This is a genomic window from Mesorhizobium sp. M7A.F.Ca.MR.176.00.0.0 (genome assembly GCF_004023165.1).
Lineage (GTDB): Bacteria > Pseudomonadota > Alphaproteobacteria > Rhizobiales > Rhizobiaceae > Mesorhizobium.
The window spans coordinates 153,789-211,459 of the sequence record NZ_RZTC01000001.1; the positions used below are offsets into that span (position 1 = coordinate 153,789).

At 61.6% G+C, this 57,671-nt stretch carries 45 protein-coding genes (2 of these 45 cut by a window edge); 26 read left to right on the forward strand and 19 right to left on the reverse strand.

The window, feature by feature from the left end; all coding sequences use genetic code 11:
* The 13 genes from EOB59_RS00660 to EOB59_RS00720 form a co-directional block, all read right to left on the reverse strand.
* A protein-coding gene (locus EOB59_RS00660) for a xanthine dehydrogenase family protein molybdopterin-binding subunit (RefSeq protein WP_128287402.1) crosses the window boundary here: on the reverse strand, positions 1–997 show its 5' end (the start). The gene continues 1,352 nt to the left of window position 1, outside the view; 997 of the gene's 2,349 nt are visible here — the first part of the coding sequence; its start codon is at positions 995–997; the stop codon falls past the left edge of the window.
* Complete coding sequence (locus EOB59_RS00665) at positions 990–1,487, reverse strand: (2Fe-2S)-binding protein (protein ID WP_128287403.1); 498 nt, start codon at positions 1,485–1,487, stop codon at positions 990–992. Before EOB59_RS00665 ends, EOB59_RS00660 begins: the two co-directional genes overlap by 8 nt.
* Positions 1,484–2,335 (reverse strand): FAD binding domain-containing protein, encoded by an 852-nt coding sequence (locus tag EOB59_RS00670; protein ID WP_127811214.1) that lies wholly within the window; start codon positions 2,333–2,335, stop codon positions 1,484–1,486. The genes EOB59_RS00665 and EOB59_RS00670 overlap by 4 nt, the downstream gene beginning before the upstream one ends.
* 162 nt (positions 2,336–2,497) lie before the next feature.
* Complete coding sequence (locus tag EOB59_RS00675) at positions 2,498–4,465, reverse strand: hydantoinase B/oxoprolinase family protein (protein WP_127380462.1); 1,968 nt, start codon at positions 4,463–4,465, stop codon at positions 2,498–2,500.
* Positions 4,466–4,468: 3 nt separating this feature from the next.
* Positions 4,469–6,496 carry a hydantoinase/oxoprolinase family protein gene (locus EOB59_RS00680; RefSeq protein WP_128287404.1) on the reverse strand — a complete coding sequence of 676 codons (2,028 nt, stop codon included), beginning with the start codon at positions 6,494–6,496 and terminating at the stop codon, positions 4,469–4,471.
* A 103-nt stretch (positions 6,497–6,599) separates the two neighbouring features.
* Positions 6,600–7,796 (reverse strand): helix-turn-helix domain-containing protein, encoded by a 1,197-nt coding sequence (locus tag EOB59_RS00685; RefSeq protein ID WP_245486488.1) that lies wholly within the window; start codon positions 7,794–7,796, stop codon positions 6,600–6,602.
* Positions 7,797–8,022: 226 nt separating this feature from the next.
* On the reverse strand, positions 8,023–9,363 hold the full coding sequence (locus EOB59_RS00690) for a sorbosone dehydrogenase family protein (protein ID WP_164895542.1): 1,341 nt from the start codon (positions 9,361–9,363) through the stop codon (positions 8,023–8,025).
* 31 nt (positions 9,364–9,394) lie between these two features.
* Positions 9,395–10,435 carry a c-type cytochrome gene (locus EOB59_RS00695; RefSeq protein WP_245486489.1) on the reverse strand — a complete coding sequence of 347 codons (1,041 nt, stop codon included), beginning with the start codon at positions 10,433–10,435 and terminating at the stop codon, positions 9,395–9,397.
* A gap of 41 nt (positions 10,436–10,476) precedes the next feature.
* A complete protein-coding gene (locus tag EOB59_RS00700) occupies positions 10,477–11,097 on the reverse strand; it encodes a cytochrome c oxidase assembly protein (protein ID WP_236383168.1) in 621 nt (206 codons plus the stop codon).
* Positions 11,094–11,468: a hypothetical protein gene (locus EOB59_RS00705; protein ID WP_127397622.1), complete on the reverse strand. Its 375-nt coding sequence runs from the start codon at positions 11,466–11,468 to the stop codon at positions 11,094–11,096. Before EOB59_RS00705 ends, EOB59_RS00700 begins: the two co-directional genes overlap by 4 nt.
* Positions 11,469–11,475: 7 nt before the next feature.
* Positions 11,476–14,004, reverse strand: coding sequence for a cytochrome c oxidase subunit I (gene ctaD, locus EOB59_RS00710; RefSeq protein ID WP_127326898.1), 2,529 nt, complete (start codon positions 14,002–14,004; stop codon positions 11,476–11,478).
* Positions 14,001–14,978 (reverse strand): cytochrome c oxidase subunit II, encoded by a 978-nt coding sequence (gene coxB / locus EOB59_RS00715; RefSeq protein WP_281061694.1) that lies wholly within the window; start codon positions 14,976–14,978, stop codon positions 14,001–14,003. The genes ctaD and coxB overlap by 4 nt, the downstream gene beginning before the upstream one ends.
* 497 nt (positions 14,979–15,475) lie before the next feature.
* Positions 15,476–16,444, reverse strand: a complete 969-nt coding sequence (locus tag EOB59_RS00720; protein WP_128287407.1) for a LysR family transcriptional regulator — start codon at positions 16,442–16,444, stop codon at positions 15,476–15,478.
* Between the two features lie 131 nt (positions 16,445–16,575).
* Between EOB59_RS00720 and EOB59_RS00725 the strand changes: the two genes are divergently transcribed.
* From EOB59_RS00725 to EOB59_RS00775, 11 genes are all read left to right on the forward strand, one after another.
* On the forward strand, positions 16,576–18,009 hold the full coding sequence (locus EOB59_RS00725) for an amidase (RefSeq protein ID WP_127811220.1): 1,434 nt from the start codon (positions 16,576–16,578) through the stop codon (positions 18,007–18,009).
* A 55-nt stretch (positions 18,010–18,064) separates the two neighbouring features.
* Positions 18,065–19,363: an ABC transporter substrate-binding protein gene (locus EOB59_RS00730; RefSeq protein ID WP_128287408.1), complete on the forward strand. Its 1,299-nt coding sequence runs from the start codon at positions 18,065–18,067 to the stop codon at positions 19,361–19,363.
* A gap of 70 nt (positions 19,364–19,433) precedes the next feature.
* On the forward strand, positions 19,434–20,258 hold the full coding sequence (locus tag EOB59_RS00735; protein WP_127317773.1) for an ABC transporter ATP-binding protein: 825 nt from the start codon (positions 19,434–19,436) through the stop codon (positions 20,256–20,258).
* Entirely contained in the window at positions 20,255–20,983 is a 729-nt protein-coding gene (locus EOB59_RS00740; RefSeq protein WP_127326892.1) for an ABC transporter ATP-binding protein, read from the forward strand. The genes EOB59_RS00735 and EOB59_RS00740 overlap by 4 nt, the downstream gene beginning before the upstream one ends.
* A gap of 4 nt (positions 20,984–20,987) precedes the next feature.
* Positions 20,988–21,875, forward strand: a complete 888-nt coding sequence (locus EOB59_RS00745) for a branched-chain amino acid ABC transporter permease (RefSeq protein ID WP_127811222.1) — start codon at positions 20,988–20,990, stop codon at positions 21,873–21,875.
* A gap of 8 nt (positions 21,876–21,883) precedes the next feature.
* Complete coding sequence (locus tag EOB59_RS00750) at positions 21,884–22,969, forward strand: branched-chain amino acid ABC transporter permease (protein WP_127396192.1); 1,086 nt, start codon at positions 21,884–21,886, stop codon at positions 22,967–22,969.
* A 10-nt stretch (positions 22,970–22,979) separates the two neighbouring features.
* Positions 22,980–24,563: a GMC family oxidoreductase N-terminal domain-containing protein gene (locus EOB59_RS00755; protein WP_127811223.1), complete on the forward strand. Its 1,584-nt coding sequence runs from the start codon at positions 22,980–22,982 to the stop codon at positions 24,561–24,563.
* Positions 24,564–24,571: 8 nt separating this feature from the next.
* Positions 24,572–25,672, forward strand: coding sequence for a class II histone deacetylase (locus tag EOB59_RS00760; RefSeq protein ID WP_127811224.1), 1,101 nt, complete (start codon positions 24,572–24,574; stop codon positions 25,670–25,672).
* A gap of 1,056 nt (positions 25,673–26,728) precedes the next feature.
* A complete protein-coding gene (locus tag EOB59_RS00765; protein WP_127396319.1) occupies positions 26,729–27,943 on the forward strand; it encodes a glycosyltransferase family protein in 1,215 nt (404 codons plus the stop codon).
* 1 nt (position 27,944) lies between these two features.
* Positions 27,945–29,189, forward strand: coding sequence for a glycosyltransferase (locus EOB59_RS00770; RefSeq protein ID WP_127811225.1), 1,245 nt, complete (start codon positions 27,945–27,947; stop codon positions 29,187–29,189).
* The gene (locus tag EOB59_RS00775; protein ID WP_127811226.1) at positions 29,186–30,337 is read left to right on the forward strand and encodes a glycosyltransferase family protein; all 1,152 of its coding nucleotides are present in this window, start codon (positions 29,186–29,188) and stop codon (positions 30,335–30,337) included. Before EOB59_RS00770 ends, EOB59_RS00775 begins: the two co-directional genes overlap by 4 nt.
* A 37-nt stretch (positions 30,338–30,374) precedes the next feature.
* Here the strand turns inward: EOB59_RS00775 and EOB59_RS00780 are convergent, their stop codons facing one another.
* Positions 30,375–31,049, reverse strand: coding sequence for a class I SAM-dependent methyltransferase (locus tag EOB59_RS00780; RefSeq protein WP_164873903.1), 675 nt, complete (start codon positions 31,047–31,049; stop codon positions 30,375–30,377).
* Between the two features lie 230 nt (positions 31,050–31,279).
* On the opposite strand from EOB59_RS00780, the gene EOB59_RS00785 reads away from it, so the two are divergent.
* The 3 genes from EOB59_RS00785 to EOB59_RS00795 are packed head-to-tail and all read left to right on the forward strand — an operon-like array spanning position 31,280 to position 35,353.
* Positions 31,280–33,994: an ABC transporter ATP-binding protein gene (locus EOB59_RS00785; protein ID WP_127326884.1), complete on the forward strand. Its 2,715-nt coding sequence runs from the start codon at positions 31,280–31,282 to the stop codon at positions 33,992–33,994.
* A 34-nt stretch (positions 33,995–34,028) separates the two neighbouring features.
* A complete protein-coding gene (locus tag EOB59_RS00790) occupies positions 34,029–34,475 on the forward strand; it encodes a cyclic nucleotide-binding domain-containing protein (protein WP_127292062.1) in 447 nt (148 codons plus the stop codon).
* Positions 34,476–34,498: 23 nt separating this feature from the next.
* Positions 34,499–35,353 (forward strand): MBL fold metallo-hydrolase, encoded by an 855-nt coding sequence (locus EOB59_RS00795; protein WP_127811227.1) that lies wholly within the window; start codon positions 34,499–34,501, stop codon positions 35,351–35,353.
* A 1-nt stretch (position 35,354) separates the two neighbouring features.
* On the opposite strand, the gene EOB59_RS00800 is transcribed toward EOB59_RS00795, so the two are convergent.
* Both EOB59_RS00800 and EOB59_RS00805 read right to left on the reverse strand, forming a co-directional pair.
* Positions 35,355–36,116 (reverse strand): polysaccharide deacetylase family protein, encoded by a 762-nt coding sequence (locus tag EOB59_RS00800; protein ID WP_127395732.1) that lies wholly within the window; start codon positions 36,114–36,116, stop codon positions 35,355–35,357.
* Positions 36,113–37,201 (reverse strand): glycosyltransferase family 4 protein, encoded by a 1,089-nt coding sequence (locus EOB59_RS00805; protein WP_127395733.1) that lies wholly within the window; start codon positions 37,199–37,201, stop codon positions 36,113–36,115. The genes EOB59_RS00800 and EOB59_RS00805 overlap by 4 nt, the downstream gene beginning before the upstream one ends.
* A gap of 92 nt (positions 37,202–37,293) precedes the next feature.
* On the opposite strand from EOB59_RS00805, the gene EOB59_RS00810 reads away from it, so the two are divergent.
* The 7 genes from EOB59_RS00810 to EOB59_RS00845 all read left to right on the forward strand — a co-directional run bounded on the left by EOB59_RS00810 (position 37,294) and on the right by EOB59_RS00845 (position 47,406).
* Positions 37,294–38,457, forward strand: coding sequence for a DUF3095 domain-containing protein (locus tag EOB59_RS00810; protein ID WP_245463554.1), 1,164 nt, complete (start codon positions 37,294–37,296; stop codon positions 38,455–38,457).
* 802 nt (positions 38,458–39,259) lie between these two features.
* A complete protein-coding gene (locus EOB59_RS00820; RefSeq protein ID WP_127811228.1) occupies positions 39,260–40,594 on the forward strand; it encodes an adenylate/guanylate cyclase domain-containing protein in 1,335 nt (444 codons plus the stop codon).
* A 156-nt stretch (positions 40,595–40,750) separates the two neighbouring features.
* A complete protein-coding gene (locus tag EOB59_RS00825; protein ID WP_127395735.1) occupies positions 40,751–42,646 on the forward strand; it encodes an ABC transporter ATP-binding protein in 1,896 nt (631 codons plus the stop codon).
* Positions 42,643–44,541 (forward strand): ABC transporter substrate-binding protein, encoded by a 1,899-nt coding sequence (locus tag EOB59_RS00830; protein WP_127395736.1) that lies wholly within the window; start codon positions 42,643–42,645, stop codon positions 44,539–44,541. Before EOB59_RS00825 ends, EOB59_RS00830 begins: the two co-directional genes overlap by 4 nt.
* Positions 44,542–44,543: 2 nt before the next feature.
* Positions 44,544–45,542 (forward strand): ABC transporter permease, encoded by a 999-nt coding sequence (locus EOB59_RS00835; RefSeq protein WP_127395737.1) that lies wholly within the window; start codon positions 44,544–44,546, stop codon positions 45,540–45,542.
* Positions 45,539–46,720, forward strand: coding sequence for an ABC transporter permease (locus tag EOB59_RS00840; protein ID WP_127811229.1), 1,182 nt, complete (start codon positions 45,539–45,541; stop codon positions 46,718–46,720). The genes EOB59_RS00835 and EOB59_RS00840 overlap by 4 nt, the downstream gene beginning before the upstream one ends.
* 206 nt (positions 46,721–46,926) lie before the next feature.
* Positions 46,927–47,406, forward strand: a complete 480-nt coding sequence (locus EOB59_RS00845; protein WP_023809557.1) for a class I SAM-dependent methyltransferase — start codon at positions 46,927–46,929, stop codon at positions 47,404–47,406.
* A gap of 127 nt (positions 47,407–47,533) precedes the next feature.
* Here EOB59_RS00845 and EOB59_RS00850 read toward each other — a convergent pair whose 3' ends face one another.
* Positions 47,534–48,949 (reverse strand): adenylate/guanylate cyclase domain-containing protein, encoded by a 1,416-nt coding sequence (locus EOB59_RS00850; RefSeq protein WP_128287409.1) that lies wholly within the window; start codon positions 48,947–48,949, stop codon positions 47,534–47,536.
* 389 nt (positions 48,950–49,338) lie between these two features.
* Between EOB59_RS00850 and EOB59_RS00855 the strand changes: the two genes are divergently transcribed.
* The 3 genes from EOB59_RS00855 to EOB59_RS00865 all read left to right on the forward strand — a co-directional run bounded on the left by EOB59_RS00855 (position 49,339) and on the right by EOB59_RS00865 (position 51,953).
* Complete coding sequence (locus EOB59_RS00855; protein ID WP_245486490.1) at positions 49,339–49,980, forward strand: hypothetical protein; 642 nt, start codon at positions 49,339–49,341, stop codon at positions 49,978–49,980.
* Positions 49,981–50,049: 69 nt separating this feature from the next.
* A complete protein-coding gene (locus EOB59_RS00860; protein ID WP_127398873.1) occupies positions 50,050–50,574 on the forward strand; it encodes a GNAT family N-acetyltransferase in 525 nt (174 codons plus the stop codon).
* A complete protein-coding gene (locus EOB59_RS00865) occupies positions 50,574–51,953 on the forward strand; it encodes a hypothetical protein (RefSeq protein ID WP_128287411.1) in 1,380 nt (459 codons plus the stop codon). Before EOB59_RS00860 ends, EOB59_RS00865 begins: the two co-directional genes overlap by 1 nt.
* Before the next feature lie 122 nt (positions 51,954–52,075).
* Here the strand turns inward: EOB59_RS00865 and EOB59_RS35180 are convergent, their stop codons facing one another.
* Positions 52,076–52,258, reverse strand: coding sequence for a hypothetical protein (locus EOB59_RS35180; RefSeq protein WP_164895538.1), 183 nt, complete (start codon positions 52,256–52,258; stop codon positions 52,076–52,078).
* 383 nt (positions 52,259–52,641) lie between these two features.
* Between EOB59_RS35180 and EOB59_RS00870 the strand changes: the two genes are divergently transcribed.
* Together EOB59_RS00870 and EOB59_RS00875 are read left to right on the forward strand one after the other, a co-directional pair.
* Entirely contained in the window at positions 52,642–55,938 is a 3,297-nt protein-coding gene (locus tag EOB59_RS00870) for an adenylate/guanylate cyclase domain-containing protein (RefSeq protein ID WP_128287412.1), read from the forward strand.
* A 19-nt stretch (positions 55,939–55,957) separates the two neighbouring features.
* On the forward strand, positions 55,958–56,638 hold the full coding sequence (locus EOB59_RS00875; protein WP_127380484.1) for a redoxin domain-containing protein: 681 nt from the start codon (positions 55,958–55,960) through the stop codon (positions 56,636–56,638).
* A gap of 77 nt (positions 56,639–56,715) precedes the next feature.
* On the opposite strand, the gene EOB59_RS00880 is transcribed toward EOB59_RS00875, so the two are convergent.
* Positions 56,716–57,671: the 3' portion of an adenylate/guanylate cyclase domain-containing protein gene (locus EOB59_RS00880; protein ID WP_127811232.1), read on the reverse strand. 115 nt of this gene lie beyond the right edge of the window; only the last 956 of its 1,071 coding nucleotides appear in the window; the start codon falls outside the window, past its right edge; it ends in the stop codon at positions 56,716–56,718.

Consider the following 57,671-nt stretch of genomic DNA (forward strand, 5'->3'; position numbering starts at 1 on the left):
GCGCCGTCATCGTCGTCAGAAAAACCTGTTCGCCTCCATACGCGCCGCAGTCCATCAGCACGACCGCCTCGCGCCCGGCAATGTATCCTTCGGCAGTGACAGCGGACCGGATGCGGATTTCCGCATTCTCGCGGCAGAGGCAGGTTGCCATCTCTTCCTGCCGGGTATTTTCCAGGACCACCGTGCGCCCGGTCATTCGCGCCAGAAGTGCCGTGATAGGCTCGATGGATGCATCGAATTTCAGGCCGAACCCGCCGCCGACAGGGGGTACAGTGACCCGCACACGCCCGGGCGGAAGCTGCATGACCCTTCCGGTGACGTTGCGCACGGTCCAAGGCACCTGCGTCGAGGTCTGGATGTGAGCACGGCCGTCCTCCCAGGAGCCGATGGCAACGCGCGGTTCGAAGGGCACATGGTTCTGCCGGCCGACGGTGAAGCTGCTCTCGACAATGCGAATGTCGGGACGGGAGAAGGCCGCATCGACGTCGCCGCGACTGGATTTTGCCTCCCAGGCGATGTTGCCGGCACGTGCACCGCCCTCGGTGATCACCTCATAGCCGCGCCAGCCCTCGTGAACGAGACGGGCGGCGGGCTGGAGCGCTTCGGCCATGGTGGACACCGGTGCCAGCGGTTCGACCTCAAGCACGACGACTGCAAGCGCCGCCCGCGCCTGCTTCTCCGTTTCGGCGGCGATGACGGCGATTGGTTCGCCGTGATAGCGGATCGTGTCGATGGCCAGGAGCGGATGGTCGGCAATGCCGATGCCGTACAGCCCTGGCGCATCGGCGCCGGTCGCCACCGCGCGCACACCAGGACAGCGAAGTGCTGCCGAAACGTCGAGCTTGCGGATCCGCCCAGCGGCAACGGTCGAGCGCAGCAGCACGGCATGCAACATGTCGGGGCGAACCCGGTCGTTGGTGTATTTCGTGCGCCCGCGCAGCTTGTCCTGCGCATCGCGGCGGGGAAGGTTCATCACCGTGGCGGACAGCTCAGACATGGATGCCTCCTACCACCTGGCCAGCCATCCGCGCTTGGTCGAGCCAGTCGGCCACGGCGTCGACGATCCGCTCATATCCCGTGCAGCGGCACATGTTGCCGACCATCGCGGCCTTGATTTCGGGACGGCTCGCATGCGGATTGTCGCGCACGAACGCCGAAAGGCTCATGACCATTCCCGGGAAACACATGCCGCATTGCACGGCATCGGCCGCCTCGAAATTGGCCTGGAGCGGGTGCAGCGCCTGGTTTCCGGAACTCAATCCCTCGATGGTCGTCACCGCGCATCCCTGGACGAGGCCAATCGGCTTCAGGCAGGACGGCACCGCTTCATCGTCGACATGCACGGTGCACGCGCCGCAGAAGCCTTCGCGGCACACGGCTTTGGTCCCCGTCAGGAATCGTTCCTGCCGCAGGATGTCGACGAGTGGCGTCATCGGATCGCCATCAAAGCGGCAGTCCTCGCCATTCAGCTGGAATATCACGGTCATACCAGGCGCCCGGTCTTGAGAAGTGCGGCAACACCGCGCTTGACCAGCGGCGCAAGAACCTGGCGCCGGTACCAACCCTCCGCTTCCTTGCCGTCGCGGCCCTGAAAATCATTGTGCTCCAGCGCAAGCCCGGCGGTGCGTTCCGGATCGAGCGCAGAGGCCGAGTCCGCCGCCATGGCCTGTTCGAGCGCCGCCCAGCGCCGCGCTACCGGCTCCACCGAGCCGACGGCGATGCGACATCGTTTGTCCTTGTCTACCGCAAGCGAGACGATGGCGACCGGATAGTCGCCGGCTTTCCGAAGCGGCAGGCGGATATGAGCACTGGCGACAAGGTCGCGGCGCAGATGAATTCTCGTCACAATCGCTTCGGCCAGCAGCGCGTGCCTGTCTTCGAGGAAATCCGAAATACCGATGAGTTTTGGGCCTTCGAACGTCTCCAGTTCCACCGTCGCCTCACAGACGAGAAGCGCAGGGGGGAGATCGGCGGCGGCAAAGTCCAGGGCACAAAGGTTGCCGCCCACGGTGGCGACCCTTCGGATGCCGGGATTGGCCGCATTCTCCGCCGCGGCAACCAGACCTTCGAAGCCCACCGCCCCGTGCAACGCGCGGCCAAGGACTGCATGGCTAACGGCTGCGCCGATCACGACATGGTCCGGTGCGATTTCGACCTTGGACAAGGCGGGTATTCGGTGGAGTGCGACCAACGCCTCGGGAAGATCGACCCCGCGCCGTGGATCACGCATCATCCAGGTGCCGCCGGCAAGCACCGCCGCGCCTTGCCGGCGTGCGGCCATTGCCTCTTCAATCGTGCTGGCTGCGGTGAACGATCGTTCCACGCTTGGTGCCATCTGTCATACCCCTCGGAAGCAGCCAACTTTCGCGGCGCTGCAGCATTGTTGCTCCAGCTTTAGGCTCCTGTGAAATAGTAATTCTTTGAATATCGTATCGAAAAAACAGATAACTCGGGCATCCCGCGAGCGCCCGCAAGATTGCGGCGCGCTCGTTAGTGCTCAGACCCAGTGGGCGACGGTCCGTTTCTCAAAACTTTCCCGGAACTGGGCGGTGGTTTTGGGGAGCAGTTCGCCAGTCTCCCAGTCGAGGATCACGGCATAGTGCCGAACCGCATCGAGCGTATCGATCTCGCCGGAGCGGTATTTGCGCGCGACCTCCTCGGGATCCATGCGTGCCCAGTCCTTCCGTTTCGCCCGGATGTCGGCACGGCAGGCTTCGGTTGCCGTCCCGTCGATTTCGTACTGGCACAGGTCGCGGTCGATTTCGCGGATCACCACGCCGTAGTCAGTCCTGGCGCGCTCCAGGGAAACGTAGTCGTCGATCACGTCCTCCATCACCTTGCGGGGCTCGCGCTCCAATGGATCGCCGAAACCGCCGCCGCCGGCCGTCGGACGAGCGAACTGATCGCCTGTGTGGACGGAGTAATCGGAGAATACGGAGCCGAGCCAAATCTCGGTCTCTTCTCCGGCGCGCTTCATGGTCAAGCCGTGGGGCATCGACGGCAGGCCTCCTTCGACACCCCAGACGACAGCGCGCTCGCGGTCGCAAATATAGGACATGACGGCATTTTCAGCCTCAAGCAGCAACGAAGTCTTCTGCACGCCGACGCCGCCCCGCCATTTGCCGGGCCCGGCTGAATCCTGCTTGATCTGGAACTCGAGTGTCCGAGTGGGATTCACCCGCTCGTTGCCTTCGTTCGGCTGCGACATCAGCCCAGTTCCGAAGCAGGCGGTGGTGACATCGGCACCATCCTTGCCGTTGCGCCCGCCCCAACCGCCGGGCAGCCATTCGTAGAACATGAAGATCGGCTTTTCGGGTTTGCGCGCGTCCCGTCCCCCGGCCAGCAGATATTCGAGGTTGAAGGCGCAGGCGATAGCGCGTTCGGGCATGATCTTCGACCACATCTCGAAGATCGCGTTCATGATCTTTTCGAACGGCATCAGGAACCCGGTCACCGCCACCGGCCATTCCGCGCTGACGATGCTGTTCTTTGGCGCGGTCACCTCGATCATCCGGTAAAACCCGCTGTTGAGTGGAAGGTCCGGAAAGAAGGTCTTCATGCCGGCGACCACGGCCGAGAAGGTCGCGCCCGGGGCGGAATTGTACATCGAGGCAATGGTCGAATGGCTTCCCGTAAAATCGTAGTGGATCGTGTCGCCCTTGATCGTCATCTTGATGCGGATCGGGATCATGCCTTCGCCGGCACCGAGATCCCGGTCGATGTAGTCGACCGTCTCCCAAGTGCCGTCGGGCAGCTCCGCGAGACGCTTTCGCACCGCACGTTCGACGTAGTCCTGAACCTCCTCCATCCCGCGCATGACCTGGCCGCGTCCGTACTTCTTGACCAGCCGCAACAGTTCGCGCTCGGCGGCCTGCGTCGCCTGCGCCTGGGAATGGATGTCGCCAATGATCGATGCGGGATCGCGCGTGTTGGCCGCGATCATGTTGGCGACGTCGGAGCAGAAGCGGCCGCGCTGGAAAAGGCGCAACGGCGTGATCCGCAGGCCTTCGCGAAACATGTCGCGGGCGGTGACGTCGAAGGAACCCGGCACCGAGCCGCCAAGATCCGACCAGTGGCCGTTCGACTGTGAGAAGCCGATCAGTTTGTCTTCGTCGAAGATCGGCCGGACGAGCCGAACATCGCTGAAATGCGTACCGCCGGCATAGGGATCGTTGATTGCGTAGACGTCACCGGGTGCCATGTCGCCTTCGAAGACCCGGATCACCTCCTTGCACGTGTTGTGCAGTGTGCCGACATGAACCGCGATGTCGTAGTTGCCCTGGGCGACGGAGTTGCCATCGGCGTCGTGCAGGGCGTTCGAAAAGTCTCGGTTGTAGATGACGAAGGAATAGCAGGTGCGAAGCATCTGTTCGGCCATCTGGTCGACGGTGGTGATGAAGGAGTTCTTCAGCACCTCGAACGTTACCGGATCGAGGCCAGGGCTCGTTTCAATCAGCTTTGTCATGTCTCAGCCTTTCGTCACGATGAGAATGTTCAGGAAGCCGTCGACGGTCGCGCTCATTCCCGGCGGAACCACGGTGGTGGAATCGAACTGTTCGACGATGGCGGGTCCCGCAAAGGCAGCGCCGGCCCTGAGTTGGTCGCGTTCATAGACAGCCGCATCATGAGATACGCCGTCGAACCAGACGCCGCGGCGGCCGAGCGGCTCGGGCACATGAGGCAAGACTTCATGCCGCGGCATCTCGGCTTTCGGTACGATGCCGATCGCCTTGACCGCGATGCGGAAGATCGACACCGGCGCCTCTTCGCGGCGGTAGTTGAACTCGCGTTCGTGCTCGTTGTGGAATGCCTCTATCAGCGAGCAGATGCTCTCGATCCGCGCCGGGGCTGACACCGCGAGCGATCGCCACTGGCCCTGGTACATCATCTCGACCGTACGCTGCAGCGCCATGTCTTCGCGCGCCACGCCCTCATGGGTCAGGCGCTCAACGGCCTGTTCTTCCATCAGAACAAAGGCCGTCTGCATCTCGGCGGGCGAGACCGTCGAAGCATCGGCCATGAAGCTTTCGGAGAAATCATGCTGCACGTCGACGAGAAGGCAACCGAGCGCGGAGGTGACGCCAGGATTGGGCGGCACGATCACGGTTGGGATCGAAAGCTCCTTCGCCACGGCCGCTCCGTGCAAAGCGCCTGCACCGCCGAATGCGACGAGCGCAAAGTCTCGTGGGTCATAGCCCCGGCTGATGGAGAGAAGCCGCACGGCATTGCCCATATTGGCGTTGGCGACGGCGATGATCGCCTCGGCCGCTTGGTGGAGTTCCATACCGAAGGGTGTCGCCACAGTCTCCTGCACCGCCTGGGCGGCCAGGGCGGGGTCGAGGGTGATCTTGCCGCCCGCAAGGCTGGTGCCGAGACGGCCGAGCACGACATTGGCATCGGTGTTGGTGGCGGTGCGGCTGCCATTCTTGTAGCAGGCCGGGCCCGGAAAGGCGCCGGCGGACTGCGGTCCGTTGCGCAAGCTGCCGCCCTCGTCCTGCCATGCCAACGACCCGCCGCCCGCGCCGATGGTCAGCACCTCGATGGAGGGGAAGCGGATCGGATATCCGAATTCGATGTACCAGTCTTTTGTGATGCGCGACTCCCCGTTCCATGCGAGCGAGACGTCGGTGCTGGTGCCGCCCATGTCGAAGCCGATCGAGTTCGGGAAGCCACAGAGATTTCCGATGAAGCGGCTTGCGATCGCGCCGGCGGCGATGCCGGATCCCGCGAGCCGGGCCGAGAAATCCCTGACGCTCGCGGGCGTCATGACCCCGCCACCGCTGTGCAGCAACAGGAGATCTCGTTTGTATCCGGCGGCGGCAAGCTTTTCTCCGAGACGCGACACGTAATCGACGACGACCGGGGCGCAGACGGCGTTGGCCATGGTGGTGGAAAAACGTTCGTGCTCGAAGATTTCCGGCATCACCTCCGAGGAGATCGAGACCGGCAGATCCGGCATGGCCTCCTTCAGAATCTCACGCATGCGGCGCTCATTGGCGCCGTTGACATAGGAGTTCATGAAGCAGACGGCGATGGACTTGACCTGCCGTTTGACGAGAATTTCCGCGACGCGATGAGCGGCCTCTTCGTCCAGTGCTTCCAGGATCGTGCCCTCGGCACTGACCCGTTCGCGGACTGTCAGCCGGTCGCGGCGCGGGATATACGGCTTGGCGACATCCTTGTAGGTGTCCCAGAGGTCTTCCTTGTTGGCGCGGCGGATCTCGACAACATCACGGAAACCCTCGGTGCAGACCATTGCGGTGCGTGGCAGGCGGCGGGTGATCAGCGCATTGGTGGCGACCGTCGTACCATGAGAGAACAGCGTCACCTCCGAAAGATCGATGCGGCCCTGCTCCACGCCATTCATGATCGCCTGCATGGGATCGTCAGGCGTGGAGGCGGTCTTCTCGATGCGGATCGCGCCGCTGTCTTCGTCCATGATGCAGATGTCGGTGAAAGTCCCTCCGACATCGACGGCAACTCTTATTCTGCTCATGACAGTTCCTTCGCGGGATATTTGCGGGCAAGGCCCGGCTTTCGCCGCCCTTGCCGGGGCGGCGTCGCAATAGATTATGGAATTGACCCGGATTTCGCCGGGTCTAGTGCCGCTCTCTTGACGTCGAAGCGCGGCCTGCCCGGTTCGCTGCTTCGCGACGGGTATCGGTCGGTGCGCAACCGAACCGCGTCCGGTAATGCTTGCAGAATTGAGACTGGTCGGCAAAGCCCCAGCGGTAAGCAATCTCGGCAACGCTGCTGATGTTGGTCACCGACATCAGTTCCTCGGCGCAAAGTTCAAGCCGGGCGTCGCGGATGAAGCCGCTGATCGACTGGTTGCTGTCCTGAAAAAGAACCTGCAGGTAACGCAGGGAAATCCCGCAGGCATCGGCCACCGCCTGCGGGCCGAGGCCGGAATTCTTCAGATTGTCGCGAATATACTGCTCGGCACGATGCAAATGGCCGGCCCGGATCGACGAGATGCTGCTGTCCAGCACGCGATCGTCGCTCACGATCGACAGGCACAGCATTTCCAGGATGTGCCTGCCCATCATCTCACGAGCGACTTCAGTGATCTCATCGACATGGCCGATCGTGGTTCGCACCGTGTCGAGGAAGAGCGCGGCGACGCCCTGGGTCGCGTCGAAACTGAGCGCACTGAGCCGTTCGGCAGACCCGATCCGCGCCCGAACGCTCGACGATGGCACCTTCAGGACCCACAGCGCGTTTGGCTTGCCGTGCCAGAATTCGTAAGGCGCGTCTCCCCTCTCAACGAGGAAGCCCCCCGGACCGCAATTGACGGTCCTCGACCCTTGCGAGAAATTCACCTCCGACATCTCCGGGATGGTGATGAGCAGGCTGGCGTCACGTTCGTTGAGGAAGTGGCGGCGATGGCGGCGATAGCTTACGGCATCGCAGCGCATTTTAGACACGCTGACGAGCCCAAGCGAGAAGGTTTCCAGCGTGCCCGAAAATTCACGACGGTTCCGATACTCGGTGTCGAGCGGAAAATAGGCTTCGGTAACAGCGGCTTGCCAGGCATCACCGCCTGTGGGACCGCCGATCGTATCGACGACGTATTTCATTCCCCGACCTTTCTGGTTGGCCCCGGTTAGCCCGGTGTTTTTCTGAAGATTACAGGAATCCGCCGGCGCGTATTGGTCAAAAACGAATAAACTTATGTGGCCGTTGGCCCAAGGGCCGGAGCTCGCGATGGTTTCAGTTATCGTCACGGTCCTGGTGTGCAGTTGATCAAACCAGCCTTGGGCGCGCAAACCGCAAGCCAAATTGGAACCATGCATCGGCCTCGACCGGCTCGTGCACCTTGGGCACGGTCGTCGCCGTGTTTGGTTTCGCGCGATGAGGATGGCGGGACACAGCGCGCACCCGAAACTTCTTCGCCAGGCAACTTTGCGCGAGCCCGCGGCCGAGAAACCCTGTTCCGCCAAAAATGGCGCCGATCCGCTCGGCTCCTCGGTCGTTTTGGCATGAGCCCAACCCTTCCACGCGCCGAAGCGATGCGCCGGCCTAGTCGGCCGCCGGGATAACCCGCCAAATCTTGTTGCCCACATCATCCGCGATCAGCAATGCGCCAGTTCGGTCGATGGCAACGCCAACCGGACGGCCGAATGCCTTGTCATCGTTGCTCAGAAATCCGGTAAGCACGTCCTGCGGCGGCCCCGACGGCTTGCCGTCGGCAAACGGCACGAAGATCACCTTGTAGCCGCTTCGCGGCATGCGATTCCATGAACCATGCTGGCCGACAAAGGCGCCATTCTTCATGTGCAACCCGAACAGGTCGGCGGTGTTGAAGGTGAGCCCAAGCGACCCGGTGTGCGCCCCGAGTGCGTAGTCGGGCACGATCGCCTTGCCGACGAGGTCCGGACGCGGTGGCTCCGCCCTGACATCGATGTGTTGGCCGAAATAGCTGTAGGGCCAGCCGTAGAAGGCGCCATCCCTGACCGATGTCATGTAGTCGGGAACGAGGTCGCTGCCGATCTCGTCCCGCTCGTTGACGACCGCCCAGAGTTCCCCGCTTTCAGGGTTCCAGGAGAGGCCGTTCGGGTTGCGCAGACCCGACGCAAAGAGCCGCGTCTGCCGCGTCGCGAGGTCGATTTCGTGCACGGCGGCGCGGCCTTCTTCCTCCTCCATGCCGTTTTCGCCGACATTGGAGTTGGAGCCCACGGTGGCATAGAGCTTCGTTCCGTCCGGACTGGCAATGACGTCCTTGGTCCAATGGTGATTGCGGCCGGCCGGAAGGTCGACGATCTTCTCGGACGGAGCAGTGATCTCGGCGTCGCCATCGCGATAGGGGAAAGCGACGACCGCGTCGGCATTGGCGACATAGAGCTTGCCGTCGAGCAGCGTCATGCCGAAGGGCGAGAAGAGGCTGCTGAGGAGGACTGTCCTGGTCTCAGCCACGCCATCGCCGTTCTCGTCGCGTAACAACGAGATACGGTTGGCGCTCCGCACCTCGGCGCCAGCCCGGCTCTGGAACAGTTTCATTAACCAGCCACGTATGGAAAAACCTTCGTCAGGTTTTGGCGGCGCATTGCTTTCGGCGACCAGCACGTCGCCATTGGGCAGCACGTGCAGCCAGCGCGGATGGTCGAGGCCGCCAGCGAATTCGTTGACGGCGAAGCCTTTGGCGGCGACCGGCATCTTGCCTTGGGGCCAAGGGGTCGCCTCGGCAACGTGGACCGTGGGTATCCAGGTCGGATTGGGTTCGGCAAGCGTCGGGTTTGGACCGTAGGTCTGCTCGATCGGAACGGTGGCCTGTTCGCGCGAGAGAAGAACAAGCCCGCCCCCGCGATTATGACGAAGGCGACAATGACGAGTAAGACGCCCAGAATTTTTCGCATTGGATATTCCCGAAGATTGGGACAGTGACGTAACGCCATCAGGGCGTTCCGGTTGCGGCGGCACGCGACATTTGCGCGAAATAGGCGGCCAATGCGGCAATATCTTCGTCCGAGAGGTTTTTAGCAGCGTTGCGCATCAGATGGGCGAAGCGCGTGCCGCCGCGCTTTTCCTCGCGGAAAAGCTCGAGCTGGGTCGCAATGTATTTGGCGGGCTGTCCGGACAGTTCCGGATAGATGGGGTTGCGGTCCGGACGACCGTGGCAACCCAGGCATGCCGGAACGTCGCGCTCCGGGATGCCGCGTCGCGCGATCTCATCGGCACGCGCGATCCGGGCACGGTCCGGTTGCGTCGACGTTGCAGGCGCAGGCAGCGCGGAAAAATGCCGCGCGAGATCGGCGAGGAGTGCAGGGTCGACAGCGGTGACAGAAATTCCCATGACACCGCTCTGGCGGTGGCCGGTAGCGTAGGCTCTCAAACTCTCAAGAAGATAGGTTTCGCGCTGAGAGGCCAAGACGGGCGTTGCGGGGCTCCGGCCGAGCCCGTCCGTGCCGTGGCAGCGGGTACAGTCGGCGAGTGCGCGTTCGAGGCCTTGTGTTTGGCCAGTCGACGGTTCGCTACTGCCATAAGCAAGGTCGCGCCACCGCGCCTCGTCCATCATCGGCAGTTCGCGCAGGAAGGCGACCATCGCCCAGACTTCATCGTCGCGCTGCTGCGTCGGCCAGGCCGGCATGCCGGTGAAGCGCACGCCGTGCTGGACGATGCGGAAGAGTTCGGCGTCCGTCCATTCGCCGACCTTGCCGGCAAGGTCCGGCGGCTGCGGCAGCATCGCAAGGACGGCGGGCGACCGCGGTTCGCCGGGCGCACCGTGGCAGATGGCGCAGCCGCGCGCGAAATGGCCGGCAGCCGGCTGAATAGCGTAGCGCGGCAGCTCGTCCGGCACCTTGACCGTGAGTGCGTATGTCCGCACGGCCGAGCGCATCGCGAAGTGCAGGAACCATTCGGTCACCTTCCAGTGGCCGGTCGAGGCACCAACGTTGAAGAAGCCGATCCAGGTCGCGAAAAGCACCGCGGCCGGCAAGATCGCCAAGCCTATCGCCAAGAGTTTCCAGTTGACGTGCATCAGCCGGCCAGCCTCTCGGTTTTGCCGCTCAGGAGCCTGGCAAGCAGGAAGACGCCTCCGGCGAGGTAAACGGCAGCGCCGATCATCAACATGATGATGCCGCCGAGCGCCTGGTCCTGCCCCGCCCCGAGCACGAGGCCGAAGCACGTCACTTCGCCGAGGCCATAGAGCGGTCGCGAGGCGAGCGAGAGCAGCGCGCCAAGCAACGTCATGTGGATGGAGGTCAGGAGCAACGCGAAGGCGCCGGCAGCGTCCCTAGCCGGCGCATCGGCATTGCGCGGCGCCATGCACGTCAGCCACAGGAACAGCCCGGCGCCAAGGAAGGACACCTGCTCGATCATGGTGGCGATGGTCGATGTCTCGGCCCACTGGCGCGCAGCCGGCGCATGCCAGCCCCAGACGACAATCAGTTCGACGAGAGAGGCGATAAGGGGAGCGGCGGTGGCGACGGAGCGTATCGTTCTGGCAATACCGATTGCTATCAGCGGCGCCGCAATCGCGACGACGCCCATGTGGGCAAGCATGTGAGCCGCGAACGAGCCACGCCACGCATCGAGCAGCGGTCCCGCCCAGACCAGCGCGAGGGTGACGAAGCCCAGCAACAGGCTTGCCGTCCTCATGAGGAGCATCCGTCGATGAAGAGCAGCGGCAGCCCCACGTAGAGCACGGCGACGAAGCTCAGGCCGCAAAGCAGTAGCGTGGCAAACCCCTGGAAGAGGTTGCGGTCCGTCGCTGTGGGATCGTCGTGCGGCGGGTCGTTCGTGCCGAAGCCCCACTGCCTCCAGGCGAGCCAGCCGGACAAGACGATCATCGCGAGTGCCGCCAGCGTCATAGCCACTATGCCAGCCTGGACGACAGCGAAACCGAGGTCACCGCGCTTGGCACACCAGATTGCGGCCAGTGCGTAACAGGCGAGGAAATGTCCGGCCCAGATCACGGGCGCGGTGAAGAGCGTCCAGAGCGTTTCGACCTCTTTGGGAATGATGCGCATCACCGTCTCACATCGCTTCCGGGAAAAGACCGATGACGGCGAAGGTGATGACAGCGGTGATCGCCATAAAATGCCAGTAGAGCGCGACGTTGTGCAGTTCCATGTCGTGCTCCCGCGTCAGGCGACCGGCGAGGCTGCGCGCAAGGCAATAGAGCTGCATGACGGATCCGACCGCGGCATGAGCAAGCGCCCAGATGACGAGAATCCAGACGATCGCCGGATAGACATGCGCGGTCGGCTGCATGTCATGCTGCCAGGGTCCGGCAAAACCGGCTGCAGAGGCAGCAAGCGTCAGCAGAAACGCAGCAACAAGCGCAACGCGTGCGCCGTCGATCCACCCGCTTGCGTTCAGTCGGCGCGCACCAAGCATCGCGACCCATGCGGCGACGAAGAGAGACAGCGCGATCATCGGCCACCGCATACCGGGACCCGGCTGCCCCAGAGTGAAGTCGGGATGGATGGTCCAGTAGAAAAAATAGCCGAAGATGAGGCTGGCGAAGGCAGTTCCGTCGCCAACCATTGTAATGAACATCGCCCACCAGCCAACAGAATCCGGACCGGAGGCATAGAGCGGCAAGCGCAATCCAAGGCCGACATCCTTGGTCTTCTTTTCCGGGGTTTCGCCGGTGCCGGTCCAGAGCCACCACAGAACGGCAGAGAGCGTGCCGATGCCCGACAATAGGGCGAGGATCCAGAGTTCGAAGGTGAGCGCGACGAAGACCCCGCCGAGCAATGCGGCCGAGATTATTGTGATCGTGGTTGATGTCGCCACGCGCTGGCACTGTAGCGGATGGGCGTCGAGCACCGAGGTGATGAGCGTCTCGCGGCGATTCTCCTTGGCACTGCGAAGATAATAGGCGCCCTCATTGACCTTTTGCATCAGATCCGCCTGGTCCCAAAGCGGATACCGGCTCTCGATGATCGGAATGGATCGAACGCCCCAGTTCTCCTCGGGCTCGTTCAGCCATTCGAGCGTGCCCGCCTTCCACGGATTCTGCTCGCTGCGGGGTTCGCGATGCTTCGGCCGTACAACATCGAAGACAACCACCAGCACCCCTGCCGCGAAAACATAGGCGCCGATCGTGGAGATGAGATTCAGCCAGTCCCAACCGATCCCCTCGGGGTAGGTGAAGACGCGGCGCGGCATCCCGCGCAGGCCGCTGAGATGCATCGGAAAGAACGCGACGTTGAAGCCGGCAAACATCAGCCAGAAGGCGGTGCGCCCGAGACGGGGCGAGAGCATCCGCGCATTGATCAGCGGGTAATAATAGTAAACGCCGGCGACCAGCGGGAACAGCATTCCACCGATCAGCACGTAATGCAGATGTGCGACGATAAAATAGGTATCGTGCGCCTGCCAGTCGAACGGAACGAGCGCGACCATCACGCCGGTCAGCCCGCCGATGACGAAGATAGCGAGCCCGCCGGCGCCGAACAGCATCGGCACCGAGAAGATGACACGTCCGGCCAGCATGGTGGCGATGAAGACGAAGATCTGCACGCCGGTTGGAATCGCGACCGCTTCCGAGGCGGCCGAGAAGAATGCCAGCGAGATCTGCGGCAGGCCGGTAGCGAACATGTGGTGGACCCAGAGGCCGAACGATAGGAAGCCGGTGCCGACAGCGGCAAGCACGATCCAGGAGTAGCCGACGATCGGACGTTGCGAAAAGGTTGGCACGATCATCGCCATCAGCGCGATGGCGGGCAAGAAGATGATGTAGACCTCGGGGTGCCCGAAGATCCAGAACAGGTGTTGCCACAGCAGTGGGTCGCCGCCCCGCGTCGGGTCGAAGAACGGCCAGTCGAACATGCGTTGCATCTCAAACAGGATGTCGCCGGCGATCAGCGGCGGAAAAGCGAAGAGGATCATGCCCGCGACGATCAGCAGGTACCAGGCGAACAGTGGCATTAGGTTGATGCGCATGCCCGGCGCACGGCACTTCATGATGCCGACGATCAGTTCGACCGCCGCAGCAATGGAGGCGACTTCGATAAAGGAGAGGCCCAGCAGCCAGATGTCGGCACCAATGCCGGAATATGCCTTGTCAGTGGCAAGAGGCGGATACATGAACCAGCCTGAAGAGGGAGCGGCGTCGAAGAAGATCGAACCGCAAACGAAGACACCGCCGATCAGAAAGCTCCAGAAGCCGAAGGCGCCGAGACGGGGAAATGGCAGTTCACGCGCACCGAGCATTGGCGGCAGCAGAAAGATCGCGACGGCCTCGAAGATAGGCACGGCAAACAGGAACATCATCACGGTGCCATGCAGAGTAAAGGCCTGGTTATAGAAGTCGGCAGAGAGGAAATTGTTTCCCGGAACCGCGAGTTGCGTGCGCACAAGAAGCGCCAGAACGCCGCCAAACAGCATGAAGGCAAAGGCCGCACCCCCGTACCAGAGGCCAACCTGCGTATTGTTGACCGAAGTCCAGTAACGCCAGCCGATCGGCGTCTTCCAGACGAGGCGCAGCTGTTCTTCCTCGATCTTCTCTGCGGAGGGCAAGGCGTTTCGCTTGATGCGGGCTTTGAGGGTTGTCATTCGAGCCCCTTCAGCCAGGCGGCGATTTCGGCGATGTCCTGTTGGGACAGCATGTTGAAGTCGGGCATCTTCGAACCCGGCTTGATCAAATGCGGATGGGCGATGAAGCTACGAACGGCCTCATCGTCGGTGGGCAAAACGCCGGCACCAATCGTTCCCCGCGAACCCATATGCGAGAGATCCGGGCCGACACCACCCTCAGCTTGTGTGCCCGCAACGCGGTGGCACGCGCCGCAGCCGTTGCGAAGGAATATGTCGCGTCCGGGCAAGGATGCGCCGGGCGAAGGGTTCGCCCGCACAGCCAGCCATTCCCGAAAGGCAGCGGGCTGCATGGCGACGGCCGTGAAGGTCATCAGCGCGTGCGAGGTCCCGCAATATTCCGCGCAAGGGCCGCGGTAGGTGCCAGGTTTGGTCGCCAGCAACGAGAGCCGATTCACGCGACCCGGGATCATGTCCATCTTGCCACCGAGCGCAGGAATCCAGAAGGAATGGATGACGTCGGTGCTTTTCAGCAAGAACTCGACGCGCTCGCCAACCGGCAGCCTGATCTCGTTGGCGGAAAGAATAGGAACTCCGCCGCCAGCCGGGTGGTAGGCGACCCGCCACCAGAATTGCTCACCGGTCACTTCGATCCTGAGACCATTGGCTTCGCCGGCTCGTGCGAAAGGTCTCAGTCCAGGCATCAACCAAAGCGCATAGCCTAGCAAGAGAAAGAGGAGTAGCGAAGGAATGGCTGCCCCGCCCCAGAAAATCAGCCGGCTTGCAACACGCTCGTCTATGGGAGTGCGCTCATGACGTGTCGCGTGGACCAGAAGACCGATGACCGTCAGCCAGATAAGGCCGCCAGCAATGGCCATGAGCCAGAAAAGGTCGGCGATCTGGCGCGCTTCCTCTCCGGCCGGATCAAGCGCCGACTGGGCTCCCGAGCAGCTGGAACAGGTTCCCAAGCATAACCACAGCGCGAGCCAGCGCACCGCAGCGAGTTTCGTAATCCGGGCGCTTGTGCTTGGAACTGTTGACGAATCTATCCCTCCAATCGATGCCCTTGCTCACAAACGCGCCCGCAACCGAGTGGTTGCGCAAAACTTCAGTTTAACGGCAATGGCCAGTGCTCATGCAATCTGTGCGCCGGTTTCGTCATTTGTCGCGCCGGTAGGCTTCGATACCGGCGATCCTTTGTACGTCTCAGCAGGCAGCCACCTATTTTAAGGTTCACCAACTATCGGGACCAATCGAGCGATTTCTTGCACTTTGCGGCGTTCGACGGCGTGCCCAAGCCGTCTCGAAAAGTACCGTCTCCGCTCCAACCTGCGAGCAGGCGACCGAGCATTGGTGTTGGTGAAACGTGGGCGCGCACCGAAGAGTTGTCGCCGAGCCGCCCGTCGATCTTGAACATCTCGATCAGGAACCCGCGCCTCCGGCGCGGTTGCAACGCCGGTCCTGTAAATGTCCGCAACGCCAGGGGGGCGGCTCAGCCATCGTCCCTGGCGACCAGTAGAAAAGGTTCGCGCTCCGGCGTCGTCACCGAAAAGCCCGAAGGGCCCACCGCGCTGAAAAAGCGATGGAACATGTCGATGAAGACACGCACGAAGAGTGGCTTTGCCGACCCGTACATGTCGGCGACGATCAGCGTGGGTGGCGGCAGTTCATCGAGGATTGGTCTTCGAACGATCTCCTCGCCATCGGCGGTGGCGCGACCGATCGGCCGCATGTTGAGGACGGCCATGCCGAAGCCGGATGCGACGGCCGAGCGCACCGTTTCATAAGAGCGCGTGCGAAAGCGCACCTCCGGTCGTTTCGCCAGCACGTCGAACAGGGTCAGGAGATAGGTCGCCGTGTGCGGCAGGTCGAGCAGCACCAGCGGCCGTGCCGCCAGTTCCGCCAGCCAGATGCCGTCGCGCGCGGCAAGGGGATCGTCTGCATTGAGCACGGCATGCGCCGGTACCTTGCAGATGCGGGTGACGCTGTCGATACCGATTGGACCGATGTCGTAGAGAATGGCCAGATCGATCTGGCCAGCGACAAGCCGTTCCTGCAACTGGACCTGGTCGGCCTCGACAAGGTCGATCTCGACATCGCCGACGCTGTCGAGGTAGCTGCGCAGCATCTCCGGCATGAACAGCGCGCCGAACGGCTCGAAGCAGCCGATGCGCAGGACCTTCGGCACGCGCCCGTTGAGGTCTCCGATCGACCGGTTGAACTCCGTCTCCGCCGCCAGCATGATGCGGGCGGCGGCGACGAAGCGTTGGCCGGCCGGCGTGATGGAGACGCCGCGCGCCGGCCGCCTGTCGAAAATGCGCGCCCCCATCCCGGTCTCGGCCAGAGTGATCGCCGCGAGGATGGAGGATTGCGAGATGTAGAGCGATCTGGAGGCCGCCAGCACGCTGCCAAGGCGGGCGACTTCGCAGACATAGCGCAACTGCCGAATGGTCAGATTCATGGCTCTTTGTTACATTAAATAGCGAATATTCCCCACAACAATACATTTTATGGTGATGAAAAAACCCGCCAGATTGCCCGGGCTGACAAGGCTGCCGGAAGAGCGGCCATGAAGTGAGGGGTTCGAACTGCATGCCGAATGGGCTGTCTCCCATTGCCGACGCCGATGATCTGTGCCGCCTGGCTGCTGCGGAGCTTAGCGCCGCCTACCGCGCTGGATCGCTGTCGCCCGTCGAGGTGACGCTGGCGGCGCTGGATCGCGCCGAAGCGATCAATCCGCTTTTCAACGCCTTCACCATGATCGACCGCAAGGGTGCGATCGAGGCCGCAGGTGCTTCCGAGAAACGATGGCGGGCAGGCGAGCCGCTGTCGGCAGCCGACGGCATACCGACGACGCTGAAGGACATCGTCTGGGTCGAGGGCTGGAGCGTGCGTTACGGCAGCAGGACGACGACTTCCGCCGCCTATGACAAGGATGCCCCCGCCGTTGCCCTGCTGCGCAGAGCCGGCGCCGTCTTCATCGGACAGACGACGACGCCCGAATTCGGCTGGAAGGCGATTACCGACAGCGGCCTCTGCGGCATCACGCGCAATCCCTGGAATGCGCAAAAGACCCCCGGCGGTTCCTCCGGCGGAGCGGCGGTGGCCGCCGCCACCGGCGCCGGCGTCTTCCATCTCGGTACCGATGGCGGCGGCTCGATCCGCATTCCGGCCTCGTTCACCGGCATCGCCGGATTGAAGCCGACCTTCGGCCGCGTGCCCGCCTATCCGTCCAGCGCGTTCGGAACCGTCGCCCATATCGGACCGATGGCACGGACAGCACTCGATCTTTCCGTCATGGCCGGCGCCATGTCCGGCCGTGATATCAGCGACTGGCAGCAAGGCGTGGGAACGCTGGCGCCGCTTGGCCGGATCGAAGAAGTTTTGCGGGGCGCTCGGATCGGCTACTGGTCGAAGCCGCCTTCAGGAGCGCTGGATTCCGGGATCGCCGCCGTCGTCTCCCACGCCTTGACGTGTTTCGACACCTTCGGCGCGACGGTCGAGCCGATTGATCTTCCCGGTGGCGATCTCCTCGACCTGTTCCAGCATCACTGGTTCACCGGCGCCGCGGCGCGGCTGGCGCTGGTTCCGCCGAGCGAACGGGCGGGCATCGATCCGGGCTTCCTGGAGATCGCACAGGCTGGGGCGGCGTTCGACGTCCATACGCTCGTCGCCGCACAGTTGGAGCGCGCCGAATTCGGCGCCGCCATGGACCGGCTGCTGGACGACTATGATTTCATCGTTTCGCCGGGGTCATCGATTCCAGCCTTCGACGTTGGCCTTGAAGTGCCTCTGGGCAGCGGCCTCTCGCGATGGATCGAATGGGCAGCGTTCAGCTACCCCATCAATCTCAGCCAGCAACCCGCCTGCGTCATCCCTTGCGGCATGACCGAGGCGAGCCTGCCCGTCGGCTTCCAGATTATCGGCGCGCGCGGCGACGATGCCCGCGTGCTTTCGGCGGCAGCCGACCTGGAAGCCGCTTTCGTGCCCATGACCCACGCGTTTCGCCAGAAAGATCTGGTGTGAAAGATTTCGCATGAAGAAAAGACTCTAACCAACGCCAAAAAAGGGGAACTTTGCCATGATGAACAGACGTGCAATGCTGCAGGGCGTGGTCGGCGCGGGTGCGGCCGGTGCCGCGCTTCTTGCCGATATGAACACTGCGGCGATCGCCCAGGACACCAAGCCCATTCCGGTCGGCTCGGCCCTGCCGATGTCCGGCATTGCCGCCGCCGACGGCATCGAGTTCAAGAACGGTCTCGAACTTGCCGCCGAGGAGATCAATGCGGCGGGCGGCATTCTCGGCCGGCCTGTCGAGATCCACATCGAAGACACCAAGGAAATGGGCGCCGACCTCGTCAGCCAGTCGATGCAGCGCCTGATCGACCGCTTCGAGGCGCCGGTCATCATCAATGGCTACAATCTCGGCACCAACATGATCGAGATGGACGTCGCCGCCGACAACGACGTCATCATGATGCACTACAACACGCTGATTTCGCACAATGAGAAGTTCAAGACCGACCCCGCCCGCTATTACAGCTCCTTCCAGGGCGATCCGCCGGAGTTCTGGTATGGACCGGGCTGCCTGAACTTCCTCAAGACGCTTGCCGCGGACGGCAAATGGAAGGCGCCCAACAAGAAGATCGCCATCATCCCGTCTGCCAACGAATATTCGATCGTCATCGCCAACGCGATCCGCGACAAGGCCGCCGAATACGGCTTCGAGGTTAGTCTGTTCGAGACCGTTCCGTTCCCGACCAACCAATGGGGACCGACGCTGGCGAAACTTCGCCAGGACCCGCCGGCGGCGATCCTGGTCACGCACTTCCTGCCGCAGGACCTGGCGCAGTTCATGGTCCAGTTCCTCGCCGAGCCGATCAACAGCCTGATCTACATGCAGTACGGACCATCGCTGCCGGCTTTCCGCGAGATCGGCGGCGAGGCGGTCAACGGCGTCGTCTATTCGACGGTGATCGGCTGCCTGCCGGACGATTTCTCCAAGCCGTTCCGCGAGAGCTACCGGGCCAAATTCGGTCCGAACTCGGCCTACATCACGGGATCGCAGACCTATGACGGCCTGTGGATGTGGGCGCTTGCCGCGGCAATCGCCGGTGGTCCAGGCGAACCGATGGACAAGGCGCAGACCACCAAGGTGGCCAATGCGATGAAGCGCCTGGTCTATCGCGGGGTCAACGGCACCTACCGGGCCGATCCGGCCGGCCAATCGGCCTTCTGCTATCCGACGCAGGTAGCCGATCCGTCGCTTGGCATGCCGCACCAGTTCCTGCAGCATCAGGATTACAAAACCGATCCGAAGCTGATCGCGCCGGTGCTCTATGCCACGGACAGCTTCATCCTGCCGCCATGGATCAAGTGACCGGACGCGGAAATGAAACCAACGACACCGGCCGGGCCGTTTGCCCGACCGGCTCCATTGGGTGAGAAATATGACTGAGGCCGCCGGTCCGATGCTGGTTTGTGACAGTGTGGTCAAACGGTTCGGCTCGCTGGCCGCCGTCGACGGCGTGTCGATGGTGGTCAATGCGGGCGAGATCGTTGGCATTGGTGGGCCAAACGGCGCCGGCAAGACAACTTTCTTCGACGTGGTGACCGGGATCACGCCGGCCAGTGGCGGCCGGGTGCATTTCGGCGACACCGACATTTCGGCGCTTCCGGCCGACCGCATCTGCCAACTCGGCATCGCCCGCACCTTCCAGCTCAATGCCGCCTTCGACAGCTTGACCGTTCGCGAAAACATCGAGATCGCCGCGTATTTCGGCCGGCAGCGGCGAAGGCTGGCCGGCTTCCGCCTTGGCGAGGATGTCCGGCAGGCAACGATCGAAGCGCTGGACTTCGTCGGGCTTGCGGCCAAGGCCGACGAGACCGTGGCGCGGCTGCCGGTGCTCGACCGCAAGCTGCTGATGATTGCCGGCGCCATCGCCACCCGACCGAAAATGCTCTTCCTCGACGAGCCGGTGGGCGGGCTCAACGTCGCCGAGATCGACCAGATCATGGCGATGGTGCTGAAACTGCGCGACCAGGGACTGACCATCGTCCTGATCGAGCACGTCATGCGCTTTCTCCTGGCGCTCTCCAGCCGCGTGATCATCATGCACCATGGCAAGGTGATATTCGAAGGCCGGCCGGACAAGGTCGCCGAGGACCAGACCGTTGTCGAAACCTATCTCGGCCAGGGCACGCAGAAACGGCTGAAGAAATTCTTCGATGAGCAAGCTGCCGCGACGAATCCGGCGGTGGGGGGAACGCCATGACGGGCGCAGCCGCAAAACCACCTGTCCTGCAACTCGACGGCATCGTCTGCGGCTATGACGGACTCGACGTGCTCAAGGGCATTTCGCTGACCGTTCATGCCGGTGAATTCGTCACCGTCGTCGGCCCGAACGGCCATGGCAAGTCGACATTGCTCAAGACCATTTCCGGCCTGGTGCCGCTGCGCGGCGGTCAGATCAGCATCGACGGCCGGCGCCTGTCCGGCAAGCCGCATGAGACGGCGATGTTGGGCGTCGCCCACGTGCCGCAGGGCGATATGCTGTTCGCGCAGATGAGCGTGCTCGAAAACCTTTTGATGGGCGGCTATCTCGCGCCGGACAAGGCCGAGATCGCGCGTCGGCTGGACGAGGTCTACGCGCTTCTGCCGAAGCTTGCCGACCGTCGCAACCAGATCGCCTCGAGCCTGTCGGGCGGCGAACGGCGCATGGTCGGCATAGGCCGCGGCCTGATGATGGGCGGGCGCATCCTTTTGATCGACGAGCCGTCGCTTGGCCTCGCGCCACTGATCATCGATCAGGTCTACGACGTCATTTCGCAACTGAGCAAGGCTGGGCGCACGATCCTGCTGGTGGAGGAGAACCCGGCCCGGGTCGAGGACCTCGCCGACCGCCTGCATCTGCTCGACGACGGCGCCATCGTCTGGTCAGGCAAGCCCGCCGAACTGATGGCGCGCGACGAACTCCTCGCAACCTATCTCGGAGGCTGACGCCATGACCGACGTTCTCATGGCCATTCTCGTCGCCGGCTTCACCTCGGGCGCGCTCTATGCGCTGGCGACGGTCGGGCTGTCGCTGGTCTGGGGTTCGATGGGCATGCTCAACATGGCCCATGCGGCGATGCTGACGCTTGGCGGCTACGTCGCCTTCACGGTGATCACCTCGCTCGGCCTGCCGGTCGCGATCGGTTTCGCCGGTGCTATCGGCGCGGGTGCTTTGGCCGGCGCCATCCTCTATTTCGCGATCGTTCGCAATCTCCTGCAGAACGACAAATCGACATTCGAAGCCAACGTCATGATCGCCACGGTCGGCATCGGCATCGCCCTCGAGAATGCCATCCTCCTGACCTATGGCGGGCAGCCGCTGAAGCAGCCGGTTTCGATCGCCGGCGCCCTGCGCCTGGGGCCGCTGACGCTGCCTTGGCAAAACCTTCTGATCATCGCGGTGGTGGTCGTCATGATGGTGGTCGTCTCGGCGGCGCTCGGCCGCACGCGGATGGGTCGTGCGATCCGGGCGACGGCGCAGAACCGCGACGCGGCGCAACTCATGGGCGTCGCCGTCAACCGCGTCTACCTGCAGGTGCTGATGCTGTCGGGCGCGCTCGCCGGCATCTGCGGCGTCATGGTCTCGTCGATGACGCAATTGTCGCCGCCACTCGGCAACGACCCGATGCTGAAGGCCTTCATCATGTGCGTGGTCGCCGGTCTCGGCAATCTGCCGGGCGCCATCGCAGCAGCACTTGGGCTGGCGTTGCTCGAATCCTTCGTCCAGTACGCCTTGGGCGCCAGGTGGGGCTTTCCATCGCTGCTGTTCGTCGTCATTGCCGTGCTGATCTGGCGGCCGTCCGGCCTTTTCGGCCACGCCGAAATCCGGCGCATGTGAGGGTCATCATGACAGAGACACGTCCCCTGCCCCGTTTCTCCATGTCCCGCTCGGCCAGGACTGATCTTGCCATCAGCCTGATGCTGATCGCGGCGGCGATCGCGCTGCCGTTCCTGGTCGACAGCCGCTACATCCTTGGCCAGATCGTGCTGGCGCTGTTCTATGCGACGATCGCCTCGCAGTGGAACCTCCTGTTCGGCTTCTCGGGCATCTTCTCGCTGGCGCAAATGGCGATCTTTGCCTTCGGCGGCTATGCGACGGCGATGCTCTGCTTCTATTTCGGCTGGAACGTCTGGGCAGCACTTGTGCCTGGCGCGCTGGGCGCCGTGCTGTTCTCGCTGGTCGTCGGCCTCGCCTGCCTTCGCCTGACCGGCGTCTATGTGGCGCTGCTGACGCTGGCGATCGCCCAGACGATGTATCTGCTGATCGTCACCGACACCGAATGTTTCGTCATGGTCGGCTCCGTCTGCCGCCAGTTCACCGGCGGCGCCGTCGGCTTTGCCCGCTTCGGCGACCTCGGCACCAGGGCCTTGCTCCGAGCGCAGTGGCTGGTCGGCAATTACGCCATCATCGCGGTGCTGTTCGCGCTCACCATGGTCTTCACCTACGCGATCGTCAAAAGCCCGATCGGCCTTGCTTTCCGGGCGCTGAAGGACAATCCGGGCTATGCGGTGGCCCGCGGCGTCAACCGCTTCCAGGCGCAGCTTCTGGTGTTCGGCATCTCCGCCTTCTTCACCGGGCTGGCCGGCGGTTTCTATGCCGCGCATTTCCAGGCGATCGGCCCCGGTGTGCTGTCGATGTCGCAACTTATGTTCATCATCGCCATCGTCGTGGTCGGCGGCGTCGGCACGTTCTGGGGACCGCTGGTCGGGACGGTGGTGCTGGTGCTGGCTGACGAGTTGATGCGAGAGAGCGGCGAGTTCCGCACGCTCGGGCTCGGCCTGATCATCGCCCTGTCGGTGGTGCTGATGCCCAAGGGGCTGGTCGGCCGTTTTGGCGATCTCATCGACTGGCTCGGGCGCCGTCGCGCCAGCCCCGACAGCAAGCCAGCAGCAAGCAGCATTGTGCAAAGCCCGACCCCGGCCGGAAAGTGAGAGACTGACGATGTTCGATACGATCATAGTGGGCGCCGGCTCGGCCGGCTGCGTGCTGGCAAACCGGCTCAGCGCCGATCCTGCCCGCAAGGTGCTGCTGCTGGAGGCCGGGCGCGAGGCGCCGCTCGCCTCGGACGTGCCGTCGGACTGGCCGACCATGTTCAACACGGAAGTCGATTGGGGCTACTACACCGAGCCGCAGGCCGGCTGCCGCGGCAGGCGGGTGTTCTGGCCGCGCGGCAAGATGATCGGCGGCTCCGGCGCGCTGAACGCCATGATCTATATTCGCGGCCTGCCGTCCGACTATGATGGCTGGGCGGCGATGGGCTGCCCCGGCTGGGCGTGGGCTGACGTGCTGCCGGTGTTCAAGGCCAGTGAAAGCAATGCCGAACTCGGCAACGACCCGCTGCACGGCGCCGACGGGCCGCTGCATATCGGCAATGTCGGACATGTCGATCCCAACGAGCTTGCCTGGATCGAGGCCTGCAAGGCCGCAGGCTACAAGCAGAACCGCGATTTCAACGGCGTCGAGCAGGAAGGCGTCGGCCTGTTCCAGTTCACCATCAAGAATGGCGAACGCTGGGGCACCGGCAAGGCCTATCTGCGCCCGGCGCGGGAACGTCCCAACCTCACCGTGAAAACCGGTGTGCTGGCGACGGGCCTGATCGTCGAGAAGGGCCGGGTCAAGGGCATCCGCTATCTCGTCAATGGCGAACCTGAGACCGCTTTCGCCGACAGCGAGGTGGTGCTGTCTTCGGGCTCGATCGGCAGTTGCCAGTTGATGCTGCTTTCGGGCATCGGGCCGGCCGACGAACTCGCCCAGGTCGGCGTTGCTCCCGTGCACGACCTGCCGGGCGTGGGCAAGGATCTGCAGGACCACATCAACATTCCGATCACCTTCTATACCAAGGACAAGATCGGCGTCGGCGCCTGGACCGACGAGACGCTGCAGCGCGACTTCGCGGAATGGCAGACATCGCGCAGCGGCCCGCGTTCCTCACCCTGGGTGGCGGCGGGCGGCTTCGTCAAGAGCCGGCCCGATATCGAGCCGGACCTGCAGCTTTACGGCGCCATCAGCCCGCATCGCGACTATGTTCGGTTCCTTTCGTCCAGACCCGGCATCACGCTGCACACCACGCTGCAGCGGCCAGACAGCCGCGGCGAGATTCGCCTGCGCTCGGCCAATCCAATCGAATATCCGGCGATCGACCCACGTTACTTCATCAGCGACGAGGATGGCTCGGACATCGCCACGCTGGTCGAAGGCATCCGCATCAGCCGGCGCATCGCGGCGCAGTCGCCGCTTGCCGAAATGCTCGTCGGCGAAATCACGCCGAGCGCCGAATGCGAGAGCGACGCCGAGATCGCCCACTATATACGCGGCCACTGCACGACGCTCTATCACCCGACCAGCACCTGCCGCATGGGTTCAGATGCAATGGCCGTCGTCGATCCCACGTCGATGAAGGTTCATGGGCTGGACGGGCTTTGCATCGCTGACGCCTCGGTCTTTCCGAAAATGGTGTCGGGCAACACCAACGCGCCGACGATCATGATCGCCGAACGCGCCGCGTCAATGATCCAGGCGGGATGAGGCACGAGATGACGACGGGCTGGAATTTCCACGAACTCTATCTCTGGCACGAGACCGGCAATGCCGCGCAGTTCTTTCAGCCGAGCCTGACCATCGAGCCGGGCGAGCATGCGGAGAATGCCGACACGAAACGCCGATTCCGCAATCTGATGGAGGTTTCGGGCCTGACCGAGAAACTGTCTAAGATCGCCTCCGTCGCGGTGAGCGAGGATGACCTCGCCCTGTTTCACGACCGCGACTACATCAGCCGTATCAAGCTGCTCAGTGATGGGCGCGGCGGCGATGCGAGCTATCTCACCCCCTTCGGCCATGGCAGCTACGAGATCGCCTGTCTGGCTGCCGGCGGCACGGCAGCGGTGATGGATGCGGTGTTGAGCGGCGATGTCGACAATGGCTATGCGCTGGTGCGACCGCCCGGCCATCATGCCGAGCGCGGGCAAGGCATGGGCTTTTGCCTGTTCGGCAACGTTCCGGTCGCTATCCTGAAGAACCGGGCCAAACATGGCTTCGAGCGGGTCGCCAGCGTCGACTGGGATGTTCATCACGGCAACGGCACCCAGTCCGCCTTCTATTCGGACCCGTCGGTACTGACCATCTCGATCCATCAGGACGGGCTTTATCCGCATGACAGCGGTCTTCACAAGGAACGCGGCGAGGGCAAGGGCGAAGGCTACAACATCAATGTACCGCTGCCGGCCGGCTGCGGCCACGGCGCTTACATGTCCGTCTTCGAACGCGTCGTGCTACCGGCGCTCAATCGCTACAAGCCTGATCTCATCGTCGTGCCGTCGGGCTTCGACGCCTCGGCGGCCGATCCGCTGGGGCGCATGATGCTGCATAGCGGCAGCTACCGCGACATGACGCGGATGCTGATGCAGGCGGCGGACGACCTCTGCGGCGGGCGCCTGATGATGTCGCACGAAGGCGGCTATTCCGCCTCCTACGTTCCCTACTGTGGCCTGGCGGTGATGGAGCAGTTGTCCGGCATCAGGACGCATATCGACGACCCGTTCCTGCCGGTCTTCGAAAGCTATGCCGGCCAACCCTTGCAGCCACATCAGGCGGCCGCTGTTTCCAGGGCGGAGGAACTTTTGGGCGGCATCGCCTAGAATTCTGATTGCGGTCAGCCGATGAGGCGATCTCAAGACACACCGGCGGCCAATCTCGCAAATGCGGGCATGCGCTGACGGTAGGCTAATGCATGTCGCCCAAAAGTTCCGGTTTGGGACAACGACATGCACGAAAACAAAGACTTAAAGCGCGTCGTTTTTTGCGAGAAACTACGCCGGAGCACTCCCGACTACGCTGACCCCTACTCCCACTCGATTGTTCAAACAGCCTATAACTAATTGAAATTACACTAGGATGTTTCCATAGCCCCATAAGAGACCGACCAGAGCCGTCAAAAAATTACGCTTTGGTTCTAAAGGGAAATCGCCGCAAAGAATTTTTCCAGGGTTCACCAACTATCGGGACCAATTGGGCGATTTTTGTACCTCAAGACGTTCGACGGCCCTGCCCAAGCCGTTTAAAAAAGGTACCGTCACCGCTCCAATAAGGCATTGGCATGGGTCATAATGATCGACAAGCAACCGGTGTCGCACACACCCTGCTGCGGGCGGTGTGGCGCGACCGCTCGCATCCACTCGATTATTGCTAAAATTCCGGCTAGCTTGGCGACAGATGGCTCAATTTCTGGTCGGTGAATCACAATCAGACCGCCCTTCAAGAGAATAATGGGCGGCACCTTTGGTCCAAGGCGAGTGCAATGGCGCACGAATGAGCTCTACAACAATGCGCCGTGCGACGCCCAGCGACCTTGTCCTTTCGTATACCGATCAAGCAATTGGCTGTATGGGCAAGATAGGGGAAATCGTTTTTAGCAATCCGGATTGGAATCAAGAGGGATGACTTCTGCCTATTTTTTTGACATCGTTTTCCTCCTCGATCCATCCCACAATACAACAGGAAGTCTCTGCTCACTCCTCGCGGCGATATTCGCCAACCCACCTAGTTCCGGACTGGCGATCAGAAAGCATATCTGAACGGCATTCCATAGAAGCGATATAAATTGAAATTGCGGCCATGTGTTTCACACCCGGGATGGTTTCGAAGCCGGGGGGCGCTCACGGTCTCAAGGCGAGAATTTTAAGAGACGTTCAAGAATGACCCAGCACGCAGAAAACGCTCGAATTCTCATGTACAGCCACGACACGTTCGGGCTCGGCCACTTGCAGCGCTGCCGGACTATTGCGCATTCGCTAGTCGAGGATTTCCGTGGGCTTCAGGTGCTTATCATTTCGGGTGCGACTATCGCCGGCGCCTTCGACTACCGCGCCCGTGTCGACTTCGTGAAGATCCCCAGCGTCATCAAGTTGCGCAACGGCGAATACACCTCGTTGGAAAAGGACATCGATCTGCATGAGACGCTAAGGATGCGTCAGTCGATCATCCGCCACACAGCCGAGACCTTCCGGCCGGATATCTTCATCGTCGACAAGGAACCGCTCGGCCTACGCGGTGAGATTGAGGACACGCTGTCCTACCTCAAGACCCGGGGCACCACGCTGGTGCTTGGCCTGCGCGAGGTGATGGATGCACCGCATCTGCTCGAAGCAGAGTGGGCTCGCAGGGATGTGATGCGCAAGATAGGCCTGTTCTACGACAAGGTCTGGGCCTATGGCCCGCCGGATTTCTACGACCCATTGACCGGCTTGGATGTGCCGCCGGCTGTCAGGGCAAAAATGAGATTCGTCGGTTTCCTGCAACGGAGCTTGCAGCGGAACCAGTTGCCCGGCCACCGGCCAGAGGGCGACTATATCCTGGTTACCACCGGTGGCGGCGGCGACGGGGCCGAATTGATTCACGACGTCATCGACGCTTATCAGCAGGATCCGAAATTGCAGCACAAGGCGCTGATCGTGCTTGGGCCTTACATGCCGGCTCGCAAGCGCAATAAGTTGCTGAAGAAGGGTGCCACGATCCCCTACATCAAGATTATCGAGTTCGACAACCGCATGGAAGACCTGATTGCCGGCGCCAAGGCGGTAGTGGCGATGGGCGGTTACAACACCTATTGCGAGATACTTTCTTTCGACAAGCCGGCGCTCATCGTGCCGCGCATCGAACCCCGCCAGGAACAACTGATCCGCGCGCGGCGCGCGGCCGAACTGGGCCTCATCGAAATGCTTTTGCCGGAGGAAGCCAAGGACTCCCAGCGGTTTGCCGATGCACTGGTGGCGCTGCCGAATCGGCCTCGTCCATCCCAGAGTAATCCACATCTGACCCTGGAAGGGCTCCCTCATATTTCCGAAATCGTCGCGGAACTGCTCGACCGGCAGGCTGGCCCTCACCTTTCGGTTATTGAAGGCATGAACTGAGTTGCAACATCGCAAGATCGTCGTGGTTCTGAAGGGTTATCCGCGGCTGTCGGAAACCTTCATCGCGCAGGAACTGCTCGGACTGGAGCGTGCGGGGTTCGATCTGATACTCGTTGCGCTCAGGCGGCCGACCGACGCAAAACGCCACCCCGTGCATGACGAGATCAAAGCGCCCGTCCATTATCTGCCGGAATATCTGCATGAAGAGCCGCTGCGCGTGGTTCGCTCGCTTTCTGCTTGTTTGCAGCGGCCGGGCTTCTGGCGTGCACTGGGATCGCTGGCCGTCGATATGCCGCGCGACTTTACGCGCAATCGCGCGCGCCGTTTCGGGCAAGCGCTCGTGCTAGCGGCCGAATGGCCCGAAGACGCGGTATGGCTGCATGCGCATTTCGCGCACACGCCGGCATCGGTGACGCGCTATGCCAGCCAGCTTCTTGGTCTGCCCTGGAGCTGCTCGGCCCATGCCAAGGACATCTGGACTTCGGCGGATTGGGATCTGGCCAGCAAGCTTTCCTCGGCGCGCTGGACGGTAACTTGCACGAAAACGGGCTTCGACCGTCTGAAAAAACTCGCCGACGGCAACTCGTCAGTGCATTTGAGCTATCATGGGCTCGACCTTGATCGCTTCGGCATTTTCGGCGAGGCACGAAAACAGCATGACGGCTCGGCGCCGGACGAACCGGTTATCGTTCTGAGTGTCGGGCGCGCCGTTGCAAAGAAAGGTTTCGACACCTTGCTGGAGGCCCTTGCCCTCTTGCCCGGTGATTTAGCGTGGCGTTTCGAGCATATTGGCGGCGGCGAGGAATTGGAGCGGCTCAAGGCGTTGGCGCAAAAACTCGGACTGGATGGTCGCATCTCTTGGAAAGGCGCGCTCGCGCAGGAAGAGGTGCTTGAGCACTACCGCCGCGCCGATATCTTCGCCCTGGCCTGCAGGATCACCGCAAATGGCGACCGCGATGGTCTGCCGAATGTTCTGGTGGAGGCGGCCAGCCAGCGGCTTGCCTGCGTGTCGACCGATGTTTCCGGCGTGCCGGAGCTTTTATCGCCGGATGAAACCGGGCTACTGGTTCCGACGGAAAACCCAATTGCCCTGGCACAGGCGCTGGAGCGACTGATCCGTGATCCCGTGCTGCGTGCCCGCCTCGGCGACACCGCAGAGGCGCGCGTGCGCGGCAATTTCGATCACATGGCAAGCATTGGACAGCTCAAGGAGCTGTTCGAACGGGAGTGGCGGGCCGCCGAATGAAGCGGCTGCGCGCTTTCTTCTATGTCCAGCACCTGCTCGGCATCGGCCATCTCGCGCGCTCCAGCCGCGTCGCGGCGGCTCTGGTCGATGACGGGTTTGACGTAACCATCGTCACTGGCGGAGCGCCGGTCGCGGGGTTTCCGGGATTGGGGGCAATATCTGTAACCCTGCCATCTGTTACCTCCGGTGATGAAGGATTTTCCGGTCTTGTCGACCTGCAGGGCAAGCCCATTGACGATGATTTCAAGAAACGGCGTTCAGAGATGCTGCTGCAGGCATTCCGGGATTGCAGGCCTGATATCGTCATTGTCGAGGCGTTTCCATTTGGGCGCCGGCAGATGCGTTTCGAACTCTTGCCGCTGATCGAGGCCATCGACGCGGCGTCGCCCAGACCGCTGCTGGTGACGTCCGTCCGTGATATCCTTCAGGAGCGCGTCAAGCCGGGCCGAAACGAGGAAACGGTCGATCTCGTTAACAGGCATTTTGACCTTGTCATGGTCCATGGCGATCCGGCTTTCGCAACCCTAGACAAGACATTTCCACTGGCGGGAGCGATCAGGGCCGAGGTTGCGTACACAGGGCTCGTTGCCGCGCCACCAGCGCCCGCGGCCTCCGAGCGTTTCGACGTTGTGGTGTCGGTTGGCGGCGGAGCCGCCGGAAAGAGCCTTGTCCGGTCCACCATCGCATCAGCGCGGAATGCCGACAACGCCTGGAAATGGTGTCTGATCACCGGCCCAAACCTGCCGAAGGACGAGTTTGACGCGATTACACGCGATGCCACGCCGGGCCTGTCCATCTTTCGGTTTCGCGAGGATTTCGCCAGCTTGCTGACCGGCGCCCGCCTGTCGGTCTCGCAGGCGGGTTACAACACTGTCTGCGATGTCCTTCGCGCGCGCTGTCGCTCGCTGCTCGTTCCCTTTGCAGCCGGCGGGGAAACGGAACAGACGGTTCGAGCCCTGATGCTCGAAGAACTCGGTCTTGCAACGGTGCGGATGGAAAAGGACCTGACGCCTGAGTGTCTGGCGCAAGCGATCGAACAGGCGCTTGCGGGACCGACGCCAGCCGCGCATCGTCTCGATCTGGAAGGCGCCCGTCACTCGGCGCAAATCCTGCGCGAGCGGCATCGAACCTGGTCCTCGAAATCCTAGCGCAGGTCATATCTCGGTTGGATTCGCGCAACGCGCTTCAAACAGTTCCAATCAGCATGAAGCGGGTATATTTTTTTGTCGGCAGTTCGCCGGAGAACCTGATCTCCCGTAGCGCCACCATTGCTTCGAAGGCTGCAAGCGAAGCCACGCAGTTGATGTGCGTCGGCTCGCTGAAGTAATCGTTCGATTGCAGTAGCACCTTCGTGCCCCGCGGAAGCAGGGCAAGCCAGGCACCCAGGTCGGCTATGTGTTCGCAGCTCGTATTGACCACCAGGTCGGGCCGACCGGCCGCATAGTCGAGTGCGTACATATCTTCCGTCAGCGCCCGGAAGCGGTCGCCGGCTTCCCGGTTGAGGGTCCGGGCGACCGGCCCGACTTCAGGATCGATGTCGATGCTGTCGATCGCCGCAATGTCGAAACGGGCGTCGTTGAAAAGCATTGCCGGCAATACGCCGTACCATCCGCCCAGAACCCATATGCGCCCGAACCGGCCGCCGTCGTTTTCGAACAGCTTGTCGAGCGCCCACATCTTGCAGGCGACCTGCTTGTGGTTGAAGGCGTTGGCGATATCGGCAGTCGGATACTTGGCGATGACCCGCGCCAGCCCGGCGACAAGAGGGTGGTCGACATAGGCGGCAATTCCCCGGGCGAGGTCCAAGGCTTGTTCGTGCCCGTCAATGCCGGCATTGCGTGCTTGCGTGACATCCATCATATTCGTCTTCTATGTTGGGATTTCGGGCTACACAACGCAATATTGCCTCACCCAAGGCTGTTCGACTTGCGGATGAGACTATGCCACCAGCCGTTTCGCCGTTGCACGGTCACGAAGGGGGCCGGTTGCGTCTGTCCGGACCAGCGGCGTCCATCCGCGAAGACATTGCCGATACATCGTTTGCCAGCAGGTGCTTTCACCGCCTGCTTCCTCCAAACTGACAGCCGCATATGGAACCCAGCCTAGCCCGCTATATCTGGACGCACACCCGGAAGCAGCAGATCTGGATATTGATGATCGTCCTGCTTTCGATGATCCCATATTTCATGTCCTTCGACCTGCCGAAGCTGATCGTCAACGGCCCGATCCAGGGGAAGGGGTTCGAGCAACCCGGCGCGACCCTGCCCTTCATGAAATTGCACTATAACCTGCCGTTCATTGGCGAGGTCCAGTTCTTCTCCGGTTTTCAGCTGGACCGCAAGGAGACGCTGCTTGCCCTGAGCCTTGTGTTCCTCTTGCTGGTCGTCATCAACGGCCTGTTCAAACTCTACATCAACACCTACAAGGGCCGCCTCGGCGAACGCATGCTGCGGCGTATTCGCTTCGATCTGATCGATCGTGTGCTGCGGTTTCCGCCGATTTACTTCAAGCGGGTGAAATCCGCCGAAGTGGCGACCATGGTGAAGGATGAGGTGGAGCCGCTGGGCGGCTTTATCGGCGATGCCTTCCTGCAGCCGGTGCTGCTCGGCGGCCAGGCGCTGACGGCCATGCTGTTCATCATGGTCCAGAACGTCTGGCTCGGAATGATAGCGATGGTGATCGTGATCATCCAGATCGTACTCATCCCGCGGATGCGGCGGCGGCTGCTCGTGCTTGGGCGCCAACGGCAGTTGACGGCGCGCGCGCTTTCCGGCCGGGTTGGCGAAATCGTCGACGGTATCGGCGCGGTTCACGTCCACGACACGTCGAACTACGAGCGCGCCGACATAGCTGCTAGGCTAGGGCTCATCTTCAAGATCCGCTTCGATCTTTACCAATGGAAATTCATGGTAAAGTTCCTCAACAATTTTCTCGCACAGCTCACGCCCTTTCTGTTCTACATGATCGGCGGGTATCTGGTCATAGGGGGCCGGCTGGACGTCGGTCAGCTCGTGGCGGTGATCGGAGCCTACAAGGACCTGCCCGGACCGATGAAGGAGCTGATCGACTGGGATCAGGATCGGCAGGATGTCCAGGTCAAATATCAGCAGGTCGTTGAACAGTTCACCGTCGAGGATATCATTGCGCCGGGAATCGCGGCACTGGCGATCGACGATCCCGGTCCGATGACAAACCCGCTGTCGGCGGTCGGTCTGTCCATGGCAGACGATGGCGGTGCAATGCTCCTCAACCGTGTCTCCATGCAGGTCAAGCCGGCTGAGACGGTGGCGCTGGTCAGCACCCCGACAGGCGGAGCAGAGGCGCTAGCAGAAGCCTTCGCGCGGCTGAACTGGCCAGAGAGTGGAAAGGTCGCTTCGGGCGCCGATGACCTGCTTGAACTCCCCGAAGCCGTGACCGGCCGGCGCATGTCCTACGCCTCGTCGGATGTTTTCCTGTTCCAAGCAAGCCTGCGCGATAACTTGCTCTACGGGTTGAAGCATGCACCGCTGACATCGGTGACTTATGACGGCACCGCGGCAGACCAGCAGCGCTGGAACATGGACGAGGCGCGCCGGTCGGGCAATCCGGATTTCGACGTCCACAGCGACTGGATCGACTATGCTTCCGCCGGTGCTACCGGCCCGCACGACCTCTTTGAAGCGGTGCGCCGGGTGCTCGACGCGGTTCTTCTGTCGCGCGACATTCTGGATCTTGGCTTGCGCTCTTCGGCCGACCTCACGCGTCACACGAAGCTCGCCGGGCGGATCGTCGAACTGCGTGCAGCGCTGCGAACCCGGCTCGAACAGGAAGGGCTGCGCGAACTGGTGGTTCCTTTCGAGCCGGGCGCTTACAACACGGAAGCGACGATCGGCCAGAACCTGCTTTTCGGCGCCGCCGCCGGCCCCGAACTGGCCGACAAGGCTCTGGCGGCCAATCCCTACTTTGCTTCCGTGCTGAAGCAGGCCGGCCTCGACAGCACGCTCTACGAGATGGGCATGGAGATCGCCGAACAGGCGATCGAGCTGTTTGCCGACCTGCCGCCAGATCACCAGTTCTTCCAGCAGCTCGCCTTCATGAGCGCCGAGGAGATCCCCGCCTACGAGACCTTGCTGCAGCGGCTCAAGAACCGCCCCTACGAGGCGGTTTCGGAGGCCGACCGCGCCATGATCATCACCTTGAGCTTTGCCTATATCGAGCCCCGGCACCGCTTCGGCCTGCTGACCGACGAGTTGATGAGCAAGATCGTCGCCGCACGCAACCGGTTCTATGAAAACCTGCCGCCCGAGCTGCACAACGCGATCGAACGGTATGATCCTGCCAAATACATTGCGGCGGCCACCGTCATGGACAATGTCCTGTTCGGCCGTGTGGGAAACAACCATCCCGACGCGCCGGACCGCATACGCTCCATCGTCTATGACATTCTTGACGAGCTGGGGCTTTATGCCGAGCTTCTGGATGTCGGCCTGGACTTCAACGTCGGCGCCGGTGGAAGGCGGCTGACCAGCGGACAGCGACAGAAGCTCGATGTTGCCCGGGCTCTGCTCAAGCGTCCCGATTTTCTCATTCTCAACCGGCCGCTGTCGGCGCTCGACCAGCGCGTTCAGGACAAGGTGCTGCGAAACGTGCTCGAGGAAGCCAGACGCGACGGCCATTCGCCGGCAATTGTGTGGGTCGTGACGAGTCCGGCAATGGCGATGATGTTCGATCGCGTTATCGTCTTTGACTCGGGGCAATTGGTGGAAGACGGTACACACGAGACACTTTTGGCAGAGAACGGTATCTTCAAGGAACTTCTGTCATAGTCTGGCAGACGCGAATTTAGGAAGGTTTGCGACAATGCTGCTCAAGGATGAAGTTGGAATGCTGCAACGCGTTCCCTTGTTCTCCGGCATTGAGCCGGCAAAGCTCAAGCTGCTCGCGTTCACATCCGATCGCGTGAATTACAGCGCCGGCCAGATTCTTTTCCGGCAGGGCGACGAGGCAGACGCTGCCTATGTCATCCTTTCAGGCAGGGCGGATATTCTGGTCGATTCCGACAGCGGGCCGATAAAGGTTGCCGAACTGCTGCCAAATTCGATCGTCGGCGAGATCGCCATATTGTGCAACAGCTCCCGCACTGCCACCGTCAGCGCGGCAAGTGATCTGGAGGCCTTGAGAATCCGCAAGGATCATTTCCTGAGGCTTATGAAGGAGTTCCCGGAAATGACCATCGAGATATTGCGGGTTCTTGCCGATCGGCTAAGCCATACGACCGCGGATCTGATCGACGCACGAAGCGCCTAGAGCTATGATGAGCGAAAGGTAGCATGGACGACGATTTTTTCCTGGTCAGATTTTGGGGCGTGCGCGGCAGCATTGCTGTATCCGGGCCAGAATTCGCTCGCTATGGCGGCAACACAATCTGCATTGAGATGCGATGCGGCAAGCATACGCTTCTGTTCGACGCAGGCTCTGGCCTGCGGCCTGCCGGTAGGGCGCTTCAGGCGTCGGATGTAACCGATTTCGACCTGCTTTTCACCCATTGCCATTACGATCACATCATCGGGCTGCCGGCTTTTGCGCCTATCTTCGACCCGAGCGTCAAACTTACGCTTTGGTCCGGGCATCTTGCAGGACGCATGACGACCCGGCAGATTATCGATGAGTTCATACGGCCGCCGTGGTTTCCGGTGAAAATGAACGTCTGCAAGGCAAATCTCGACTGCCGCGATTTTGTATCCGGAGACGTGCTTCGGCCGCGCGAAGGGGTGGTGGTTCGGACCGGCAGTCTCGCCCATCCGGGAGGCTGCATAGGCTACCGGATCGAATGGGGCGGCCGCGTCGTGGCGGTGATCACCGACACCGAGCACGAGCCGGACAAACTCGATCAGTCGGTGCTCGACCTGATCGAAGATGCCGACCTCGTCATTTACGATTGCACCTACACCGAGAAGGAAATGGAACGCCGCCGCGGTAACGGGCACTCGACATGGCAACAGGGCGTCAAGCTCTGTGAGGCTGCTGGTGCACGGGCGCTTGCGCTGTTTCACCACGATCCGACACGCACCGACGAGCAACTGGACGAGATGGAGAAGCTGGCCAAGGACAGGTTTGCCGGCGCTTTTGCCGCGCGGGATGGCCAGATGCTCAAATTCCCGGTCTCATCGCACAGAAAGCGCTGAGCTATTTTCCTTTACCCGCGCGGCGCCCGATCAATGTCCTGATCGGAAGCCATGCACAGGGTTCAGCCTGTGCGGTGACTGTCAACAATCGTTCGAGGAAAAGCCAGGCCGATTCATCATGTACAAGATGGTGGGTGAGCAGGCCGATCGGCTCGCCGTCGGATGCATGCTGCAAGTGTGCGATGATAGCCTGGACCAATAGACCATGATCGAGGCAGCCGCGCGTGCCATGCCAATCCATGATGTCGACATTGCTGTTGATGACCGCCAATGAAGCCGGCTTCGGCGGCCCATAGACTGACAAGGCCGCAAAACCTATCGATCCAAGGTCGGATACCACGCCGGCGTCGATCCTGTTCCATGGCGGCACCAGCATCGGAACGGCACGTGCGCCGTGCAGGCCGGTTACTCGCGACAGTCCGCGAGCCAGATCATCGAGCACCGCCTCGCGTGGCCGATGCGCGCCGAGTTCCTGCTTTTTCTGGTCCTCGGGCGCATGATTTCGGTGCGCCCAGCCATGGATCGCGACCGTGGCATGCGGGGCCTCGTCAAGCCGGGCGACAAGCTTCGCGTCGGTCAGGGCCGGAATGACGGCCAGAGTGACCGGAACCGCGAATTCACCGGTGAGGTCGAGCAGCCGATTAAGCGCAGGCGTCGGATCCACGGCGTCGTCGTCGCGCAGCCAGAACTCCGCCTTGCGGCCCGCCCGTTGCAGGCGCGCCAGCTCTTCCACCAAGGGCTGCCAGATCGGATCGGACGTCATGAGACCGGGACCTTCGCAATAAGTCCGGCCAGACGCGCAGCTGCGCCACCGAGGGAACGTTCTTCGAGAACGAAACGCCTGGCTTCCGCGGCCATGATGGTTCTTTCGTCGTCACGGGCCAGAAGCCTTTCAATGGCGGAAGCGAACGCCGCGACATCGCCCGGCGGGGTTAGAAACCCGGTCTGGCCATCCCGCACGACCTCCGGCACGCCGGCGATGTCCTGAGCCACCACCGGAAGGCCGGCGGCCTGTGCTTCAAGATAGGCAACGCCGTAGGCCTCGCCATAACCCGGCCAGACATAGATTCCCCCGGTGTAAAGGACATCCGGCACGGCGGCTGGCTCGATCGAGCCAATCCACTCGATACGATCGGCGGGCAGGTCGGCGAATTGCGCTTCGACCTCGTCGCGGGCTGGGCCGTCTCCGACGATCGACATGGTCCAGGGCAGGTGACCTATCAAGCCGAGCGCTTGCGCCAGCATGCGATAGCTGCCCAGTTTGTCGCCTGGGCGCATCATGGCGACGGTAATGAGGCGCGTCGGACAACCCCGTGCCGGGATTTCCCGGAATGCCGATGTGTCGATGAAGGGCGAAAGCATACCGAAAGCGGCCTTGGGAATAGCATCCGCCAGTCCCTGACGATCCCTTTGGGTGAAGCAGATGTTCATCGCCGCCTGTTCGATGGCTCGCGCCACCAATGCTTGGCTATCGGCCCACAAGCCGGCTTCGCGTCGCCTGGAATAGGAGGCTTCCGCTGTCACATAGGGGACAGCAAAGGCCGACGCCAGCTCCGGCCCGATCAAGTCGGGCGCCTTGTAATAAGGATGGTAGGTGAACCAGAGATCGGGCTTGCCGTCACGACCCCAAAGTTTGGTCAGCCGCGCGGCTTCCTCTGCGGCCTCGATCTTTAGTGCCTCGAAACTTTTCGACTCCGGCTGGCGTAGATAGAAGCGCAACTCAGATGCCAGTTCGACGCTATGCCCTCCGTGCTCCAGCGCTTTGACAAGCATCCGTGCCATCTGGCGGTCGCCGGAAACAACGGGATGATTGGGTGACTTCAGCGGCGCGTAGAAGGCAATTCGCATCGCGCGACCCTATCACCGGAAAGCCTGCGCAAGTCAATTTCCAAGCGTAATCGACTTCACCTTCAAGCCGTGGAATATGCTATCTAATGGCCATGGAAACAGCTGTCGCGTCCGACCCGTTTGTCGCTTCTTTGCCGGTCTTCGCAAAGTTCGAAAGCGTTGCCGACATCGATAACTATCGGCCCCTCCCCGATGGCTGGGCGCTGGCCACTGCCGACATTGTCGGCTCGACCAAGGCGATCGAGGCGGGGCGCTATAAAACCGTCAATATGGCCGGCGCAAGCGTCATTTCGGCGCTGCTCAATGCGCTGGGTCGGCAAGACCTCCCCTTTGTCTTCGGCGGCGACGGCGCGCTCGTGGCGTTTCCCGGCTCGGCGCTGGAGATTGCCCGCAACGCGCTGGCGGCCGTCCAAAGGTGGGTGGCGGACGAACTGGGCCTTACCTTGCGCGCCGCGATCGTGCCGATAGGGGACATAAGGGCGCATGGCCTCGACGTTCGCGTGGCGAGGTTCCGGGCTTCCGAAGCGGCCTTCTATGCCATGTTCGCCGGCGGTGGCGGCAGTTGGGCGGAAGCTGAGATGAAAGCGGGGCGCTACCGCATCGATCCTGCGCCGGCCGGCGCGCGGCCGGATCTGACCGGCCTCTCCTGCCGTTGGAACCCGATCGAGGCCCGGCATGGCGAAATCGTCTCGATCATAGCCACACCGGGGGCGTCGCGCGACTTGCGCGGGTTTCAGTTTCTGGCTTCCGACATCATCGCCCTCGCCGGCAGGCAGGAGCGCGATGGCCACCCGGTGCCGGTGGACGGCCCGGGCTACAGTCTGCTGCCCGCCGGCCTGGATGTCGAGGCGCGGGCGATGGCCCCGGCAGGATGGCGGTGGCGGTCGAAGCTGTGGATCGTGTTCCTGATGACGCTTACGGCTGCAACCGATCGATTTGGCTGGACGATTGGCCGTTTCGATCCGAAGGTCTACAAACGCGAGGTGGCCAGCAATTCGGATTTCCGAAAGTTCGACGACGGCTTGAAGATGACCATCGACGTTGACGCGGATGTGCTGCATCGGATCCAAGACCGGCTGAAGCAGGCGGAAGAAGCGGGCATCTGCAATTATGGCCTGCACCGCCAGAAGTCCGCCTTGATGACCTGCCTCGTCATCTCGCCGCTGCAGCGCGATCACGTTCACTTCATCGATGGCGCCGCCGGCGGCTACGCGATGGCTGCCGCAAGCCTGAAGGCGAAGGCGCAGGTCTGCTGACTGCTTGCGGAATTCGAGTTCCGCAATATGCCCTCACTCATGGTTCTTGGCACCGGTGAGCCTCGCCATGGGAGCGGGTAACCTGTCCGAATTGACGGGAAAGCAGATTTTTTGGACGCCTCACGATATGACCGTCTTCTTAACCGGATTTCGAGGCGCGCCGCGCATGTCAGCGTGATCGGGCTGGCTATGCTGGGTTGCCGCTGTCGGTTGCGATCGCACGCGCCGGGTCCCCGGTTTTCCGGCTTCGACATCGAAACCCGGAAGGTCGAGAGCCTGAACAACGGCCAATCCTCCTTGAGGCAGTGACGTCGACAGCCCTTGCCGACCGGGCGGTTCCGCGCCACTGCGGATTTGTCGAACTAGCCGTCTGCGATGCCATCATAATCTGCGTTCCGACACCGCTGACGAAACACCGGAAGCCCCGAAGGATTCGATGCTGTCGTCGTGGCAACCGGCCACGACGCGATCGACTATCAGGCGATCGCTGATCACGCTCCTCTGATCGTCGACACACGCAATTTTTTTGGCCATCTCGGGGTGCCCAAGAGACAGTGGTGAAGGCCCGACGGTGTCTGAGACGGCGAATTCTTTGCCCGATGTCAGGATCGAGATTGCACTCCGCCGGAAGCCTCGCCACATAGGGTTCCAGGTGATAGATGCTGTTTTACGCCTGCTTCCTTCCTGCAAGGAGTTATTTAGGAAATTCTTCGCCGGCTTTCGTCGCCGAAGCCGGCTTCACTGACTTCGATTGTGTGGCGGATCAAAGGAGATGGCTCGTCTTCGACGGGTTTGAGATGGCATGAGCACAGCGCAAGCAGAAATTTCCACCATTCTCATGGATAAAGTTGCCGACTGGCTGAGCCAATCGGCGCTGGCGGGCAACGACCTGGAAACATTGGTAAAGGGCTTTTGTGAACGGCTGGCTGCTGCCGGCCTGCCGCTGAAGCGGGTGCATTTGAGCTTTTCGATGCTTCATCCGCTTTATGACGCGCTTGGTTTTACCTGGCTTCGCGGCCAGGGCCTGGAAGTGGAAGGCTTCCGCAGTGAGAACGGCGTTCATTCCGACAGATTCCTGACCAGCCCATATTACCATCTGCTCAGCAACAAGCTCGACCACCTGCGGCGCCGGCTTGACCCGTCGGTGCGGTCGGAGTTTCCTGTTTTCGACGACCTCAGGCGTATGGGCGTCACCGATTACATGGCTTTCGTGCACCCCTTCAACGGCGATACCAGCCAGGGCATGATGGGGTCGTGGTCGACCGACAGTGCGTCTGGCTTCAGCGACGGCATGATTTCGGCGCTACTGCGGATCCAGAACTATCTCGCTATCGCCACCAAGATGGCGGTGCTCACCAAGCTCGCCGACAACATGATGACCACTTATCTTGGCGGCGACGCCGGCAGGCGTGTGCTGGACGGCCAGATCAAGCGCGGCGAGGGTGACACAATCCGGGCCGCATTGGTCATGGGCGATATGCGCGGGTCGACAAGGCTTGCCGAAACCTCCGGTCGCGAAATCTACATCGATACGCTGAACCAGTTTTTCGATGCCATCGCTGCGCCTTTCAATCGCAAAGGCGGGCAGATCATGAGTTTCCTGGGTGATGGCTTCATCGCCGTCTACCCCTGCGAAAGGCATCGCTCGCAGTCCGAGATCGCCTGCCAGGCTGCTCTTGCGGCAGCGCACAAGGCCAGCGCGCGCATGATGGAACTCAATCTGCGCAGAAAGGAGCAGGGACTGGGCGACATAAAGTTTGGTATCGGCCTGCATGTCGGCAATGTGATGTTCGGCAATGTCGGGCTTACCGACCGGCTGACATTCTCTGTCTTCGGCTCGGCTGTAAACGAGGTCCAGCGTCTCCAGACCCTGACCAAGAAATATCCGCACAGCGTTCTCGCCAGCAAGGACTTCGCCAGCTATTGCGGCGACAACAGTTGGCTGACGCTCGGCACGGAGGAACTGGCGGGTATCAAGCAGAAGCTGACGGTGCTTTCACCCGATTTGTCGGGTGCTCTCGCCCTCGATGAAGACGCTGCGCCGATTCACGACCGGATATCGGACGCCGAGCAGGTCATGCTGCTTCATCGCGATGCCGCGCGGTTGTCGGCAAGCGACCGGAGGAAGCTCCAGTAACCGACACGATCCGGTCCGAAAGCCTTGGTGTGCAGCCCGGTCGCCGGTTCCGTCGCGGAATTCGATTCGAATCCAAGTTGCTCTAGGCTGGCAATACGCTAGTCTCGCTTTTGGGTCTGCCGCCCGGCAGACTGCCAGAGTGGGGCTGGTGTGAGGATGAATTCGGGCATTGATCTGCTGCGGATCGAGGATCTTGGCATCTCTTTTGCCATGATCGGGGGACCGTTGCATGCCGTCAGGCGCGCAAATCTTCGCGTCCTGCCCGGCAAGGTTACCGCGCTTGTGGGCGAGTCCGGTTCCGGAAAATCGGTTCTCAGCCAGGCAGTGATGGGCATTTTGCCGAATACGGCCCATGTTCGCGGCCGTATCCTGTTTTCTGATCCTGAAAAGCCCGGAACGACGCAGGATATCCTGCAGATGCAGCGTGACGGAACCGAAATCCGGGCGTTGAGAGGCAGTCGCATCGGCAAAATCTTTCAGGAGCCGATGACATCGCTGTCGCCGCTGCACACGATCGGCAACCAGGTCAGCGAATCCTTGCAGATTCATACGCCTATGGCTCGGGCGGAGCGCAAGGCGCGGACCGAGGAAATGCTCGGCCTTGTCGGATTTCCCAATCCCAAGCGCGCCTACGACATGTATCCATTTGAACTTTCGGGAGGATTGCGGCAACGCGCCATGATCGCCATGGCGCTTATCTGCCGGCCTGCTTTGTTGATCGCCGACGAGCCGACGACGGCGTTGGACGTCACCATCCAGGCGCAAATCCTGCAATTGCTGCGCGGGCTTCAGACCAAGCTGAACATGGCGATGCTGCTGATCACGCACGACCTCGGCGTGGTCGCCAATGTCGCCGACGAGGTGGTGGTCATGTACCATGGCGAGATCATGGAAATGGGGCCTGTCGAGGCGATATTCCGCCGGCCGGGCCACCCTTACCTGAAGGGCCTGATGGCAGCCGTTCCGCATTTCGACCTGAAGCCTGGTGAAAGGCTAAAGGCGCTTCGCGAGGTGCCGGTGAACGTTGGGAACCTGCTCGGCAAGCAGACTGCGCCGGCATCGAAGGGGCCGGAGGACATTCTGCTTTCGGTGAGGGATCTGACAAAGACCTTCACCACCCGCAAGTCCGGATGGTTCAGCGGGGGTCATCAAACCTCTGTTCGCGCCGTGGACGGCGTGAGCTTCGACATCAGGCGGGGTGAGTGTCTGGGTCTGGTCGGCGAAAGCGGCTGTGGCAAAACAACCGTCAGCAAGATCCTCATGCGGGCCATCACCCCCAGCGGCGGTTCTGTGATCTTCAACGGCCGCGATGGACCGACCGACGTCCTGGGCGCAGAGGGAGATGCCCTGCGCATATTGCGCGCGAAAATCCAGATGGTCTTCCAGGACCCGGTTTCGTCGCTTTCACCTCGCATGACGGTGGAGAACATCTTGAGCGAGCCGCTGGAGATCCATCAACGTGGCAATGCGGCGTCCCGACTCGCCACGGTCAAGAGCCTGATGCAGGCAATCGGGCTCGATCCGCGCTTCATAAAGCGCTATCCGCACAGTTTCTCCGGCGGGCAACGTCAGCGCATCGGCATCGCGCGTGCGTTGGCGCTAGGGCCCGAACTCCTGATCTGCGACGAGCCGGTTTCGGCGCTCGATGTCTCTGTCCAGGCGCAGATCCTGAATCTTCTGAAGGACCTGCAAAAAGAACTGGGCCTGACCTACCTGTTCATATCCCACAATCTGGCGGTGGTGGACTACATGGCAGACCGCATCGCGGTGATGTGCGGCGGGCGTATCGTCGAGCTTGCGCCGCGCGAAATTCTGCTCAGAAAACCAATCCACCCCTACACGCGCTCCCTGGTCGCCGCGGTACCTTTCCCCGATCTCGACAGGCCGATGGATTTCAAGACGCTGAAGCTCAGCGGAGCTTCCGACACCAGCGCATGGGGACCGCAATTCCGCGACGAGGGCGACGAAGATAGGCTGTCACCACTCGATCTTGGCGGTGGCCACCTCGTGCTGGCGAGACATTCGGCCGATATCAGTGAGTTACGCCATTGATCAGCCGGCGCACCGTCCTTGGTCTCATGGCTTCGGCATTTCTGCCAGGGACGTCGCGCGCCGGCGATCTGGAGCCGGAATTTCTTCGGCAACAACTGACGGTCAAGGCGCTGCCGACACTCGCTGAGCGCCTGCCCAAGAGTCCGCGCGCGCTGAATCTCGCTGCAATGGGCCGGCTGCCCGGCCAGTATGGCGGCACGCTGCGGACAATCATCGGCAGCCAGAAAGATATCCGGATGATGACGATCTACGGGTATTCTCGCCTGGTCGGCTATGACGAAAAGCTCAACATGCAACCCGACATTCTCGAGCGTTTCGACGTGGCGGATGATCGCGTCTTCACCTTCAAGATACGGGAAGGGCACAAATGGTCTGACGGCAGCCTGCTGACGCCGGAGGATTTTCGCTATTGTTGGGAAGATGTCTGGCTGAACGACGAGCTTTCGCAAGGCGGGCTCGCCCCCGCCCTGCTGGCGGACGGCAAGCCGCCACGCTTCGAGATCGTCGATCCGTTGACGGTCCGCTACAGCTGGGATGCGCCCAATCCAGACTTCCTGCCCAAGCTCGCTGCCGCTTCGCCGCTATCGCTTGTCCTGCCGGCCGCCTATCTCAAGCAGTTCCACAAGAAATATCAGGATTCATTCCGGCTCGCCGGCCTGATGAAGGAGAACCGGACCCAGAAATGGACGCTCCTGCATATCCGCATGTCGCGGCAGTATCGCCCGGAGAACCCGGAACTGCCGACGCTCGACCCCTGGCAGAACCGGACCAAGCCGCCGGCCGAGCAATTCATCTTCGAGCGCAACCCGTTCTTTCATCGAATAGACGAGAACGGCCGGCAACTGCCCTATGTTGACCGGATCATCATGAATGTCAGCTCATCGGCGATCATCTCCGCCAAGACCGGTGCGGGCGAGAGCGACCTGCAATGCATGGGAATTGACTTCAGCGACTACTCCTTCCTGAAAGACGCGGAGAAGCGCTATCCGGTGAAGATGCACCTGTGGAAACGTACACAGGGTTCTCGGCTGGCGCTGCTGCCGAATCTGAATTGCGCCGACCAGGTGTGGCGTGGCCTTCTGCGTGACGTGCGCGTGCGCCGCGCACTTTCGCTCGCCGTGGACAGGCGCGAGATCAATATGGCCGTGTTCTACGGATTGGCGCAGGAAAGCGCCGATACGGTATTGTCCGAGAGCCCGCTCTACCGGCCGGAATTCGCTAAAGCTTGGGTTGCCCATGATCCCGAGCAGGCCAATGCACTGCTCGACGAGGTCGGGCTTCTGGCACGTGACGATGACGGCCTGCGGATACTTCCCGATGGACGCTCTGCCCAGATAATCGTGGAAACCGCCGGCGAAAGCACACTGGAAACCGACGCGCTCGAACTCATCACCGATCACTGGCGAAAGATCGGCATCGCCCTGTTCATCCGGACTTCGCAGCGCGACATCTTCCGCAGCCGCGCGCTTGGCGGCCAGATCATGATGTCGATGTGGTCGGGCATCGACAATGGCGTGCCGACCGCCGACATGAACCCGAGCCAGCTGGCCCCCACCATCGACGATCAACTGCAATGGCCGCTCTGGGGTGCTCACTACTTGTCTCACGGCAAGATGGGCGAGGCGCCCGATCTTCCTGAAGTGATCGAGTTGATGGCTTTGCTCAAGCGCTGGAACGCATCGACCGAAGCGACAGAGCGCGCCGAAATCTGGAATTCGATGCTGTCGATCTACACCGATCAGGTGTTTTCGATCGGGACCGTGAACGGAACGCATCAGCCGATTCTGGTGTCCTCACGGCTGCGCAATCTGCCTGACAAGGCGCTCTTCGGCTACGATCCGACCGCCTATTTCGGTGTCTACATGCCGGATACATTCTGGCTTGGAGAGTCCTGAGCGTGCTTCGATATATTGTCTGGCGCATTACTGTGATGGTTCCAACGCTGCTGGTGATATCAGCGCTGGTGTTCACGATCATCGAACTTCCCCCCGGCGACTATTTCGACAGCTATGTCGCCGAGCTTCGGGCACAGGGCGAAGGGGTGGATTCCGATCGCATCGAGATGATGCGCAAGGAATATGGTTTCGACAAGCCGCCGATCATTCGCTACTTCTATTGGGTCGGCGGGATGCTGCACGGCGATTTCGGCTATTCCTTCGAGTATGAGCTGCCGGTTCGCGACGTCGTCGGGGACCGAATGTGGCTGACTGTGCTGGTTTCCTTCGTCACGATCATCTTCACCTGGCTCATCGCCTTTCCGATCGGCATGTACTCCGCGACGCATCAATACAGTTGGGGCGATTACGGCCTGACCTTTTTCGGCCTCCTGGGCCTTGCCATTCCGAACTTCATGCTGGCGCTGATCCTGATGTATTTCGCCAACATCTGGTTCGGCACGTCCCTCGGCCATCTCATGGACCCGCAATATCTCAGCGAGCCGATGAGCTGGGCCAAGGCGAAGTCGATACTCGCCCATCTCTGGATCCCGGTCTTAATCATCGGCACCGGCGGCACGGCAAGCATGATCCGGCGGCTGCGCGCCAATCTGCTCGATGAGCTACACAAGCAATATGTGGTGACCGCACGCGCCAAAGGCCTTCATCCGTTCAGGGCTCTGGTCAAATATCCGCTGCGCATGGCGCTCAATTTCTTCATTTCCGACATCGGCTCTATCCTGCCGGCCATCATCTCCGGCGCCGAAATCACGGCGATCGTGCTGTCTTTGGAAACGACCGGGCCGATGCTGATCAAGGCCTTGCAAAGCCAGGACATGTATCTGGCGGGGTCGTTCCTGATGTTCCTAGCCTTCCTGACAGTCATCGGTGTCCTGATTTCCGACCTGGCGCTGGCGGTGCTTGATCCACGAATTCGTTTGCAGGGCGGCAGCACCAAATGAAGACGGATTCGCCGCTCCCCGCTCCGGGTGCTCCACTAGAACACTACGTTTCCAGCGCGCCCTTTGACCTGCAGTCGGTCGAGGCGATGACGGCGGAGCAGTCGAAGGTCTTTCAGGCGTCGCAGTTGCGGTTGATGTGGTGGAAATTCCGCATGCACCGGCTTGCCCTTGTATCCGGCATATTCCTGATAGTGCTTTATTTCGGGATACTGATCTGCGAGTTTCTGGCGCCCTACAATCTGCACACGCGCAACATGGACTATATCTATTCGCCGCCGCAGCAGGTGCACCTGTTCCACAACGGCGAGTTCGTCGGGCCGTTCGTCTATGGCCGCCAGATGACGCTGGACATGGACACGCTCAAGCGGAACTACATCGACGACCCGGGCGATGTTCAGCGGGTCCGTTTCTTCTGCAAGGGCGACAGTTACCGGTTCTGGGGCCTGATCGAAGGTGACAGGCATTTTGTCTGCGCTGCCGAAAACGGCCAGCTCTTTCTGGCCGGCACCGACAGGCTGGGGCGCGACGTGCTCTCGCGCATGATCTATGGCGCACGCATTTCACTGACAATCGGCCTCGTCGGCATCAGTTTCAGCTTCCTGCTCGGCATCGTCATCGGCGGACTGGCCGGTTATCACGGCGGTATCTTCGACCTGATCGTTCAACGGATAATCGAAGTCCTGCAATCGATTCCCAGCATTCCGCTATGGCTGGCCCTGGCGGCGATCATGCCGATAACCTGGAGTCCGATCCTGATCTATTTCGGCATCACCGTGATCCTCGGAGTGCTCGACTGGACCGGACTGGCGCGGGCCGTGCGTTCAAAGCTTCTGGCCTTGCGCGAAGAGGATTACGTTCTGGCCGCGCAATTGATGGGCGCCGGGAGCAGCCGCATCATCGGCCGGCATCTCATTCCCGGCTTCATGTCGCATCTGATCGCCACGGCGACGCTCTCCATTCCCGGCATGATCCTGGGTGAGACGGCGCTGAGCTTCCTCGGGCTCGGCCTGAGAGCGCCGATAACCAGCTGGGGCATCCTGCTCACCGAGGCGCGCAGCGTCAGCGTGATCGCATTCTATCCATGGCTGCTTTTGCCGATGCTTCCCGTCATTCTCGTCATCATGGCGTTTAACTTCCTCGGTGACGGCTTGCGGGACGCCGCAGATCCCTACAAATGAGTTGTTATTTTGCCGCGCGCCGTGCCGCCTATTCCACCCGGTATGATCCTGCCGGCTGCCTGTACGGTTGTTGCAGTGTTCATGGTCCGCCTCTATATGTGCCGACACGTGATCGAGTTTCGCACTACGCCTTCGGGATTCACCCGTGAACAGTTCTTGTCGGCGGCATTGACGATCTCTTTCTGGTTCAGGACACACAAAAGCATATGAGTCGCCTCGAGAATTTCATCAGCAGGATGACCGCACAGCGCGACATTCTCGACCAAGTCTGCGTCGAGGTGGCGAAGATGGAGGGGCTTGTACTCGAGCTCGGCCTCGGCAACGGTCGGACGTTCCACCATCTGCGCGAGCGCCTGCCCGGGCGCCGGATCGTGGTGTTCGACCGCGAAGTCGGCGCACATGCCAGCTCAATTCCCGAAGCCGAAAACCTCGTGCTCGGCGAAATACGCGAGACGGCCCGCAAGTTCATTGGCATCGAAGCCGCCCTTGTTCATGCCGACATCGGCACCGGCTATGACGATCGGGATGCAGTGACTGCTACCTGGCTTCCCGATCTGATTGCGAGCCTGCTTCGGGTCGGCGGCTTCGCGGTCAGTGGCACGCCGCTCGATCACCCGCTGCTGCAACGCCTCCCGGCGCCGACTTCAGAGCCCGCCGATCGTTATTTCCTCTGCAAGCGCGTGTGAGCGGCCGAGAGCGCCTCATCTTTTCACGCAAACGCTGTTCTACTGCAATTCCAAGGGAAAGTGCTACGCGTTTTTCCCGAAAAACCGTTTACACTTTCCCTGGGATTGCTCTGGACGGCCCGATTGCTCAGGGGATTGTATACACCGCGATCTCCCGCTCGATGCCACGCAGCGAGACTTCGTGAGGCACGGGCGTCAGAGCGTTCCTGCGCAACAGATCGGCGGTGAGATTGTCGTCGACCACCGCGCGGGTTGCGAAGATAGCCTGTGCGTTGGCCAGGTTCTGGACTCGTGAAGCAATGTTGACCGTCTGGCCGAAATAGTCCTGTCGCTCGTTCATGGACACCGCGATGCAGGGGCCGGCATGGACACCGATCTTGAGCAGCAGATCCTCGCGCCCGCTTCTGTCATTGAGCGCACGCATGGCATCACGCATCCTGAGGGCCGCAGCCATCGCGCGATCAGGCGTCGCGAATGTCGCCATCACCGCATCACCGATGGTCTTCACCACCGCGCCTGCCTCCGCCGCGACGATCTCGTGCAGAACCTGGAAATGCACGCGCACGAGATCGAAGGCTGAAAGGTCGCCCACCCGCTCGTAAAGCGCGGTCGATCCGCGCAGGTCGGTGAACAGGAAGGTGAGGCTGGTGATCTTCAGGCGCTGGTTGATGTCGAGCGTATCCGTACGATAGAGGTCGCGGAACGTCTGGTTGGTGAGCAGGCGCTTGGCGGTCAGAAAAGGCCGGCGTTTGCTAAGGAGATTATGCAATGCCTCGCCGGCGATGAAAACTGCCGGCAGCACGCGGGTGTCGGTCCTGTTTTCCAGCGAAATACGCAGCGGACCGGGTTGCATTTCCAGTGTCTGGTTCTGGACATGGTCGCGGTCGAAAGCCAACGACAGGCTTCGCCGCTCTTTTGTTGGTTCGCCCTTCGCGTCGATGAACTGCGCTGAATGGGTGACCGGCTCGAAGACGATGATGAATTCGGACGGAAGCTGTATGGGCAGAACGGCCTTTTCACCCGGCGCCAATTCGATATCTTCCAGCGAGAACGCTTCTATGTTTTTCGCCAAATCCTCTTCCGGCAGATCGACGCCGGATCCCCAGTAAATCTGGCGAAAATATTCCACCAATGGCAGTTCGTGTGGATTGTGGGCGGCAATCCTGCGCACGCGAGGGCTGACGGTGAATGTCACCTCGACCATCTCATCGAGGGTCGGCGAATAGCCTTCGGAGCATAGCGCGCAGGTGTATTCGTCCTTCTGCAGGGTTTTCAGCGTAGCGTTGGTGTCGAGCACGCCGCCACAGCCGGGGCACAGAACATTCCATGAAATGTCGAAGATGCCCACCCGCGCCGCATGGAGGAAGGCGCTTATGGCGCGTTCCTCGTCGAGGCCATGCTTGCTGGCGAAAGCCGGCACATTGATGCGGCAAAGTTCATGATCCTTGCCTTCCGCGATGGTCCGCCGGATCGCGTCGATTGCCTGGGGATCGACATCGGTCGATTGCCGCAAAAGCGAGAACAGATCCTGAATTTCGGTCATCGTGCAGTCTCCGGAAAATGCACCCCCGAGGTGGTTGACCGGAACCGGTCTTCGTTCCGAGCGCTCTATCTTACTTCGAAACGGATCGTACGGCCATTCGAATGAAAAGCCCGCCGACGTGTCAATCCGTCGGGATTTTCACCGATCGCAAGCGGTACTATGGTGGGTCCATGGGGTATTCATCTTTGGGACTTTCTCCCGCGCCGACACCCGACAACCCGCCATTTCCCGCGGCCTTGCGGCTTTTCTCGGCGGGGGTCGTCATCGTCCTGACAGTCGGCGCCGGCCTTTTTTTCGCGCCTGCGCTGGTCAGGCCGCGCTGGCCTTGGGCCGTCACGCCGTTCAACGCCCGCTTCCTCGGCGGCTTCTACACCGCCGAAATGGCCGTGATGGCGGCGCTGCTGGTCTGGAATCGCTGGTCGCCAGGCAGGCTAGTGCTTGTCATGGCCTTCATCTTCACCGTCATCGTTTCGGCGGCTTCGTTCATCAATCTCGGCTATTTCAACTTCGAGCGGAAAGCGCCCTGGCTCTGGTTCTTGGCCTATCTTGCTTCGGTCGCGGTATCCGGGCTGTTCCTGTGGCGGGCCGGGGGCCGTCCTTCCGCAAAGGGCGTGACCTTAAACTCTGCATGGCGCGGCTATATGTCGATGGAAATGGCGGTCCTTGGGCTTTATGGCGTCGGTCTGTTGCTGTTTCCCCTGACATTCGGCGGCTTTTGGCCGTGGCCGATCGACGCCTTCCACGCTCAGGTTTACAGCGCCATCTTCCTCGCCGGAGCGGGCGGCACATATCTCGTCTGGAAAAGCGCGCCGCGCGAAGAGCTGCTGGTGCTCGGTCTGGCGCAGTTTCTGGTCGGCTTGTTTGCCATCCTTGGCCTTGTCATCACCGAGGCCGTAATGCACCGGATCGACTGGACGGCGACGGGAACATTGTGCTGGCTCGCCCTTTTCGGCTGGATCGGAATCAGCGGCATCTTCAAACTCTACGCCGTCTCCCGGTACTTCAGCGCGCAATCGGCATCATTAGGATGATGAGATGGCTGGATTTTCAGATGATGTCCGGTGCATCGTGCCGGGCCTATTGCCTTTGCCGGGAAAGCCATGACCAGCACGACCTCGCCATTCCCAAAGAAAATCCAGCCGCAACTCCGGGCCATTCGGCCAAGCGATGCGGAGGCGCTTTGCGCCATCTTCAACATGCCGGGCTTCCGCTGGGGCACGCTCAGGGTGCCATTCGAGATGGTGGAGCAGGTAGAACGGCGTATCACCAAGTCCGGCCAGGAAACCACCTGGATCGTTGCCGAGCTGGACGGCAAGGTCGTCGGCCATGGCAGCCTTGTCGTGCAGGGTTCGCCGCGCCGTTCGCACATCGGCGAGATCAATATCGGCCTTGACGATGGCTTTGTCGGCAAGGGTATCGGCTCTGCCATACTTGGCGCGCTGCTTGACGTGGCCGACAACTGGCGCGCCCTGAAGCGAGTCGAATTGACCGTCTATGCCGACAATGAACCGGCCATCCGCCTCTACACAAGCCACGGCTTCGAGGTCGAAGGCCGGCATGTGAAGGCCGGCTTTACCGAAGGACGGTATCACGACCTTCTGAGCATGGCCCGGCTGCGGTTCTGATGACCAGGGACTTTGATCCGACCCTTAAGGCTCCGGTGGATGTTCTGGCAGTGCTGTCACTGCTCTGCCCGGAAGTCGTGCGTGACATCGAGCAGAACTGGAATGCACCGGTTTCCGAATACGCCCGCCATCTGTGGCGGCCGGTGGCAAGGCCTGCTTCGGGTCCGGCGATCGCTGCCCGTTCGATCCTGCTTGATGTACTGCATCAGCGCCTTGATTTGATCATGCAGCCTGAAGAGGTCGGCAAGGCCCTTGAAGAATTCGACCACAGACCGGTGATTCAGTCCGGCCTCCACTGCCTGCTGCTGATGGACAGGATCACCTTCGATGCCCTCCTGTTTGCCTGGCTCGGCGCGGTCGAAAACGGGCTGTCGGCGTTCGTCGGCTTCATGGGAACGACGATGACCATGGAGACAGTTGGCCGGGAGGGGCCGGGATGGCTCGATGTCGGCGACGACAAGGTCAACTTGTTTGGCATGGGGCGCCACAAACTATGCCGCAAAAGCGCCTGCGCGGCCGGCCCGGTCACCCTCAACAAGCGGGCGCTCGAAGCGGTGGGCGACGAAACGGATGCCAGCCGCTGGCTGGGCACACTGCTCGCCAGCCAGGACAAGGTGTTTGGAACCGCCGCCGATGCACTGACAGACCTCAACGAGGATCTGGTCGCCGATTGGGATCGTTCTGGCATGGCTCGGCCGGTGTTCATCGATGACCGGCTCGCGGCTTCCGTCGTGGCGCGGCATCTGGACCATGACGGCAGCCTTCTTTCCAAGCTGCTCCTTGAGCCCGCAAGGCGTCAGCGTCTCGAACGTACCCTGCAAGAGACCGAATCGGGCCCATTTGGCAGATTCCTGCCCAATGCCACGGCCTATTTCTGGGGCATTCGCGAGGAGCGCGTGCGCAAGCTTGTTTTCGAGAACGGGCACCTGATCGAGCCTGAAAGGCCGAATGGTCTTTCCATCCCGTTCGAGCGGGCGCATCTCAAGCAGGCGCTGCTGGACGGCGTGCTGCTGCCGAACTTGTTCTTGACGTTCCTCGTTCTTGCCATATTGCCTCGCGTGCGGGTGGTGGGCGGGCTGAGGCAGATCGGTTATGTAGCGCTTTTCCACTCGATCCTGCTGGCTGCGCTGGATGAAACCGCGCCGGAAGAGCGCGGTCTGGCTGCCGAGTTGCAGGTTCGGGAAAATGCCTGGGGCACCCGGGTCATCGATGAAAAAATGTCGGTCCGCGAACAGGTTGCCGGCCTGCCGGCAGGGAGGCTGTTTCCTGACCTGCTCGGGCACTACCGTTCGCACACCTTTGCCGAGACGACCGACGACCTGAAACTGGTTCGTGAAAACGCCCGATGGCGCAAGATCGGCCGAGCCTTTGGCCTCTGATCCGACCGCATGCCCTCATTTGTCATTGCACTATTCCGACCTTGCGGAGCCCGTCGATCATGAGTTCGAAATCGGCATGGTTCTTGTAAGGCAAGACCTTGCGACGGTATTCCAGCGAATAGTCAGGATTGACGCGAGCAGTTCCTGCCATGCCGCCCACGCGTGCCGAGATCGCTGACCGAGAGGTCGAGCCTCGCCTTGACCTGGCGATAGGCGTCCTCGGACAGGCAGATGGCGCCGGGCGCCGCGACGCCCTCCAGACGTGAGGCGAATCTTCGTCCGCGCTGGCGACCGGCTGTATCCAACCACATCTGCCGCCAGAATTGCGACTAGTCTGCGATTCTCGCTCAAGGTCCGTCTCCTCATCTCCATGATAGCAGGAAGACGGAGGGCTAAGAGAGAACTTCGCAACGACGGCCAAGCAGCCGTCCGAATCGGCAACGCTCCGCCACCGGACCCACGGATGCCCATTTGCTGCCGCTTGCCGGTTGACGGCTATCGGTTCATCATTGTGAATACCCTGGCCGTGAAGGGCGTGGCGAGATCACGAGTCATGGCCCCAAGAGCCGGATGATTGCAGGCCGAATCGACCTGAAATCTGAATCCATCTCTAGGTCAAAGAGACAGAGCAGGATGTGGTCCGAAAACCGCTTCACACTTTTCGGCATCATGCTCGGGTGAGGTTTCCATGGACTGCTCGGGCTGCGGTTTCGAGATTGAGGGCGGTTACGCCTTCTGTCCGAAGTGTGGCAGGCGCCAGCCTGTGCCATGCGCCAGCTGCGGCTACCCCTGCGCACCTGATTTCGAGTTCTGTCCGAAATGTGGGGCAAGCCTTGGTGCGTCCGCAAAAGCCGCCGAACGGTCTGTTCCGAAACCAAGCGGGACCATCGTGCCGCCTTCTCGAATCCTGTCGCTGCCTACGAACATCGAAAGCTATGGGCTGCATCCCGTCTCTGACGCCGATCGCCGGACGGTAACGGTCCTGTTCGCCGACCTTTGCGGCTTCACGACACTCAGCGAACAACTCGACCCCGAGGTGATGCAAGCTCTGCAGAACGCGCTGTTCAAGGAATTGACGGCGGCCGTGCGGAACTTTGGCGGTTTCGTCGACAAATTCATCGGCGATGCGCTGCTCGCTTTGTTCGGTGCGCCGGTGGCGCATGAAGACGACCCGGAACGTGCGCTTTGCGCCGCTCTCGACATGATCGCCCGGACGGCGCGGCTCGGTGAAGGCACCCCCCACTCCGGCTCGCCTCTGTTACTCCACATCGGCATAAACACCGGTCCGGTGGTTACTGGCGGATTGGGCATCGGCACCGCCAAATCCTATTCGGTGACCGGCGACACCGTGAATACGGCGCAGCGCCTGCAATCGCTGGCCGCACCGGGTGAGGTGCTGGTAGGCGAACTCACTCACAGGCTGACCCGGCATGCCTTTTCTTACGAGTCGCTGGGCGATGTCGTGCTTCGCGGCAAGGCCGGCAGCGTGCTCGTCCATCGACTGGATGCACCGCTTGCGGCCCCGCGTGCAGCACGTGGGCTCGAGGCGCTCGGCCTCAGCGCGCCGATGATTGGTCGCGGTGCGGAGCTTCATAGAATGTTGGCGAGCCTTGACCAGGCGTGCGGCGGCTCGGCCCAACTTGTCCGCCTCGTCGGAGAAGCCGGTATCGGGAAGTCGCGGCTGGTGAAGGAGTTCGTCGCCCGCGTCGGCGACGAGGATCGTTTTCGCAACGTCGCCGTGCGGCAGGCCGCGTGCTCACCGCTGGGCGAACAATCATTTGGCGCCTTGGACGCAGTTGTGCGCAGCGCTGCGGGGATGATGCAGAACGACAATGGGGATGAAATACGGGGGAAGCTCGCAGCCTTGCTTACCGATCTCGGCCTGCAGGGCGAAGAGGCAAAGCGACTGATGCCTTTGCTTTACCATGTGCTTGGCCTTGGCGACCCCGATGCCACCTTGCAGCATGTCGAGCCCGAGCAGCTGCGGCGGCAAATTCTTTACGCAGTCCGCACAATCATCGAACGGCGGCTTGCGTTGTCGCCGCTGTTGATTGTCGTGGAAGACCTGCACTGGGCCGACGCCGTGTCACTTGAGGCACTGCGTTTCGTGATGGACAGGTTGGAACGCACACGGTTGATGTTGCTGGTCACGCATCGTCCAGCGCCGGACAACGACCAACTCGATTCAAATCGGGTCAGTCACACGGCGCTCAGGCTTTCGCCGCTCAACAATGATGACGGACGCAGTCTGCTGGCGGCGCTTTTCGGCGAGAGCTGGGTAAACTCCGCAGGAGGGCTTCTCGGCCAGATCCTCGAGCGCTCGGGCGGCAACCCGCTTTTTTTAGAGGAGATCGTTCGCGGCCTTATCGATCGCGGTGTATTGATGCGCGAGGGCCAGCGATGGCGGACTGTGGCAGGCGAAGTCGCAACCGGCATTCCCGCCACGATCCAGGCAATGTTGCTTGCTCGGGTCGACCGGTTGCCCCAAGAGGTGCGCCGGTTGGCCCAGGAAGCCGCGGTAATTGGCCCGCGCTTCGATGCCACCCTTCTGAAAACCGTTACATCCGACCCCGGCCGGCTAGAAGCCGGCTGCGAACTGCTTTGCGATGCGGAAATCATCGAGGAAGTTGCCGGATCTGGCTCGGGCTCGTCGCAAAGCTACCGCTTTACGCAAACATTGCTGCAGGACGTGATCTACCAGAATCTGCTCCTGCAACGCCGGACCGACATCCACGGGCGGGTCGGTGCTGCCTTGGAGCAACTGTACGGCGACAAGCCGGAACGGCTCGAGGATTTGGCGGTGCTCGGTCATCATTTCGCACAGAGCGCCGAGCGGGAAAGGGGCGCGCATTGCCTGCAGGCGGCGGGTGATCGCGCTCGCATGATATACGCCAACGATGACGCCCTTCGTTTCTATGAGCGAGCACTGACCGCATTGGGTGCGATCGGGCAAACACCGCTCAAGCTGGCAATTGCAGAGCGCATTGCCGATCTGAGCGGCCCGGCAGGCCGCCGCCAGGTCGCGCACCACCACTACGAGGCGGTGTTGCTGGCATACCGCCAGTCGGCAGATCGTGTCGCTTCGGCGCGCGTTTTGCGTAAGGTCGGTCGGCTGCTCTGGGACGTCGGCAAGCGGGACAACGCAGAATCCCGCTATGCTGAAGCGGCAGCGCTCCTCGATGGAGCGGATGCCCCGATCGAGCAGGCGCATCTCTGGCAAGAACGTGGCCGACAGGCGTTCCGGAGCGGAGATCACTCCCTCGCGGCAAAATGGGCGGACGCGGCGCTGGATTGCGTACGCACTTTGACGACGGAGCATGTTTCCGACGTAGGACGCGATGCCACTCTTGTGACCGCCGAGGCACTTAATACCAAGGCTGTTGCGCTGGCTCGCCTCGGACGAAACCGTGAAGCCGTTGGCCAGGTCGAGCGCAGCATTGAATTGGCCGAAGCCGCCGGTCTGCTGGGTGCGGCCTGCCGCGGCTACACCAATCTCGGCGTGCTTTACACGACTATCGATCCGGCAAAGGCGATGGAGGTCTGTCGGCGCGGTCTGGACGTGGCGCGCCATATTGGTGATCTGGGTTTCCAGGCCCGCCTCCTCGCCAATCTGGCGGTCGCTTGTTGTACTTTCACGGATCGCTGTCCAACGGAGGGCGTGCCTGCCGCCGAGAAGGCTATCGAGATCGACCGGGCGCTCGACCAGCGCGAGCACCTGCCGGTGCCGTTGATCGTGCTTGGGCAGATCCACCAGTGCAATGGCCGTCCTGAACTGGCGGTTGGCCTGTTCCACGAAGCACTGGACGTCGCCCGCGAAATGGGCGAGCCCCAACTGCTCTTTCCGTGCTATGATGGTCTCGCAACGCTTAATCTGGACCTCGACAATCTGGCCGAGGCCGAACGCTACTTTTCCCTGGCGCAGGGTATATGCGCCCAGCACGGGCTCGACCCGGAAGCGCTTGTGGTGCTGCCTTTTCTCGACTAGCCGGGGTTAGGGGTTGGAAATGTCCGCGCCTAGTGACTTGGTACCGCTTCAACCGGGCGACCGTGCGCCGAACCTGGTGCTTGACGCCATTACCCAGGAAGGCAAGATCGCGCTCGATGACTTTCGCGGGCAAAAACCAGTGCTGGTCGGCCTGTTTCGAGGTCTGCATTGTGCCTTCTGCCGGCGCCACATCGCCGCCCAGGCGCGGCTTGATCCGGAGCTGCGTGAAAGGGGCGTGGAGAGCCTGACGGTGGTCAACACGCCGATCGAACGAGCGCGTCTCTATTTCCGCTACCACCCGATGCCGAACCTGCTTGCGGCCTCCGACCCTGAACGCGCTTCACATCGTGCTTTTGGACTACCCAATCTCGAATTCACCCAAAACGAGACGAACTGGCCGTACAAGGTCTCGATGGCAGCAGCAAAGGATATGCGGGTCGACATACCAGGCGAGTTGCCCGGTCCCATGGATCCTTTTGCAGCGAGCGAAATCCTCGATAGGAAGGACCCTTACGAAGTGACCGAAGCCGACGAACAGATGATCGCAACAGGACACGGACAATTGGTCGGTCAATTCCTGCTGGACAGGCAGGGAATTGTCCGCTGGAGTTTCACGGAGGTTCCGGAGGGGGGGCGATACATGTTTGGGGCGCCCAACCCGAAGGAACTGATGTCAGCTGTGTCGCAAGTCGCCCAATGAGGTCCCGTTTGATCAAATCTTCACGTTAATAATTTGCGGCTTGAGATGCAGTGCGCTCCAGCGCCGGCAAGCGACAATCAGGCTGGGAGCCGCCACATTCGTACACGACCTGCACCACGCAATTCCGTTTCCTCAAGTGGATCACAAGCAAATTTTGGTCCCAGCAGTTGGCGCGTTGCATCGGAAATACGGATTTCACTGGGCTCCGCGGACGTTTGAATACGCGAGGCGAGATTAACGGTCTCGCCCCACAAGTCATAGGCGAACCGTCTTTTGCCTATGACGCCAGCGACGATCGGTCCCGAGTGAATTCCAATTCTCAGTCTTATCGGTTCTCCTGCGAAGCTCTCGCGTTTGACCGCCTTGCGCAGTTCAACTGCGTAGTGCGCGAGGGCTTGTGCATGATCGGATCGCGCGGTGGGCAGGCCCGCGACCACCATCACACAATCGCCGATTGTCTTGATCTTTTCGCAGCCGTGCCGTTCCGAGAGCCGATCCGCCGCCTTGAAGAAGTAATTCAAGATAGCGAGCGTCGTCACCGCTCCGACGCTGCGCGCTCTTTCCGTAAAACCGACGATATCGGCAAAAAGCACACTCACCTCTGCGTGGTTGTCTGCAATTTTCTTGTGCGCTTTCAACCGCTCCGCGATCGACGCCGGAAGAATGTTGAGGAGCAGGGATTCGGCGCGCTGGTATTCACGCGACAATCCCTCCTGACTCTTCCTCAACGCCTCATTGGCCGAATGTAACTTCTCGTTGAGTTGGCGCTCCCTCTCTTGCAGAAGAGTCATTTCATAAGCCTTCTGTTGAAGCCGCTGCTTGTTGTCGCGTTCGGCAGTGGCATCAAGAAAGAGCAGCCACACGCAGTCATCATCAGCAAAAAGATGAAGGTCCGCGACACGCCCGCTGGGCAGTTCGACCATAGGCATATGAAATGGAAGCTCCGGGCAAGGCAGCAAACCTTCCATGAATTCAAGCTGATCGGCAACAGGCTTACCGATGCGAAGGGATGAGAGCCCGTAATGTTTAACGT

What these genes read in the sequence shown, in the direction of transcription:
- EOB59_RS00665 (WP_128287403.1), bottom strand. Translation starts at nt 1,487, where the DNA reads ATGACCGTGATATTCCAGCTGAATGGCGAGGACTGCCGCTTTGATGGC.
- EOB59_RS00670 (WP_127811214.1), bottom strand. Translation starts at nt 2,335, where the DNA reads ATGGCACCAAGCGTGGAACGATCGTTCACCGCAGCCAGCACGATTGAA.
- EOB59_RS00675 (WP_127380462.1), bottom strand. Translation starts at nt 4,465, where the DNA reads ATGACAAAGCTGATTGAAACGAGCCCTGGCCTCGATCCGGTAACGTTC.
- EOB59_RS00680 (WP_128287404.1), bottom strand. Translation starts at nt 6,496, where the DNA reads ATGAGCAGAATAAGAGTTGCCGTCGATGTCGGAGGGACTTTCACCGAC.
- EOB59_RS00685 (WP_245486488.1), bottom strand. Translation starts at nt 7,796, where the DNA reads ATGCATGGTTCCAATTTGGCTTGCGGTTTGCGCGCCCAAGGCTGGTTT.
- EOB59_RS00700 (WP_236383168.1), bottom strand. Translation starts at nt 11,097, where the DNA reads ATGAGGACGGCAAGCCTGTTGCTGGGCTTCGTCACCCTCGCGCTGGTC.
- EOB59_RS00705 (WP_127397622.1), bottom strand. Translation starts at nt 11,468, where the DNA reads ATGCGCATCATTCCCAAAGAGGTCGAAACGCTCTGGACGCTCTTCACC.
- ctaD (WP_127326898.1), bottom strand. Translation starts at nt 14,004, where the DNA reads ATGACAACCCTCAAAGCCCGCATCAAGCGAAACGCCTTGCCCTCCGCA.
- EOB59_RS00720 (WP_128287407.1), bottom strand. Translation starts at nt 16,444, where the DNA reads ATGAATCTGACCATTCGGCAGTTGCGCTATGTCTGCGAAGTCGCCCGC.
- EOB59_RS00725 (WP_127811220.1), top strand. Translation starts at nt 16,576, where the DNA reads ATGCCGAATGGGCTGTCTCCCATTGCCGACGCCGATGATCTGTGCCGC.
- EOB59_RS00730 (WP_128287408.1), top strand. Translation starts at nt 18,065, where the DNA reads ATGATGAACAGACGTGCAATGCTGCAGGGCGTGGTCGGCGCGGGTGCG.
- EOB59_RS00735 (WP_127317773.1), top strand. Translation starts at nt 19,434, where the DNA reads ATGACTGAGGCCGCCGGTCCGATGCTGGTTTGTGACAGTGTGGTCAAA.
- EOB59_RS00740 (WP_127326892.1), top strand. Translation starts at nt 20,255, where the DNA reads ATGACGGGCGCAGCCGCAAAACCACCTGTCCTGCAACTCGACGGCATC.
- EOB59_RS00745 (WP_127811222.1), top strand. Translation starts at nt 20,988, where the DNA reads ATGACCGACGTTCTCATGGCCATTCTCGTCGCCGGCTTCACCTCGGGC.
- EOB59_RS00750 (WP_127396192.1), top strand. Translation starts at nt 21,884, where the DNA reads ATGACAGAGACACGTCCCCTGCCCCGTTTCTCCATGTCCCGCTCGGCC.
- EOB59_RS00755 (WP_127811223.1), top strand. Translation starts at nt 22,980, where the DNA reads ATGTTCGATACGATCATAGTGGGCGCCGGCTCGGCCGGCTGCGTGCTG.
- EOB59_RS00760 (WP_127811224.1), top strand. Translation starts at nt 24,572, where the DNA reads ATGACGACGGGCTGGAATTTCCACGAACTCTATCTCTGGCACGAGACC.
- EOB59_RS00765 (WP_127396319.1), top strand. Translation starts at nt 26,729, where the DNA reads ATGACCCAGCACGCAGAAAACGCTCGAATTCTCATGTACAGCCACGAC.
- EOB59_RS00775 (WP_127811226.1), top strand. Translation starts at nt 29,186, where the DNA reads ATGAAGCGGCTGCGCGCTTTCTTCTATGTCCAGCACCTGCTCGGCATC.
- EOB59_RS00780 (WP_164873903.1), bottom strand. Translation starts at nt 31,049, where the DNA reads ATGATGGATGTCACGCAAGCACGCAATGCCGGCATTGACGGGCACGAA.
- EOB59_RS00785 (WP_127326884.1), top strand. Translation starts at nt 31,280, where the DNA reads ATGGAACCCAGCCTAGCCCGCTATATCTGGACGCACACCCGGAAGCAG.
- EOB59_RS00790 (WP_127292062.1), top strand. Translation starts at nt 34,029, where the DNA reads ATGCTGCTCAAGGATGAAGTTGGAATGCTGCAACGCGTTCCCTTGTTC.
- EOB59_RS00795 (WP_127811227.1), top strand. Translation starts at nt 34,499, where the DNA reads ATGGACGACGATTTTTTCCTGGTCAGATTTTGGGGCGTGCGCGGCAGC.
- EOB59_RS00800 (WP_127395732.1), bottom strand. Translation starts at nt 36,116, where the DNA reads ATGACGTCCGATCCGATCTGGCAGCCCTTGGTGGAAGAGCTGGCGCGC.
- EOB59_RS00805 (WP_127395733.1), bottom strand. Translation starts at nt 37,201, where the DNA reads ATGCGAATTGCCTTCTACGCGCCGCTGAAGTCACCCAATCATCCCGTT.
- EOB59_RS00810 (WP_245463554.1), top strand. Translation starts at nt 37,294, where the DNA reads ATGGAAACAGCTGTCGCGTCCGACCCGTTTGTCGCTTCTTTGCCGGTC.
- EOB59_RS00820 (WP_127811228.1), top strand. Translation starts at nt 39,260, where the DNA reads ATGAGCACAGCGCAAGCAGAAATTTCCACCATTCTCATGGATAAAGTT.
- EOB59_RS00825 (WP_127395735.1), top strand. Translation starts at nt 40,751, where the DNA reads ATGAATTCGGGCATTGATCTGCTGCGGATCGAGGATCTTGGCATCTCT.
- EOB59_RS00840 (WP_127811229.1), top strand. Translation starts at nt 45,539, where the DNA reads ATGAAGACGGATTCGCCGCTCCCCGCTCCGGGTGCTCCACTAGAACAC.
- EOB59_RS00845 (WP_023809557.1), top strand. Translation starts at nt 46,927, where the DNA reads ATGAGTCGCCTCGAGAATTTCATCAGCAGGATGACCGCACAGCGCGAC.
- EOB59_RS00850 (WP_128287409.1), bottom strand. Translation starts at nt 48,949, where the DNA reads ATGACCGAAATTCAGGATCTGTTCTCGCTTTTGCGGCAATCGACCGAT.
- EOB59_RS00855 (WP_245486490.1), top strand. Translation starts at nt 49,339, where the DNA reads ATGGCGGCGCTGCTGGTCTGGAATCGCTGGTCGCCAGGCAGGCTAGTG.
- EOB59_RS00860 (WP_127398873.1), top strand. Translation starts at nt 50,050, where the DNA reads ATGACCAGCACGACCTCGCCATTCCCAAAGAAAATCCAGCCGCAACTC.
- EOB59_RS00865 (WP_128287411.1), top strand. Translation starts at nt 50,574, where the DNA reads ATGACCAGGGACTTTGATCCGACCCTTAAGGCTCCGGTGGATGTTCTG.
- EOB59_RS00870 (WP_128287412.1), top strand. Translation starts at nt 52,642, where the DNA reads ATGGACTGCTCGGGCTGCGGTTTCGAGATTGAGGGCGGTTACGCCTTC.
- EOB59_RS00875 (WP_127380484.1), top strand. Translation starts at nt 55,958, where the DNA reads ATGTCCGCGCCTAGTGACTTGGTACCGCTTCAACCGGGCGACCGTGCG.